This is a genomic window from uncultured Microscilla sp. (assembly GCF_947493425.1).
Classification (GTDB): Bacteria; Bacteroidota; Bacteroidia; order Cytophagales; family Microscillaceae; genus Microscilla.
In genome coordinates this window covers 1-46,848 of sequence record NZ_CANLRP010000051.1, presented here as the reverse complement: position 1 = coordinate 46,848, position 46,848 = coordinate 1, and the positions used below count along the sequence as shown (strand labels likewise).

Annotated in this window: 39 protein-coding genes; 20 read left to right on the top strand and 19 right to left on the bottom strand. The window is 38.8% G+C overall.

The window, feature by feature from the left end; translation table 11 throughout:
* The first annotated feature begins 294 nt into the window (after positions 1-294).
* Positions 295-3,102 (top strand): excinuclease ABC subunit UvrA, encoded by a 2,808-nt coding sequence (gene uvrA, locus Q0954_RS14865; RefSeq protein WP_299458190.1) that lies wholly within the window; start codon positions 295-297, stop codon positions 3,100-3,102.
* Between the two features lie 71 nt (positions 3,103-3,173).
* Here the strand turns inward: uvrA and Q0954_RS14860 are convergent, their stop codons facing one another.
* Together Q0954_RS14860 and Q0954_RS14855 are read right to left on the bottom strand one after the other, a co-directional pair.
* Positions 3,174-3,938, bottom strand: a complete 765-nt coding sequence (locus Q0954_RS14860) for a hypothetical protein (protein ID WP_299458188.1) — start codon at positions 3,936-3,938, stop codon at positions 3,174-3,176.
* A gap of 121 nt (positions 3,939-4,059) precedes the next feature.
* Positions 4,060-4,782 carry a hypothetical protein gene (locus Q0954_RS14855; RefSeq protein WP_299458185.1) on the bottom strand — a complete coding sequence of 241 codons (723 nt, stop codon included), beginning with the start codon at positions 4,780-4,782 and terminating at the stop codon, positions 4,060-4,062.
* 315 nt (positions 4,783-5,097) lie between these two features.
* Here Q0954_RS14855 and Q0954_RS14850 point away from each other — a divergent pair, with 315 nt between their 5' ends.
* The 3 genes from Q0954_RS14850 to Q0954_RS14840 all read left to right on the top strand — a co-directional run bounded on the left by Q0954_RS14850 (position 5,098) and on the right by Q0954_RS14840 (position 7,018).
* A complete protein-coding gene (locus tag Q0954_RS14850) occupies positions 5,098-5,358 on the top strand; it encodes a DUF6728 family protein (RefSeq protein ID WP_299458191.1) in 261 nt (86 codons plus the stop codon).
* A 183-nt stretch (positions 5,359-5,541) separates the two neighbouring features.
* Positions 5,542-6,450: a TraB/GumN family protein gene (locus Q0954_RS14845; protein ID WP_045113007.1), complete on the top strand. Its 909-nt coding sequence runs from the start codon at positions 5,542-5,544 to the stop codon at positions 6,448-6,450.
* A gap of 43 nt (positions 6,451-6,493) precedes the next feature.
* The gene (locus Q0954_RS14840; RefSeq protein ID WP_299458182.1) at positions 6,494-7,018 is read left to right on the top strand and encodes an NADPH-dependent FMN reductase; all 525 of its coding nucleotides are present in this window, start codon (positions 6,494-6,496) and stop codon (positions 7,016-7,018) included.
* A gap of 107 nt (positions 7,019-7,125) precedes the next feature.
* Here the strand turns inward: Q0954_RS14840 and Q0954_RS14835 are convergent, their stop codons facing one another.
* On the bottom strand, positions 7,126-9,219 hold the full coding sequence (locus tag Q0954_RS14835; protein ID WP_299458180.1) for a hypothetical protein: 2,094 nt from the start codon (positions 9,217-9,219) through the stop codon (positions 7,126-7,128).
* A gap of 252 nt (positions 9,220-9,471) precedes the next feature.
* Between Q0954_RS14835 and Q0954_RS14830 the strand changes: the two genes are divergently transcribed.
* On the top strand, positions 9,472-11,685 hold the full coding sequence (locus tag Q0954_RS14830) for a tetratricopeptide repeat protein (protein ID WP_299458178.1): 2,214 nt from the start codon (positions 9,472-9,474) through the stop codon (positions 11,683-11,685).
* Here Q0954_RS14830 and Q0954_RS14825 read toward each other — a convergent pair.
* Positions 11,682-12,722 carry a hypothetical protein gene (locus Q0954_RS14825; protein ID WP_299458176.1) on the bottom strand — a complete coding sequence of 347 codons (1,041 nt, stop codon included), beginning with the start codon at positions 12,720-12,722 and terminating at the stop codon, positions 11,682-11,684. The genes Q0954_RS14830 and Q0954_RS14825 overlap by 4 nt on opposite strands.
* A gap of 107 nt (positions 12,723-12,829) precedes the next feature.
* A complete protein-coding gene (hppD, locus tag Q0954_RS14820; protein ID WP_299458174.1) occupies positions 12,830-13,927 on the bottom strand; it encodes a 4-hydroxyphenylpyruvate dioxygenase in 1,098 nt (365 codons plus the stop codon).
* 557 nt (positions 13,928-14,484) lie between these two features.
* Between hppD and Q0954_RS14815 the strand changes: the two genes are divergently transcribed.
* The 5 genes from Q0954_RS14815 (at position 14,485) to Q0954_RS14795 (ending at position 19,133) form a co-directional block, all read left to right on the top strand.
* Complete coding sequence (locus tag Q0954_RS14815) at positions 14,485-14,907, top strand: hypothetical protein (protein WP_299458172.1); 423 nt, start codon at positions 14,485-14,487, stop codon at positions 14,905-14,907.
* 60 nt (positions 14,908-14,967) lie between these two features.
* Positions 14,968-15,648 (top strand): DUF4279 domain-containing protein, encoded by a 681-nt coding sequence (locus Q0954_RS14810; protein WP_299458170.1) that lies wholly within the window; start codon positions 14,968-14,970, stop codon positions 15,646-15,648.
* A gap of 514 nt (positions 15,649-16,162) precedes the next feature.
* Positions 16,163-17,569, top strand: coding sequence for an MBOAT family O-acyltransferase (locus Q0954_RS14805; protein WP_299458168.1), 1,407 nt, complete (start codon positions 16,163-16,165; stop codon positions 17,567-17,569).
* 7 nt (positions 17,570-17,576) lie between these two features.
* A complete protein-coding gene (locus Q0954_RS14800) occupies positions 17,577-18,512 on the top strand; it encodes a hypothetical protein (RefSeq protein ID WP_299458166.1) in 936 nt (311 codons plus the stop codon).
* 93 nt (positions 18,513-18,605) lie between these two features.
* On the top strand, positions 18,606-19,133 hold the full coding sequence (locus Q0954_RS14795) for an acyl-CoA thioesterase (protein WP_299458163.1): 528 nt from the start codon (positions 18,606-18,608) through the stop codon (positions 19,131-19,133).
* Here Q0954_RS14795 and Q0954_RS14790 read toward each other — a convergent pair.
* Together Q0954_RS14790 and Q0954_RS14785 are read right to left on the bottom strand one after the other, a co-directional pair.
* The gene (locus Q0954_RS14790) at positions 19,126-19,644 is read right to left on the bottom strand and encodes a hypothetical protein (protein ID WP_299458161.1); all 519 of its coding nucleotides are present in this window, start codon (positions 19,642-19,644) and stop codon (positions 19,126-19,128) included. The genes Q0954_RS14795 and Q0954_RS14790 overlap by 8 nt on opposite strands.
* A gap of 55 nt (positions 19,645-19,699) precedes the next feature.
* Positions 19,700-20,059, bottom strand: a complete 360-nt coding sequence (locus Q0954_RS14785) for a helix-turn-helix transcriptional regulator (protein ID WP_299458159.1) — start codon at positions 20,057-20,059, stop codon at positions 19,700-19,702.
* 559 nt (positions 20,060-20,618) lie between these two features.
* On the opposite strand from Q0954_RS14785, the gene Q0954_RS14780 reads away from it, so the two are divergent.
* The 4 genes from Q0954_RS14780 (at position 20,619) to Q0954_RS14765 (ending at position 23,277) form a co-directional block, all read left to right on the top strand.
* The gene (locus Q0954_RS14780) at positions 20,619-21,968 is read left to right on the top strand and encodes an alkaline phosphatase (protein ID WP_299458157.1); all 1,350 of its coding nucleotides are present in this window, start codon (positions 20,619-20,621) and stop codon (positions 21,966-21,968) included.
* Positions 21,969-22,081: 113 nt separating this feature from the next.
* The gene (locus tag Q0954_RS14775) at positions 22,082-22,228 is read left to right on the top strand and encodes a DUF5522 domain-containing protein (protein ID WP_299458155.1); all 147 of its coding nucleotides are present in this window, start codon (positions 22,082-22,084) and stop codon (positions 22,226-22,228) included.
* An 18-nt stretch (positions 22,229-22,246) separates the two neighbouring features.
* On the top strand, positions 22,247-22,756 hold the full coding sequence (locus tag Q0954_RS14770) for a bifunctional adenosylcobinamide kinase/adenosylcobinamide-phosphate guanylyltransferase (RefSeq protein WP_299458154.1): 510 nt from the start codon (positions 22,247-22,249) through the stop codon (positions 22,754-22,756).
* 95 nt (positions 22,757-22,851) lie between these two features.
* Positions 22,852-23,277: a hypothetical protein gene (locus Q0954_RS14765; RefSeq protein ID WP_299458153.1), complete on the top strand. Its 426-nt coding sequence runs from the start codon at positions 22,852-22,854 to the stop codon at positions 23,275-23,277.
* Between the two features lie 68 nt (positions 23,278-23,345).
* Here the strand turns inward: Q0954_RS14765 and Q0954_RS14760 are convergent, their stop codons facing one another.
* The 8 genes from Q0954_RS14760 to rsfS all read right to left on the bottom strand — a co-directional run bounded on the left by Q0954_RS14760 (position 23,346) and on the right by rsfS (position 34,514).
* Entirely contained in the window at positions 23,346-24,383 is a 1,038-nt protein-coding gene (locus Q0954_RS14760; protein ID WP_299458152.1) for a hypothetical protein, read from the bottom strand.
* Positions 24,356-26,092 (bottom strand): SusD/RagB family nutrient-binding outer membrane lipoprotein, encoded by a 1,737-nt coding sequence (locus tag Q0954_RS14755; RefSeq protein WP_299458151.1) that lies wholly within the window; start codon positions 26,090-26,092, stop codon positions 24,356-24,358. The genes Q0954_RS14760 and Q0954_RS14755 overlap by 28 nt, the downstream gene beginning before the upstream one ends.
* A gap of 34 nt (positions 26,093-26,126) precedes the next feature.
* A complete protein-coding gene (locus tag Q0954_RS14750; protein ID WP_299458149.1) occupies positions 26,127-29,279 on the bottom strand; it encodes a SusC/RagA family TonB-linked outer membrane protein in 3,153 nt (1,050 codons plus the stop codon).
* A 398-nt stretch (positions 29,280-29,677) separates the two neighbouring features.
* Positions 29,678-30,526 carry a hypothetical protein gene (locus tag Q0954_RS14745; protein ID WP_299458147.1) on the bottom strand — a complete coding sequence of 283 codons (849 nt, stop codon included), beginning with the start codon at positions 30,524-30,526 and terminating at the stop codon, positions 29,678-29,680.
* A gap of 11 nt (positions 30,527-30,537) precedes the next feature.
* Complete coding sequence (locus tag Q0954_RS14740; RefSeq protein WP_299458146.1) at positions 30,538-31,347, bottom strand: UDP-2,3-diacylglucosamine diphosphatase; 810 nt, start codon at positions 31,345-31,347, stop codon at positions 30,538-30,540.
* Positions 31,328-31,909: a lactate utilization protein gene (locus Q0954_RS14735; RefSeq protein WP_299458145.1), complete on the bottom strand. Its 582-nt coding sequence runs from the start codon at positions 31,907-31,909 to the stop codon at positions 31,328-31,330. The genes Q0954_RS14740 and Q0954_RS14735 overlap by 20 nt, the downstream gene beginning before the upstream one ends.
* Before the next feature lie 76 nt (positions 31,910-31,985).
* Entirely contained in the window at positions 31,986-34,076 is a 2,091-nt protein-coding gene (gene ftsH, locus Q0954_RS14730; protein WP_299458144.1) for an ATP-dependent zinc metalloprotease FtsH, read from the bottom strand.
* Positions 34,077-34,112: 36 nt separating this feature from the next.
* Positions 34,113-34,514 carry a ribosome silencing factor gene (gene rsfS, locus Q0954_RS14725; RefSeq protein ID WP_002694246.1) on the bottom strand — a complete coding sequence of 134 codons (402 nt, stop codon included), beginning with the start codon at positions 34,512-34,514 and terminating at the stop codon, positions 34,113-34,115.
* Between the two features lie 39 nt (positions 34,515-34,553).
* Between rsfS and Q0954_RS14720 the strand changes: the two genes are divergently transcribed.
* Both Q0954_RS14720 and Q0954_RS14715 read left to right on the top strand, forming a co-directional pair.
* On the top strand, positions 34,554-35,312 hold the full coding sequence (locus tag Q0954_RS14720) for a biotin--[acetyl-CoA-carboxylase] ligase (protein WP_299458140.1): 759 nt from the start codon (positions 34,554-34,556) through the stop codon (positions 35,310-35,312).
* A 245-nt stretch (positions 35,313-35,557) separates the two neighbouring features.
* Entirely contained in the window at positions 35,558-36,622 is a 1,065-nt protein-coding gene (locus tag Q0954_RS14715; RefSeq protein ID WP_299458138.1) for a type IX secretion system membrane protein PorP/SprF, read from the top strand.
* Between the two features lie 148 nt (positions 36,623-36,770).
* On the opposite strand, the gene Q0954_RS14710 is transcribed toward Q0954_RS14715, so the two are convergent.
* Positions 36,771-37,256 (bottom strand): hypothetical protein, encoded by a 486-nt coding sequence (locus tag Q0954_RS14710; protein ID WP_299458135.1) that lies wholly within the window; start codon positions 37,254-37,256, stop codon positions 36,771-36,773.
* A gap of 575 nt (positions 37,257-37,831) precedes the next feature.
* Here Q0954_RS14710 and Q0954_RS14705 point away from each other — a divergent pair.
* A complete protein-coding gene (locus Q0954_RS14705) occupies positions 37,832-40,159 on the top strand; it encodes a sodium-translocating pyrophosphatase (RefSeq protein ID WP_299458132.1) in 2,328 nt (775 codons plus the stop codon).
* A gap of 326 nt (positions 40,160-40,485) precedes the next feature.
* Positions 40,486-41,400 carry a mechanosensitive ion channel domain-containing protein gene (locus Q0954_RS14700; RefSeq protein WP_299458129.1) on the top strand — a complete coding sequence of 305 codons (915 nt, stop codon included), beginning with the start codon at positions 40,486-40,488 and terminating at the stop codon, positions 41,398-41,400.
* 9 nt (positions 41,401-41,409) lie between these two features.
* Here the strand turns inward: Q0954_RS14700 and Q0954_RS14695 are convergent, their stop codons facing one another.
* Complete coding sequence (locus tag Q0954_RS14695; RefSeq protein ID WP_299458125.1) at positions 41,410-42,303, bottom strand: zinc metalloprotease HtpX; 894 nt, start codon at positions 42,301-42,303, stop codon at positions 41,410-41,412.
* 218 nt (positions 42,304-42,521) lie between these two features.
* Between Q0954_RS14695 and Q0954_RS14690 the strand changes: the two genes are divergently transcribed.
* Complete coding sequence (locus Q0954_RS14690) at positions 42,522-43,019, top strand: Fur family transcriptional regulator (RefSeq protein ID WP_299458122.1); 498 nt, start codon at positions 42,522-42,524, stop codon at positions 43,017-43,019.
* A 1-nt stretch (position 43,020) separates the two neighbouring features.
* Here Q0954_RS14690 and Q0954_RS14685 read toward each other — a convergent pair whose 3' ends face one another.
* Positions 43,021-43,503, bottom strand: coding sequence for a DinB family protein (locus Q0954_RS14685; RefSeq protein ID WP_299458119.1), 483 nt, complete (start codon positions 43,501-43,503; stop codon positions 43,021-43,023).
* A gap of 160 nt (positions 43,504-43,663) precedes the next feature.
* On the opposite strand from Q0954_RS14685, the gene Q0954_RS14680 reads away from it, so the two are divergent.
* On the top strand, positions 43,664-44,659 hold the full coding sequence (locus Q0954_RS14680; RefSeq protein ID WP_299458117.1) for a zinc-binding dehydrogenase: 996 nt from the start codon (positions 43,664-43,666) through the stop codon (positions 44,657-44,659).
* Between the two features lie 58 nt (positions 44,660-44,717).
* Here the strand turns inward: Q0954_RS14680 and Q0954_RS14675 are convergent, their stop codons facing one another.
* Positions 44,718-46,334, bottom strand: a complete 1,617-nt coding sequence (locus Q0954_RS14675) for a T9SS type A sorting domain-containing protein (protein WP_299458115.1) — start codon at positions 46,332-46,334, stop codon at positions 44,718-44,720.
* Positions 46,335-46,848: the final 514 nt, after the last annotated feature.

The window sequence follows — 46,848 nt, the reverse complement described above, 5'->3', positions numbered from 1 at the left end:
ATCTGCCCCTTTCACGGGCAATTATTTTTCATCCCACTACTAAAGACAGTGGGCTTTCAAATAATATTTATCGTAAGCATTAAGCCAAGAAGACTTGGTTATTTTTCGGGCAGTTAAGTAAGCAAATTCATTGGCGAAAGCCAAATAATTAAATGAGTTTTAGCCAAAAACAATGTATATTTGCTTTTTGCTAACAGCTATTTAGCAAAAATACTATTTCAACACCCATCTTACCAATTTTTCTTGGTTTGTTTATAAAATTTACAAGCGAGGCTATTATAAAAAGGAAAGACAATGCAGGTAAATGTAGACCAACTTGACCCCCGACATCATATCATTATCAAAGGAGCACGAGTAAACAATCTCAAGGGCGTAGATGTTGCTATTCCACGCAACCAGTTTGTAGTCATTACCGGGCTTTCGGGTTCGGGCAAATCTTCGCTCGCGTTTGACACCTTATTTGCCGAAGGGCAGCGCATGTATGTAGAAAGTTTAAGTTCTTATGCACGGCAGTTTTTGGGTAGAATGGAAAAGCCCGCAGTAGAATACATCAAGGGAGTGTCACCAGCAATTGCGGTAGAACAAAAAAGTAATACCAAAAACCCACGCGCTACAGTGGGCACCTCTACCGAAATATATGATTACCTCAAGCTTCTGTTTGCCCGCATTGGCGTCACCTATTCTCCAGTATCAGGCGACAAGGTAAAAAAAGACAGCGTAACCGATGTAGTCAATTATATACAGTCACATGAGGAAGGACAAAAGCTACTAATAACAGCTCCAGTAAATGTAGCACCAGAACGTAGCCTGGAAGATGAATTGAAACTTATTTTTCAAAAAGGGTTTACCCGTTTATTAGTAGATGGAGACACTCTGTTTATTGAAGAACTACTAGAGGATGTAGCAGCAATAAAGGCGCTCAAAGGTCAGGAAGTGTTTATATTAGTAGACCGCAATGTGGTGAAAAAAGACGATGAAGACAATCAGTTTCGTATTGCCGATTCGGTACAAACTGCCTTTTATGAAGGACAAGGCTCTTGTATGATTCATGTGTTGAAAAAAGAGGTAAAAGAGTTTTCTGATCGATTTGAGCTTGACGGAATCAAGTTTGAAGAACCTACGGTACAGTTTTTTAGTTTTAACAACCCTTATGGGGCCTGCAAACGTTGTGGTGGATTTGGTAGTGTGCTTGACATTGATGAAGACCTAGTGATTCCTAACAAAAACTTATCGGTATACGATAATGCCATTGTGCCTTGGTCGACTGAAAAGATGCGGAAAGAGTGGTTCCAACCACTGATTCAAAACAGTCTACAGTTCGACTTTCCTATCCATCGTTCTTACCGGGAATTAAGCAAGGAACAAAAGCAACTTTTGTGGGAAGGTAATGAACACTTTCAAGGCTTGAATGCTTTTTTTGAACATATTGCCAGTCAAAGTCACAAAATACAATACCGGGTGATGCTGTCGCGTTATCGTGGCAAAATCACTTGCCCCGATTGTCAAGGTACCCGTTTACGCAAAGACGCCAGCTATGTAAAAATAGCTGATTACAATATCAATGATATGGTATTGATGCCACTGGAAGATTTACGGGAATTGTTTTTAAACCTGGCGCTTAAGCCCAATGAACAACAAATAGCCCGAAGGGTACTTACCGAAATAAATAACCGTATCAAATACCTTAACGAGGTAGGACTTGGGTATTTAACCCTCAACCGGTTGACGTCTACCCTTTCGGGGGGAGAGTATCAGCGTATTAAACTTGCTACTGCTTTGGGTAGTGCATTGGTGGGCTCTATGTATATATTAGATGAACCAAGTATTGGGCTACACCCCCGCGACACCCACCGATTGATTGGAGTATTGAAAGACCTGAAGGCACTGGGTAATACAGTGATTGTGGTAGAACACGAAGAAGATATTATGCGTCAGGCTGATCAAATTATAGACATTGGGCCCAACGCAGGTACTGGTGGAGGCGAGTTAATATTCCAAGGGACTCTGGATGCTCCTATCCAAAACGGAAAAAACTCACATACCTTGAATTTTTTAAATGGCACAGATGCTATTGCCATGCCTAAAATACGACGCAAGGCAAGTGCTTTTATTACCTTGGTGGGTGCCGAAGAAAACAATTTAAAAAATGTAGAGGTGCGTTTTCCTCTAGGGGTAATGACGGTAGTAACAGGGGTGAGTGGATCGGGCAAGTCTACACTTATCAAAGACATTTTGTATCCGGCACTTGCCAAAATGTATGGAGACTATAGCAGCACCAAAGGTAAATACCAAAGTCTGGAGGGCGATACTCAGGCCTTAAAAGGGATAGAGTTTATCGATCAAAACCCTATTGGTAAATCTTCGCGCTCAAACCCAGTAACTTATACCAAGTCTTACGACACTATCCGTAACTTGTTTGCGAACACAGCACTTGCCAAAAAGCGAGGGTATAAACCTGCCCATTTCTCTTTTAATGTAGACAAGGGACGTTGTGAAGTATGCGAAGGCGAAGGCAAGGTAAAAATTGAAATGCAGTTTATGGCAGATGTATACCTTACTTGCGAAAGCTGCAAAGGGAAGCGTTTTAAGAAAGAAATTCTGGATATTAAATACAATGACAAAGACATCGCCGAAATACTTGACCTGACAGTAGAAGAAAGCCTGGAGTTTTTTAAAAATGAGCCTAAAATTGTACAGGCATTGAATCCTTTGTATGAAGTAGGTCTGGGATATGTAGGCTTGGGGCAATCGTCGAACACATTGAGTGGTGGAGAAGCTCAACGTCTGAAACTCGCGTCTTTTCTGGACAAACGTAATGCACGCAAAGGCAATACCTTGTTTATTTTTGACGAACCTACCACCGGTTTGCATTTCAATGACATAAAGAAATTACTCAAGGCTTTGAATGCATTGGTAGAGCAAGGGCATTCGGTGCTGGTGATTGAACACAACCTGGAAGTAATTAAAAGCGCCGATTGGATCATAGATTTAGGTCCAGAAGGTGGTGATAAGGGAGGACAAATTTGTTTTCAGGGAGTGCCTGAAGATTTGATTGGTTTGGAAAACAACCACACTGCGAGGTTTTTGAAGGAGAAGTTTTAAAAGTAAGAAAGTTTCAATAAAATGTCAGAAAGGGTATAAGATTATTTATACGTCTCATACCCTTTTTAATGTTACCCACAGCCTCCACAACCACCGCAACTGGAGCAAGAAGAACAGCCACTACCTCCGGAATCACTGCCAGAGTCGCTACTTCCACAACCAAAAAACCACCCACCACCACCAGAACTATTATTTCCACCTTTACCATTGTTATTGCCACCAATAGAGGCAATTAAGGCAATAAATACCACTACCACCAAAAGAATGACAAATACAGCACCTCCATCACTTGCCATTATCAAGGTGGCTACCAATGCCAACAAAGGCACCAAATGCCAACGTTTGCGCACAAACTGAGGCTTAGCAATCACCCAGTTGCGGTGCATGTTTACCCTGCGGTAGTATATTTCTTTGAAAAGATCTTGAGTGCTAATCCAGATATGGGCAGGTTGGGGTTCGCCAAAGTATTTTAAATAACTTTCTGCAGTTTGGTCATACATATTGACGTGCTTTTTTCGTTCGTCTCTGCCTCCTTTGGTGGGGTTATGATGTACTGCTTTGCCTAAAATTCCGTGACAAAACTCTTCCCAGTAAGACTGGGTATAAATCATGTGCAAGTGCCAAACCTGGTCTACAGGATCGGAAGGTGATACAGAATGCCCTGATACGGCAACCAAAAACATAAACTTTTTGTATTCCTGAATCACTTCAATAGTGTAGGTTTCAGTCCAGCCATTTTCTCGCATGAGGCGTGCTGAGAAAGGAAAAGATGCATCTACAGCATCTAACCTATAAGCCTGAATTTTTTCCCAGAGGGGTTGATGTTCTGCCACCATTGTATTATCTATTTATTAGGTTTAGGTTTTATTTACGTAGTATTTAAAAGTTAGATTAAATAACAAAACCCTTTTCTTGTACCTAAGCAAAAGAAAAGGGTTTGCGTGAATTGCTTGATACTCAACCACAACCTCCACAGCCACCACAACCTGAACAGGAAGAACAAGAAGAGCATCCACCACTGGAGCAGCCTCCCCCTCCACTTCCCCCTCCTTTGTCTGTACTGGCTGCGGCTATAGCTATTAAAACAATAAACACTACAAAAAATATAATTCCAGCAATATCTCCTCCACTGTTTGCCATAAAAAATAACGCAAACAAGGTAAGTAAAGGGGCTAAATGCCAATGTTTACGTACAAATTGAGGCTTGGGAATCACCCAATTACGGTGCATGTTTACCCTACGATAATGTATTTCTTTGAAAAGGTCCTGAGTATTTATCCAAATATGAGCGGGTTGAGTTTCACCAAAGTATTGAAAGTAACTCTCTGCAGTTTGGTCATACATATTCACATGTTTCTTACGCTCGTCTTTGCCTCCTTTAGTGGGGTTGTGATGTACTGCCTTGCCTAAAATTCCGTGACAAAACTCTTCCCAATACGATTGGGTATAAATCATGTGCAAGTGCCACACTTGGTCTACAGGATCGGAGGGCGATACCGAGTGCTCTGATACGGCAACCAAAAACATAAATTTTTTGTATTCCTGAATCACTTCAATAGTATAGGTTTCAGTCCAGTCATTTTCGCGCATGAGGCGTGCCGAGAAAGGAAAAGGTGCATCTACTGCATCAAATGAATAGTTATTGATTTTATCCCAGAGTTGTTTTTCTTGTGGGTTCATAGAGGTAATTTTTAAGTTTGATCAATGGTTTCACAACAACACAAAAAACAGTTGTATTATTTGGAATTATAAACAATTAATTATTTATAATTCTATATTTAAGCTTATATACGACAATATACACCTTAAAAGTTTCGTTTGTTTATTTTTTAACAAAGTCGCTTTTTGCGTTAAATTCAGGCTCTATACAATGGTTAAAATTGATAAAATACTGCTATTAGTGATAAGATTTACTGATATTTGCGTATAAAGTCAGGGAAACAGAAAACTTTTACCCTGCTCAACGGATTGTATCTATAAAAATAAACATAGATTATGAGTAAGTTCACTGATTTCTTTAAAATGGGAGCTGTATTTGGATATTTCTTCCGAAAGCATGATCCTGATCGCCCTAACAACTTTAATATTCGGGTAATGCATGGCATTAATCGAATTTCTATGCTCATGTTTTTATTTTGTGCAATGGTCATTAGTTACCGCTTAATACCAGGTGTTTTTAAATGGGTGACTATTTTTATACTATCAGCGGTATTTATGGTCATATTTCGCACATTTTTTCCTCGCAAGCACAAGTAAGCATTGTAGTTTAATGAGCAGTGTATTTCATTATGCAGCAGGGTCACTTTCACTAGCCTAAATGGTATACACTATGTCACAACGAAACTACTTCACCTTTGCAATGAGGCAGTGAGTGTAATGGTTGATGTACTACTTTTGCTGTTTTTTTTGATCATTGTACAGGTATAATTTTTACACAGAATGAAGCATACTAAATTATTTATTTTCAGCATCCTCAGCGTTTTGTTGTCTTTGCCTACCTTGGCACAAGACACACTCCCAAAAGCTAAATCTATCTTTTGGGAAGTAAAAGGTCCCGGCGTTAAAAAACCAACTTATTTATTTGGCACGCATCACCTGCACGACTATGGCTTTATCAATCAGAATAAAATCATATTAGATAAATTAAAAAAAGCGGATATTGTAGCAGGAGAGATTTTGATAGAAGCCTCTAATATGATGAAGGTGGCCATGGCAAGTGTAATGCCTAATAAACGCCTCAATCAATTGATGAGCGAAAAAGACTATAAAGCCACCGATGAGTGCCTAAGAAAGTACATGGGCACAGGTGTACAGTTGTTTAGTAGTTTTAAGCCCATTGCTATTTATCAGATGATTATGCTGAAAAAGTACGCAAAAACACTGAACATGAATCTTGAAAAGACGGGCAATAGCTCTATGGATGAGTATTTTCAAAGATCAGCTCGTAACCTCAACAAAAAATTAATTGCCCTTGAAACAGTTGAAGATCAAATAAAGGTGCTTTATGATGGCAAGCCATTAGATAAGCAAGTAGATCTGTTGCTGGAGATGGTGTATGATAAGGACAGCCTTGCTTCGCAAGAAATCGTTAAGCTGAATAGAATGTATAAACAACAAGACTTGGATGGGCTACATAAGTTAATGCAAAAAACAGCCAGTGAAGACGAACTCAAAACATTGTTGGTAGAGCGTAACAAAAAATGGATTCCTAAGATCGAGGAGTTGCTCAAGTCGGGTAAAAGTGCTTTCATTGCAGTAGGTGCCGGACACTTGCCAGGGAAATCAGGCGTATTACATTTGTTACGAGAAAAAGGCTATACAATATCTCCACTTAAAATTAAGCTGTAGGGAAATCTCACCTATATACACAATCATTAAAAAAACTGATCACTTGATTACAATCATTTCTTGCACCAATCGAAATCAATCGATTTCGCGGGTGGTCTCGGCATATTATCAAAGTTTGCTTGCCGAACAAAACACAGAAAGTAACATTATTGACTTGCAGGGTTTACCCAAAGACTTTGTTTTTTCGGCACTGTATGGCAATGCAGGTAAAAACAACGATTTTAATATATACAGTCAGCAAATAGCCCAAGGAAATAAGTTTGTATTTGTAGTACCCGAATACAACGGGTCTTTTCCAGGGGTACTAAAGGCTTTTATAGATGGCCTGGAATACCCAAGCAAGTTTAACGACAAAAAAGTGGCAATGGTGGGCTTGTCTTCGGGTATGCAAGGCAGTGCGCTGGCTTTGAGCCACTTGACCGATATTTTAAGTTATTTGGGTGCCAATCTACTGGGCATGCGGGTAAAACTACCTCGTGTAGAAGCCAATCTAAAAGATGGCAAAATTACCAACGACTTATACAATCAATTGCTACGTGAGCAGGTAGAGAAACTTATCAAATTCTAATTTATTCTTTTCACTATGTCATAGCAACAACAGAATTTTAAACGCACCTTATTCTACCAGGAAAATAAAGCCGCCTTTTTTGAATAATCAAAAAAAGCGGCTTTATTTTATACGCTAATCAATGCTTCAAGCGAAACCGGATCATAGGTATTGTCCTTGTTTTTAGGAAAAAACACAAAAGCAGGTTCATTGTCTATCGGCAACTGCTCATCAGTATACACTACTTTCATAGCGTCAGTAGCAGGAGCCACGGCAAACCCCTCAAACATATCCATCAACGAAGGTAAGGCATCAAAGTACTCTACTATAGCTGGCATGCTGCTTTGCAAGCGTGTGGCATTGTTTCGAGCTGATCCTACACTTGCCGAAAGGCTACTGTCCATCAATACCAAGCGGCGAGTGAATAAATCGATGTAACAGATGTATTTGGTCAAAGACTTACCTGTTACAGGAAAAGAAAAATTGACCCTTGAGGGTTCTATCAACTTACCAGTTTGAGGTTTTTCGCCCCACAACAGTAAACCTTGCACATCTTCCAGAGCATCAAACGGAATACGGTTATATGACAATATATTCCACACTGCGTAACGTACCCCCATATCCACCAACTGATCAAGGTATAAGTCAATCAATTGTCCAGCTTTACCCGCTTTGTTGTATGAGTTTACCGGGTCGCCCGAAAACACTGCGGCTTTGTCCATCTCCCAGGTAGTGTCCCAACAACAAGTCCCTTTTGCCTGCCAGTTGGCATCAAAAAAATTCCAGCCATTGTCCATCCAACAAGTTTGCGAACGTTCTTGCCAATAGGTGACTGAACGAATAAAACGAATATTGTCAGGAATATAAAAAACAGTTCCTTTTGGGTAACGAGAAACTGCCTCTGCATTGTTTACAGGCAATTTTATGTGTGCAATGTCTGGCGTATAAAAAAATGATGTGCCAAACTTGTTGCTTACCCGTTGCCTCACCAGTTGGTCTATAGCCATGACTATTTGCTGAATATGGTGCGGTTTTATCTGGGTTTCGTTCAATTCAAACTGGGCTTTTTTCCAACTCCCCTTAGGGGTAAATATTCGATAATTACGATTGTTGGCAGTACGTAAAAACCGTTTTAATTTCAACAATTTAATAGTTTCGAGCTTGTGCAGTACGGGCAAAAAATGGGACAAAGTTGCGTCACCAAACACGCTCAACACATGAGCAATGCGACGGGCAAACTCTCCCGGACGCTGGGCAAGCAATGCCAATGCTTTGGTGTTTGATGTGGCCAGGTAGTTTTCTACATTAGAGTTAAAAGTAGGGTATTTTCCTCCGTTTCGTAAGGTATGAGCTACTTGATAGATTTTTGGGTATTTTTTTGCATACTCGCCAACGTGCAACTGATGAAATAAGCGTATCCATTTGTTTTTGTGGCGCATGATTCCTTCTTCCAGGTCTTTTACCCCTGCCAACACTTCCAATACATATTTTCGCTGACTACGGGAGAGTTTAAATTTGCTATTGGTTTTGAGTGAGATATCTCCTTCAGAAAATCCTGTGGCAAGCCTAAGCACATCGGTAGTAGTAGACAATGGCAATGTTTGGTGGTATTGCATACAAGTAATGGCAGCAAAAACGAGGTTTTCTTTAAATTTTATTTCTGCGTTCATTGTATATTCCTGTTGCACAAACCATTGCACTTCTTGCTGTTCGGTGGCTATCCATACGGCTGGTTTTAATAGCAAACTTTCGTATAGGTTGGCAAGAGCAAAAGAACGAGCCAGGTGTAGCACTTTAAAGTCTACCTTCTCAAACATAGGCGCTCGTGGGATGGGCGCTTGTCGTACGCTGGTAAGGTCTGCTCCCCAATAAATAAAAAGTTGCCTGATCCAATATTCCGACTGCGACATGTCTAGTACTTCTTGAGGAAAGTTTTGATACACAATGTATTTCCCAATGTCTTTATCAACTCCTTTAGATTTTTTAAGGCTTTTCTCTAAAGTTTGCCACCATTGATGAAGCATTTTCGGAGAGGTTTTCGCCAGTTGTGTCATTGCCTCATAAGCTTGTTGGGAAGGTATATAACCATAATACAAAAAATTGGATGACAATGTACCCATTGTTTGCTGGATATTGGCCTGGTGTGAAGTGTTTTGGGTAGCTGTAGGTACTTGAATAAGGCAATGGTTGATGAGGATATCGTGTTGATTGATTGTGTTCATTATGCTAAGATTTGGTTGTATCATAGTACAATGTTCAACACCTATTACGCAGTATTTTTGCGTACCCCAAAATTTTTGCGAAAAGTATGGTTTTTGATATGCCAACACAAGTTGCGAAAATGATTGTAGCATACAAAAATACTAGGTACACTCACAATTGCTGAAGTGCTGGGTTCAATATATAACAAAAACATTCTTATTTGGTTGAAAATTTATAAATTGCTTATACAAACTTATAACAATTGATTTTGAATGGGAGGCGGTCTTTTTCGTTATATCTGTTGCGTTATATTCTGGTGGATTAGTTTACCTCTTGATGGGTGGACTCAATCGTCAGAAGCTGATGTATTAAATCAGTTAAACGCAACATCAAGCGATACTGTCAAACTACGCCTTTATAATACACTCTCTCGGTTATATTGGGCCAAAAAAGATACCCATCAACTAAAAATCTATACGCTGGCTGCTCTTCGAGTAGCTGACACCACCCAGCAAAGTATGCAACTGGGGCAAGCCTTCAGTAACGCCTGCCACTACTACCACTTAAAAACCTTGTACCCCAAAGCCATCGAGTATGCCCAAAAAGCACGGGCAGTTTTTCAAAGCATTGACTATACAAAGGGGGTAAGCAATGTATACAATAAACTGGGGGGGATGTACCAAGACCAAGGAAAGTATACGAAGGCGATTGACTGCCACTTTAACGCCTTACGCATTGCCGAAAAATCAAAAAATGACCCAATGATTAGTGCCAGTTTAAGCAGTATAGCGGCCATTTATGAAACTATCGAACAATATGACAAGGCACTGGAATATTTTGAAAAAGCGTTGAAAATTGACCAAAAACGGAAAGCAACTGAAAGCATTGGATTAACCCAGGTAAATATAGCGCAGGTGTATTGTCACCAAAAAAAATATGACAAGGCAAAAAGGTACGCCAGGTGGAGCATTCAAAATGCCCGCAAAGCCAAAGTACCTCTTATAGAGGGGATAGCACTGAAGTTTTTGGCAATGTTACAATCTTTTGCCCAGGATACGCTCAATGCAACTGCCAACTTTGAGAAGAGTCATCAACTCATGAGTATCCAAGACCAAACGTCTGAATATGTAGCTTTGTTACTACAAATGAGTCAGCATTATCTTCGCTACCAGCAGTTGGAAAAAGCTAAAAAGTATGGCAAACTTGCGTTAACTAAATCACTGAGACTAGGCACTAAAAAGGAAACGAAGGGCATTTATAGAGTATTGAGTAGCATATATGAGCAACAGGGTAAGCTTGTTCAGGCTTTGGAGTATCAAAAAAAATATGCTGCTTACAAGGATAGCTTGCTTACAATAAAAGCCAATAATAAGCTTATTCAGCATGAGCTGGAGTATATGTATAGCAAAAAAGAGGCAAAGATTAAATCTGACAACCACCGACAAATCAACCAACAAAGCATTTATCTGTACATCATTAGCTTTGGCTTGCTGACTGTTTCTTTGTTTTCTTTTTTTTTACTTAAAAGTAGTCGGAAGCAAAATACCCTTAATCAAGAACTCAAGGAACAACAAGAAGAGTTAAGGGCTGTCAATCAGCATTTGCAACAAAAACAAACCGAGATAGAAACCAACAATCAAGAGCTGAAGTTTTTAAACCATCGTCTAAAATCGGGCGAATCGGTCATTACTAAGGCCTATGATCAACTGCAAACCCGCAACAAGCAAATCAAGAATAATATACGGGCTGCTTTTACTATCCAACAAGCCATGTTGCCTCCGGTGGCATTGGTTCGCCAACTATTACCTGAACATTTTATTATTTATCAACCCAAAGATATTGTGTCAGGGGATTTTTACTGGATCAATAAAATAGAGGGCAAAATTATAGTAATTTTTGCTGATTGTACTGGTCATGGTGTGCAAGGTGCTTTTATGAGCCTGATAGGTCATAATTTATTAGATAAACTGATTCTACAACAAAGGAACACCGACCCTGCAAGCATTCTTACCCAGCTAAACGAACAAGTACTGACTGCTTTGCACCAACAAGATGCCCGTTCGATAGATGGGATGGATATAGGAATATTGGTATTGGGAAAAACTACAGAAGGACAAAAGCAGTTGGTGTACGCAGGTGCCAAACGCCCTTTGTATTACCTACGCCCAAACAACCGTGAAGAAATACAGGTGTTGAAAGGGGTGCGAAAGTCGATAGGTGGTACCCAGGCAAAAAACAAATCGTTTGTCAATCATCAGCTGGCTTTGCCTACAGGCAGTATGCTGTATATGGGTACTGATGGTCTGGCTGACCAGCACGACTATCAACGCAAAAAATTGGGTTCTTTACGTTTACGCAATATTTTAACTGAGTTGCACACCTTGCCTATAGAAGAGCAGGAAACCAGCCTTTTTGCGCTTATTCAACGCCACATGCTCAACACTGAGCAACGCGACGATATTTTGTGGATGGGTATCAGGGTTTAGTCTACTTTGAGGTTTTCTACCAATAATAGTTGCATATTCAAATAAACAATATCGCCCATAGTTTTGCACTGTAAAAAACGCTCTTCGTTATGATAATCTTTCATTTCTTGTTTTAACTGGGTCACCTTTTCAGGTTTCGAAAGGGTATCTTTTCGCATACTACTCATTAGATGATGCATACGTTGGTGTGCCTGTCTTACCCGTCTCGACATCAGGGTGCGTTCTTCTAACTGGTATTGCGCGAGGGTTTCAGGGTTGATCAGGTTTTGTACCAATTCTACAACCGCATTATTTTCTTTGAAAAATTGCGCCAGGTACATTTTATGTCTCCCCTCATAGCTTTGTTGATCAAAATCAATGGCTCGTACCCGGTATTGTTCGTCTTCAAAATCAGGTGTAATGTCTATTACATAGTTATATGAGCGCATATCGCCCAAAAGTTTTACAAAACAACGCTCATTAAATTTGATAAACTCTTTGGCTATCCGCACCTTGTTTACGTCTTTGCGGGTAAGGTAAGTTTCTATAAAAGTGTCGCCCGGAATGCCCGCAATGTGCTCTTCGATGAGGGTATCTTTATATACTAAATAGTTGATGCGATTGGGTGAAAGAATGTGCTCTAACTCTAGCCCGTATACTCTCGAAGCATCGGCTTGTTTGACATAAAAATAATCGTAATTGTCGTTGAACTGATTGACAACCCTTATTCTGAAAGGTTTAGAGTTGGCAAAACGACAATAGTCTATGCGATCGATATAGAGGTGTTTAGACAAGGCTTTGTCACCATCCATTTTTAATATTGCATAAATAAAACTTAATGCACTGTGTAGCTCTTGTACTATATGTTGGGGATAAATAACGGTTTCCCAGAGGGTATCTTTGCCATAGCGATCTTCGAGCGGAAAGGTATCGGTATAGCGAAGGAGATCGTTGTAGTTGAGCGAAAATTCAGAATGACGACCGTAGCCGTTTAGGTAAGTACGCAGGTTTTCGCTGATAGGAAAAAAGGGTTTTTTTTTGGAGATGATGAGGGTCATAAGCTCAAGACTGGGATAACTGAAAAATCTATTTGTGAAAACAAAATAACAAAAAAGAGAGAAGCCAGTGCTCCTCTCTCTTCATTTTTATTATCAAAAGTGTTTTTTTACAAATTGCCTCTTACTGCTTGTTCGCGCTCGATGGCTTCAAACAATGCTTTGAAGTTTCCTTTACCAAATGATTTGGCTCCTTTGCGTTGAATAATTTCATAGAATACAGTAGGACGATCTTCTACCGGTTTGGTAAATATTTGTAGTAAATACCCCTCATCATCGCGGTCTACCAAAATATTGAGTTTACGCAAATCATCCATATCCTCATCTACTTTACCTACCCGTTGTTCCAGGTCGTCATAGTAGTTGTCGGGTACGTGCAAAAAGTCTACCCCACGATTGCGTAACTCGCTTACAGTATGCAAAATATCATCGGTGGCTACCGCAATGTGTTGTACACCTGCTCCCTGATAAAAATCGAGGTATTCTTCAATCTGAGATTTTTTACGTCCATCAGCGGGCTCATTGATAGGAAATTTAATGTATCCATTGCCATTAGACACTACTTTAGACATAAGGGCGGTGTACTCAGTAGAGATGTCTTTGTCGTCAAAGGTAAGTAGTAATTTAAAGCCCATTACGTCTTCGTAAAACTTCACCCACTTGTCCATCTCGCCTAGCTCCACATTGCCCACACAGTGGTCTACGTGTTTTAACCCTACCGGATTGGCTTTGATACCTTCACGTGGTTCGTAACCAGGCATAAAAACGCCATTATAGTTGGTTCTTTCCACAAATTTATGAATAGTTTCGCCGTAAGTATGAATGGCAGCTATTTTAATTTCGCCGTATTCGTCGGTCAAAGTATGCGGCTCAATGGCAGACTTAGCGCCCCTTTTGACGGTTTCTTCATACGCTTGGTAGGCATTTTCTACTTGAATAGCCAACACTTTTACTCCATCTCCGTGTTTTTTTACGTGTTCACTCACTTCCGAATCGGGATGCATGGCTGTAGTCAATACCAAGCGGACTTTGCCTTGTTTCAATACATAAGATGCCCGGTCACGTACTCCGGTTTCGGGACCAGCATACCCCACTAACTGGTAGCCAAATGCACTCTGATAGAAATAGGCTGATTGTTTGGCGTTCCCTACATAAAACTCTAAGTGATCGGTACCAATGATTGGCAAAAAATCGTGTGCTTGTTCCATGAACTTTTATATTTTGAATCCACATTAATCTTTATAACTTGAAGCAAAAATAAGATTTTTGTCCTATTTTCAGTAGTATCTTAACCAAGAATACAAAAAATTCATTTAATCCAATACATTCTATGCATATAAGATTCAAAACTAAGTTTTTACCAAATAATTAATAAGTACTATTTTGGTTTATGATGCTTGTTTCCAAATCGTTGAAGGAAAATATACTTCCCAAACAATTTCCCTTCGCTGGATCTCCTTTAGAAAACACTACTTAAAATAATGCAATTACTAAACATGCTTAATGAGCGCTTTGCCTACACCTACTATTTAGATGACAGCTGTTAGTATTGTCAAGCACTTACCTGGTTTTAACCTTACTTGAACTAAACCTTTGCAGGCGATTTTATTGTTTAGAATTAAAATGTCTATTTTTGCAATATGATATGAAGTTACAGATACAATTGGGGTTTGTCCAATGGCTAACACTTCATATAAAATTATATAAAGCTCGGGAAGGATACTCTCTGAACTTTCAATATTGTCATTTCAAATATTTTGCAGTAATGGATATCGTAGAATTAGACCAGGCATTGGTTACTCTGGTAGAAAAAAAAATGGAATTAGGTCGTTTGAGTTATGCAGACACTTCTTATGATGAAGTAGAGGAGGAACTGCATGACCTGGAAGATGCTTTTGTTGACAAATATGGTGACTATCTGGAATCTATATTTGAAGGGGTACACGACAAGCATTGCCCAGATAGTGATGTGTTGTTACCCACTGCTTATCTTGCCAACAAATACCTAAAAACCGGACAAAAGGATAATGGTTCGTTTGACTATGATGTGGCTAATTATCAGGAAGGTGTAGTGGTAGATTCAGATTTTTATGATATTGCCCGATTAGTATTAATTCCTAATCCAGCGCGGATTGTTCTTTTTGCCAAAGATGGCAACCACCGTGAGGATGTATGGGTGGCTCAATAGTTTTTTCACAAAAAATTAAATGGAGCAATAAATTCAAAACATTGCTCCGTTCCTTTTCCAATGAGTACACCATCATATAAAGAACAAAGCGTAGCGAAGGGCGCCCGTATAGAGGCTTCAAAAAAATTCTTGTCGTCTACCCGAAAATGCCTTACCCAACTTGAGGTAATACAGGAAAACCAGGTACCTAAAATTTCTCATCTCACTTTCGACGATGATGAGCAACTATTTAAAGTATTTTTTCCTATCAAAGACCATCATCTTTACCTAGTTATTTGCATTGACTCGGTGTCATGTTCTCGCCCAAAGTGGTCATACATCCAACAAGGCAATGGGGTATTGTTTGCCGCAGCATCTGATACTTTAACTTTTGAAGAACTGCAGGCAATGACCTCCATTAAAGCTACGGAAGGCTGGAGCAAAGGGCAACTTAAAAAAAACTCATCTAACCAAAATGAGGTACACAGGTATAGCTCTTTTACTTTTGAACCTATTCGAGAAGGTTTTGTTTATATGACAGAGAAACTTACGACTCTTTTGGATATGCTAGAAGCTGACATAGAGGGTGTAAGAAGGCTCGCCGAGGTAGCTAATGCGGGTATTCAAGTATATACTTACGACTTTGCCGAATATGGCAACCTTCCAGGGGTACACCTGTCTAAAGAAGTAATAAGAAAATTGGGGAATATGCATTTAGACATAGACTTTGAGATGTATGTAAACGGCAATCTTCTGAAGTAGGCATTAAAACCTCAAGCTTTTATCTTATCTTTGTACCTTGCCTTACTTCTAAAATACCTGAAGGTCATGTTGAGTTCTAAAAAAATTGAGGTTTTCAAGCACAAGGGGTATGCCTTTGTTTTATCAAAGTAATGTTAGATTGCTTTAATAAAACCTTAAAAGTATTACAATCAAAGTCCTCTTGACTGACTTATTATGTGTTGAACATTTGTTTTGACAGGTTACTCTTAAATGCCCTATAATCAAAGATATCTCATTTGTTTTAGACTGTTTGACAAATATTATCATTGTACAATTAGTGTAGTTTCTTATCAAACAAGATCACTTCTAAGGAATGGTGAGAAATTAAATTACCATTCTTGAGGTAGAGGTTTTGTTTTGAGACGAGGCTATTTTTTGCGCCCATAGCAGCGCTACGGGCAATAAAAATAACGAAGTATCAAGGCGAAAAATCACCCCTTAGAGTGTAAATTTATTTTTGAACAATTCCTAAGGTACTATTGAGCATAAACATATGTTGTTTAATTCATTAGAATACATCATTTTTTTACCTCTGGTGTTTGTTGTATATTGGTGCTTATTTACCAAACTAAAACACCAAAATATATTGCTACTTGTTGCCAGTTATATTTTTTATGGCTGGTGGGATTGGCGTTTTTTATTTTTGATTATTTTTAGCTCTTTGGTAGATTATTTAATAGGCTTAAAAATATTTCATACTCAGCAACAGACTAAACGGCAAAAATGGCTGATTGCAAGCTTAGTTTCCAATCTTGGGATACTATCTCTATTCAAATACTTCAATTTCTTCTCATCCTCTTTGCAAGACATGTTATTGCTTTTGGGCTGGCAAGTTGATACTATCACTTTGAACTTAATCTTACCTATTGGGATAAGTTTTTATACCTTTCAAACCTTAAGCTACACAATTGATATTTACAGAGGAAACTTACAACCATCTAAAAACATAATAAGCTTTTTTCTTTATGTAAGCTTTTTTCCACAGTTAGTTGCAGGGCCGATAGAAAGAGGCACAAATTTATTACCCCAAATTAATGCCCCCCGTATTTTCAAATACGAATTATTTAAAGCAGGGCTTTTCCAAATATTTATTGGTTTAGTTAGAAAAATGGTGATTGCTGATAGTTTAGGGGTATACGTTGATAGTGTATACGGGTACCCTGAGGCACAAAATTCAACCACTGTGTTAGTTGCAACTATCTTTTACGCGTTTCAAATATATTTTGACTTTGCAGGTTATTCTGATATAGCAATTGGTAGTGCTAAACTATTGGGGTTTCATTTCAATCAAAACTTTAATCTTCCTTATTTCTCCCAAAGCATTACCGAATTTTGGAGAAGGTGGCATATTTCACTTTCTTTTTGGCTTCGTGATTATTTATATATTTCGCTTGGAGGCAATAGAAAAGGCATAACGATCACTTATCGCAACTTAATGCTTACCATGCTTTTGGGAGGGTTATGGCATGGTAGTTCCTGGAATTTTGTTATTTGGGGAGGTATACACGGTATAGCCTTGATTTTTGAGAGATTTTTATTGAATACGAGAGATAAAAAATTTGGATGGGTAGGTTGTTTATATACTTTCTTGATTGTCTTGGTAGCTTGGGTATTTTTCAGGGCTAAAGACTTAAAATCAGCTTTATTCATTCTTAATAAATTATTTGAGATGAACTTTGCTCTAAATTTCAACAATTATTTAAACCTGATCATAAAATTATCTTTTTTTCTCACTTTAGGGGTAAGCTTTGACTTCTTTTTATTCAAGAAAAAAATACCATTGGAAAATATAGGCAAAGACTTTAGTCTTATAAAACTAATTGGCTGGATTACGCTGCTTATTTTAATGCTGACGCTATTCTACTCCAACTCAGAAAACTTCATCTACTTTCAATTTTAACTTCAAAATGACTGAATCAAACATTTTACGGATAGTTAAACTTGTTATATTAATTGCCATATTCAGCTACTTACTAGACAAGTTGGTTTTTATATCACTTAGTGGTTTGAGTAATCAAGTTTTTTCAGGTCACAAAGTTGGTAAACTCAATCACTACCTGGCTGCTAAAGACTCTATGAAAGTACTTATCTTTGGCAATTCACGTGCAAATCGCCATATCAATACTACATTAATATCTGAGCAAACTTTTAATATGGGGATTGATGGCAAAGGCTTAGCCTTCACGTCTACCCTAGTAAAGTTACTACCTATTAAAAAACAACAACTTGTAATTGTAAACATAGATCCTCAACAACTTTTTGATAAAAGTTATGATGGTAATGATATTATGCATCTAGCCCATAAATATCATCATATTACTACCATTGCTACAAGTATTGATCATTCAGGGTGGAGAAACCCCTTACACAGTTTTTACTGGTCTTTGGATTATAATAACAAGCCTCTTAGTATAATCAAGCATTACTTCTTACCTGAATATAATTACAAGAAGTTTACTGGATATGAGCCCATTGTATTAAACAAAACACAAATGCAAACAAGAATAGAGAAACTAACCCATACTACACCCTGTGACACACTACTTAAGTTAAATCCTTTAGCAATGTATTACTTGAAAGAGATTGTTTCTTTCTGTAAAAAAAACAATAAAGAGTTATTGGTTATTAATAGTCCTTATTATCAAGATGCCTGTAAAGATGATAATATATTGATGACAAGAATATTAAAAGATTTAAATGTTAGTTTTTGGGATTACGGTAATTATTTTGGAAAAAAAAGTACTCCTGACTTTTGGCAAGATAAAGAACATTTATCGCAACGAGGGGCCAACTTATTTTCAAAGGGCTTGTCCAAAAAACTTAAATCTGTTTATAATTTTTAAGCAAGTAATAATTTATCCCTCTTTTTATATAAATGCTAAATTTTAGGCTTTTACCTTAACTTTGTAAAATTTTTATTCAAACTTTTATAAAATATGGCACTCAATAAGAAAAAGGCGTCAGAATCGCTCACCACTATGACTGAGCTGGTCTTGCCTAATGACACCAATACTTTGAATAACCTCATGGGGGGACATTTGATGTATTTGATGGATATTTGTGGGGCTATTGCGGCTCAAAAACACTCTAACCGGATAGTAGTGACTGCTTCGGTTGATAACATTTCGTTTAAAGAGCCTATTGCTTTGGGTGATGTAGTAACAATTAAGGCACATGTATCTCGTGCGTTCAATTCATCGATGGAGGTGTATCTGGAGGTAACTGCAGGTAATATACCACAGGGCACCATGCGTGAAACTAATAAGGCTTTCCTTACTTTTGTGGCAGTAGATCAGTCTGGCAATACTATTATGGTGCCTGAGTTGGTGCCTGAAACAGAGAAGGAAATTGCTTTGTTTGACGGGGCGTTGCGTCGCCGACAATTGAGGCTGATTTTGGCAGGTAAAATGAAGCCCAATGATGCTACAGAGCTTAAGTCGTTGTTTGACTCATCGCCTAACTAATTTTTGCTTTTTGTTTTAGTTTATCGCTATAGTAAGCCGCTATGCTTCCTATGATTAGTATGCTGGCTACGGTTATTTTTGCCCACAATTGATTGAATAATGATACGGGTAAATGGAGGTATTGGAGTAGCACAATTTCGGTAAACAGGTAAAAAGCCAGGGCGACCATAAAGATAATGCGTGGTTTGTAGCGTGAGGCAATGATGCCTAAGGTAATGTAAGGCATGCCTAGCATCACTCCTGCCCATTTGGCACCCCAGGGTACTTGTAGCCTCAAAAAAATAAAAATGTATAACATGCCTATGAAATACAATAGGCTGATGGCCCATTTTACGAATGATTGTACCTCTTGTACTCGTTTCCGGGCTTTTTTGATTTTAGACAAGAAGGTGTCCTGCTGACTTTTGCTTCCTTCTACGGGAAAACCGCACTCAGTACATTTCTTGTCTAAGACCAATGTTTTGCTATGGCAGTGTGGACATTTTTGGGTGGATAAGGCGTCTGTTGCCATTGGCTAATTGCAAAATTGAGAGTTAAATAAAATGTGTTGCATCTGATTTGTGATGTTATTCTTTTATTTTTGATGACAAATCTTTGATGATGTCTAAATACATTTTGCGCTCTTCTGCCGATACTTTTACCAACTCCATCAACTCTCCCATACCTAAACCACTGCCTTCTTTTTTGCTGGTAAGCAAATAAGGCTCCTGATCTTCATTGACCATATTTTCTGGTTCATCCTCTAAAAAATACATAATAGGATACCTTAGGTGTTCTGCAATTTTGGTAAGGTATTTTACTTCACAACTGTTTTTGTTGTAAATACGATACAAACTTGCCACACTGATACCCGCATAGTCTGCTACTTCCGCGGCATCTGCCCCTCTGGTTTTTATAGCTGCTTTAATTTTTTCACCTAATAACATAATTAATTACTATCAAATTTGCATATATAAAAATAAAATATTACTTTTGAGTCAATATTTTCATACAATTATAACAATTGATATGAAATTACTAAAATTTTAGAGTAAAATCAAGTGTGACTCATAATAAAAACGCTACTTTGATAACTTAGATTTTATTGTATTTGAAATTTTCACACATAAAACCCCTATTTTTCAACAATTCAGTAGCAGAAATTTGAGTGCACACTTTCTAATACGTCAATTTGCAAGTAAAACCTTGCAACCTGATAAAACCAGACGCAAATTAGTAAATCTCAAATTTTGTCCCAAAAAAACAATGCAAACCATATAACCATTACATAATTTATACTAAATGATACATGTTAGCTAAAGGTGTTTGCTTTAACATGATCCGTTAGAGGTGCTACACCATGTGGGCACCTCTTTTTTATTTTGTCCTCCCTCTTTTATTTGATAATCTTTGAGCTGCCTGATTTTGTTAAATGTTTACGGTAGGTACTCTCAGTAAATTACTATTTTTGACCATTGTATAGTTTACATTCAAAAACGTTGCATTATGACTGTTATTAAACAATTTGGTTGGCTCTGTATTTTTGTGTTGTCTACATCTACGCTTGTAGCACAAAGCAAGTTGCTACAATCGGGTCCTATGGTCGGTTACTCTACTATGAAAGAGGTATTGCTGTGGGTACAAACCAAAAAGGCCGCAAAAGTTTACTTTAAATATTGGGAGGAGGGTAAACCTCAAACTAAAATGAGTACTCCTGCAGTGCTCACCAAAGCTAAGACTGGTTTTGTAGCTAAAGTGGTGGCTGAAGTGTCGCAGGGTAAAAAATATGCTTATGAGTTGTATATCAACAACCGACTGGTAAAGCGTCCTTATCCACTGAAGTTTCAAAGCCAGACTTTGTGGCAATACCGTACTGATCCACCCCCCTTTAAGTTTGTGTTTGGCAGCTGTGCTTATGTCAATGAGCCTGAGGTTGACCGTCCAGGTAAGTCTTATGGGGGCGATTTTCATATTTTTAAAACTATTTTAGATCAAAAGCCTGATTTTATGGTTTGGGGGGGCGACAATGTATATTTACGTGAGGTAGATTGGAATTCGCGCACGGGTATTATGCAACGTTACACGCATACCCGGTCGTTGCCCGAACTACAACCATTGTGGGGCAGTGTACACCACTTTGCTACTTGGGATGATCACGACTTTGGCCCTGATAACTCTGATGGTTCGTTTTGGAACAAAGAGCTGACTACTGAAGCTTTTAAATTGTTTTGGGGGAATCCTAACTATGGGGTTGCTGGGGGGATTAGTGGTACTTTTACGTGGAATGATGTGCAGTTTTTTTTGATGGATAACCGCTACTTTCGTACTTCCAGTAATCCACAATTGCAAAAGCCTCAAATGCTGGGTGATCGTCAACTACAATGGCTGGTTGAAGCCCTCAAGTATAGCAGGGCAAGTTTTAAGTTTGTGGTGGTGGGTAGTCAGGTGTTAAACAATACTGATTTTAGTAAAGCGTATTGGGCAGAAAACTACTCAAAATACAAGGTAGAACAACAAAAGTTAATCAAAGCCATTAAAGAAGCCAATGTACGAGGGGTTGTTTTTCTTACCGGTGACCGCCATCATACCGAGTTGAGCAAGTTGGAACAAAATACCCATTACCCTTTATATGATGTCACTATTTCTCCTTTTACAGCAGGTGCTTCGGGTAAACGGGGAGAGGGTGAAAAAAACACACTAAGAGTGCCTAACACTTATGTGGGGGTACGTAACTTTGCCGTAATGGAGGTAAAAGGTCCTCGTCGTAATCGGGTGCTTACTATGAAGGTATTGGACAGTAAAGGTAAAGAAATGTGGAAGTATGAAATTAAAGCCCGTGATTTACGTAAAAAGTAAAACATTTTCGAACAACAGGCTTGTTGTTTTATCATTTTCCTGTGCTTGGTTATAACATTTTACTAAGATGCGAAGCTGCTTTTTATACCTAAATAAACTCAAAATTTTGATAGATGAAAAAACCACTCAAAGAAAATGAGGATTATTACATTGAAAATGGTTTTTATGTTTTCACGGCCAAATATCACCTGGCGCGAGGCTACTGCTGCAAAAATGGTTGCAGACATTGTCCCTATGGTTTTAAGAAAAAGAAGTCTTAACCTTGATATAAAATAACAATGGCTTACATTTATTATGTTTCGGGTGGGCAACGCTCAGGTAAGAGTAGTTATGCCCAACGTCTTGCTCTAGAACTTAGCCCAAAACCAATATATTTGGCTACGTCGAGAATTTGGGATAAAGACCACCAACAAAGAATAGAGCGACACCAGGCAGACCGCAACGAGCAGTGGGTAAACATAGAAGAAGAAAAGTATATCAGTAAGCATAACTGGCAAGGCAAGGTTGTAGTGATGGATTGTGTAACACTTTGGCTTACTAATTTTTTTAGTGACACTCAATATAATGTAAATCAAGCACTTAAAGAGGCGCAACAAGAGTTTGATTTATTCACTCAACAAGATTTTACTGGTATTATCATTAGTAATGAAATAGGCATGGGGTTGCACGCTGACACAGAAGTGGGACGCAAGTTTACTGATTTGCAGGGTTGGATGAACCAATACATAGCTCAGAAAGCTAACCAGGCCGTTTTTATGGTGTCTGGCATGCCTATTACAATTAAATAGAAATACCTTATTCTAAAAAATATTGGCTTAAGGGAATAAGTTGCGTCATCCAAGGGTCTAATTAATTTATTAGGCTTTTCAAAAAATTATGCATTATGAATAGACACTCTCTTACAATTACTTTATTACTTCTTGTGGGCTTGTTATTTTCCAATGATCTATTGGCTCAAGGTGAACATAGACGTAAGCGTCAAAAATTGACTCCAGAACAACGTGTAGCACGCCTTGACAAAATGATGGTACGCCTGAAGGATTCACTTAGCTTAAGTGATGACCAGGCAGGCAAAATAAAGGCATTAAATATAAAAATGTGGGACAAAATGAAGGCTGCACGCAAGCAGTACTCAGACGATCGCCAGATGATGCGGGAAGAGATGATGGATTTACGTATCAGGTACCAAAAGGGCGTGAAAAAAGTGCTGGATAAAAAGCAGTGGAAAAAGTTTAAAAAAATGGAAGCCGAAAGGCAAAAACGGAGAAGGGAGCGTTGGAAAAACAGAAAGAAGGGTAATAAGGAATAAGACATAAAAAACCACCTAAAGTAAAGACTCAGGTGGTTTTTTATTGATATGTTCAAGTAATTGCTTGGTTAGTCTTTTTGCAAATTATACACATAAGTATCAGGATAAGTACTGGTACTTACCCGATGTGTAAGAGTGAGCCTAATAGCCCCTGTACAAGTGAGCGCAAAGCCTACTCCTTCGACTGTACCATCAGTAGTGGTTAAATTAATCAAGGCTGGATCCCAGGCATGTTGCTTTTCAATGGTAACAGCTCCTGTGGATGCATTTACACCCACTACCACATCATAATTATTATCTTCTTTTGCTCCACCTGCGGCAAAATGTCCAAAAATATCCTTGATAATAAATTTATCTGCTCCTGAGCCAGACTCAATGGTAATCTTTCTGGTGGCATTGTTTAAACCCGCACCAAACGGATCGTCTACTACGCTGTAGGTACCCACTACACTGGTTGCGACAAAAGGACAAGAAACGAAGGTAGTAAAATCATAGGCAGACCTTTGCCCCACATTGCCATTAAGGTTTTGGCTAATGTCTGATATTTGATGTTCTACACCCTCTTTGTCTTTTACTCGATTTATAAAATCAATTTTATCGCCTGCCTGTAAATCAGTAGCACTGGTTAAGTTGATCGTTTGATCATCGGTAGCTCCTGCCTTTAACGTATCAATTATAGTACCCACGGCTATAGCTACCTCTGAAGCTGTAATCTCAAAATCACCGTTTACATTGGTAATACTTTTGACAAACTTCAGTTCTGAAAATGCGGTGGTGGATCGAGTAATTTTCGCATAAACCTCCATGGATGCTACATTCCCGCGTGGGTCTCTCAAGGTACCTGTATACTTCGCGTTGGGCAAGTCCTGCACATCAAACAAAGAAGTGTTTACAGCCTCTAACAATACCATTGCTCCCGCCCTGGCCTCAGGAAGAGGGCTGACATTTTTTCTACACGAACTCATCAAAGTTGCCAATACAATAAGGCATACAAAGCTATATATAATTTTTTTCATGTCTTTTTTGCTATGCCCCCACCCTGAGGCATTGAACTCAGGGCGGGGGCTGTTTGCCAATTTTACTTTAGACCATTTAAGGTTTGCCAAAAAACTTTTTCGCCAAAAACTCTTTGTACAGCGTTGGAGTTAGTATTGATGTACACAGCTGGGTAAAACATCAAGGCACCGTTTTCGCCTGAGCCTTCAATCAAAGTTGGTTGCAAGCGTGAGGGAAACCCAGTACGACGAAATGCATTGTAAATATCTATTCCGTTGCCATAGGCAGCTTTATAAAACTCTGAAACCACCACATCAAGTGGGTTGGTGTAGCCTAAGCTTGCCGGGTTGTCATAGCCAGCCAATAAAGCATTTACATAGTTGTTAATAGCTGTAGTGCTTGGCTCATACTTTTGTTTTGGAGAGGTATCAGGACCATCATCTTCTTTGGTATTTGGGTCGTCTATCTCATTCAACAACACTTTATTATAATCAACATCGCGTGTTCCAAAAGAGATTGTTTTGGCAATCGAAGCCCTTATCCCTTTTTCAAATAATGCCCTTGCATCTTCGCCAGTTCCCATTGTAATCGCTGCTTCTGCTCTTAAGAAATCAACAAAAGAGGACAACATAATAGGTGCAATGCCATAGCCACCAGCACCAGAGCCTTGTCTCCCTCTTGTGTCTTGACTGTAGTCAAACTTACCACCTACCGGGTATACTCCATATATGGTTCTGAGCAAACCATCGGGTGGAATACCCGCTGCGTCGCCGTGATCACGCCCCCAATAGCCTGCGCCAGGTCCGGTAAGTTGACAAAATACATCGCTGGCAGCAAAATGACTGGGTTTATCTTGAGTTACACAGCGTTTTTCGTTTACATCAGTGGTGTTGGTGGTTTCTTGCCGATAAAAATAATAACGCAGGCGAGGGTCGTCTAAATTAGCCCCGGCAAAAGCAGCAGTAAACCTGTGCATGTATCCAATAGATTGATACACACTGGCTCCATTGTCGTAATCGCCACCATATAATGGGTGGCGACTATCAGGATTTGCCAGGTTGGTACCATAGGTAAAAGCAAAATCATCTGCCTCGCTACTGATCAAGGAAGCATCATTGGCCAGTGCTTGTGCTTTGGCTACTGCTCCCCCAAAAGGGTCGGTGCCTGAAGCACTTACTTGCACATACATTCTAAATTTTAATGTATTGATGAGCTTTTTCCACTTAGCGACATTGTCTGTAGTGTTACCACCAAAAAACAGGTCGTTGCCAGGTAGTATAGATGTTTTATCAAAATCAGCCAGTGCTTCGTCTAACAACACCTCACAAGCCTTGTAAATATCAGCTGAAGCATCTCTTTTTGGGTTAGTATTTCCTTCATTGCCCTTGATTGCTTCGCTAAAAGGGACATCTCCAAAAAAGTCTACCAATGTTGTATAAGCATACGCCTTGGCTATTTTAGCAATAGCAACATGAGTGAATAATTCTTTTTCGGTTGCTGCTGGAATCAACGCTTCGACATCGGCCAACAAACCTGCATAAAAAGAACTCCACTCTCCATCAAGGTTTTCGGGTGTGTAGGCATTGTTATACAATGGTCCAAACATATGAGTCATACGCGTGAGCTCTGACCCCTCGTTGCTCAATTCATTGAATACATTAGCAATACCCAACTGTACACTGTTGAGTAGTAAGTCTGGCTCAATAGCATTGGGTGCCAACTCATTTGGGTTATTTTTTGGGTTAATGTCCAATGTCTCACAAGAGCACACCAGCAGCATCACCAAAGTATATATAAAAAAGGTTAGTTTTAAATTCATTTTCTATAAATTTTTCTTTCTTAAATAGCATTGATTAAAAAGTGAGTTTTAAGCTTCCACCAAACCGTTTGGCAGATGGTGAAGCCAGAAACTCAATTCCACGTCCATTGCCTACACCAGTACCCAAAGAGTTAGGGTCTACATTGGTACCTTTCGGAAAGTTGAAAGCATTGTACCACAAATTGTAACCAGAAAGCGTAAATTGAACCATTCCAAAAGGTGTCTTTTCAATCAAAGCCTTGGGTAGGGTATAAGAAAGAGATACTTCATTCAAGCGTAAATGAGTGGCATCGAACACTTTAAATTCATCTGCCCCCAAACCCAATACATTGAAATACATATCGGTGGCTGCTATTTGTATATTGTTTTGTTTGGCAGCATCTGAGGCCAACACTCCAGGCAATATAAATGTCTGACGTCGATCAAAGTTAGTATCTTCGGTCATGCCACGGGCTAACAAAGTAGCGGCAGTTAAAGAGAGAATATCGCCTCCCCCCTGATATTGCCATTCAAAGCTTAGGGTGATCCCATTCCAGGACAATGTATTTGTCAAAGAACTTGTAAAGTCTGGCTGTGGATTGCCAATTACACCAGCTGTAGGGTCAATTACATAAGTACCATCACTTGCTACAGTATATTGCCCATTTGTTCTTTGCACTTTGGTGCCAAACAACGCCCCAAATGGTTGACCTGGACGGGCCAGGTTACCGCGGTTAGTAAAGCCAGCAATAATTACCTGGTCTTGTCCGGGAGCAAGCGACACTACCGTGTTTTTCATTGCTGTAAGTACCCCCGAAACATCCCAACGGAAGCCTCCAATAGATAGGACTTTAATATTTGCCTCCAACTCGATTCCTTCTACTTTTATTTCACCTGCATTGGTGGCTTGTACTGTATAGCCACCTGCGGGGTCTAACAGCTGAGTTTGGTTCAATAAATTAGTGGTTCGCTTTTGAAACAAGGAAACTTCAAGACCAACTTTATTTTTGAACAACTGAGTCTCCACACCCACTTCAAGCTCGCTTAGTCTTTCGGGCTTAAGGTCAGGGTTGGCCAATCGATTAGCTACCGAATTACTTTGTATCAAAGTACCATCGTTTTGCTGAAAAGCTCTGGTAGAAAGTCCAAGAGTATTTCTGGTAGAGTAAGCAGTGGGGAAATTGGCAGAAGAACCATACCCTACACGTAATTTTAAATAACTCAAAATGGTACTTTCTTGTAGCGCACTAATGGCAGAGGTTAAATCAACCGCCAAACTAACCCCTGGATAGAAGATACTTTGATTTTTTGTTTCTAAAGTATTTGCCCAGTCGTTTCTGCCTACCAAATTCAAGAATAAGTAGTTTTTGTAACTAAAATTAGCCTGCAGATAGGCTCCCAAGCGGTTTTCGTCTCTGGTAAACTGATTAGATGTTTGGGTGTCAAAGTTAAAATGACGAAAAATACCAAACACCGATTGATTGACACTGAATACTCCCTGACGATCCAGCGCATCTCTACGAGCATTGAACCCCAAAATAGCGTCTAGCTCAATGTCTTCTGTCAGGCTTTTATTGTAGGAAAGGATCAAGTCGTGGTTGATGATGCGGTTTACTATAGAATAAGTATTATAGAAGCCATTCTGAAAACCCGTTACTACTCCACCTTTGTGCTGTCCACCCGCATTTTGCTCGGTATACTGGTCAATGCCTATACGATACATGAGGTTTAGGTGGTCATTAAACTTATAGGTAGCATTGATTTGCCCAAAAAAACGATCTACTACTTGAGAAGCAAATGCATTTTCCAGGGTCCAACGGGGGTTTTGGATGTCATTACCACTACGATAATATACACTTCCACCTGTAATAGGATTTTGGTATGGCAACCCCATCAAATCTACACTTATGGGCGTATAAAAAATGTTACCAAAGATAGAAGGACTCACTGGGTTACTTCCCTGACTAGATGCAGTAGGGGGTGTTTCATAGTTTGTGGTAGTGTAATTCAAAGTTGCCCCAACTGTAATATTGTTGGCTAGAGTAGTTCTTCCTCCAAAGCTAAAGTTATTGCGAATCAGGTTGTTACCTGGTGTAAAACCTTTGTCATCATAATAACCATAACTTACACTGTAGCTAGTTTTAGGTCCCCCACCCCTGATGCTTAAAGAGGTAGAAGCTGTGACACCAGTACGGAAAAAACGGGGTACACTGTTATAAGCTTTGTACTCATATTGTTTTCCCTGAAATTCAGGAAAAGCCGCCCTTAAGCTCGCATCGCTAAACTTTGAATATGGGTGAGCTACTGTATTAATTTCGCTAAACTCTGGTCCCCAGTTACTAAAGAAAAATCCAAAGTTTTGATAAAAACCACCTCCATAGTTATCCTGATAGTCGGGCAGTGATGCAATTTGAGTAGCAAAAACAGATTGAGTTAAAGTGATTTCTGCTTTTCTGGCAGCTTTTCTGCTGCTTCCGGTGTTGGTAGTAATCAGAATAACCCCATTACGGCCACGATCGCCATACAATACAGTAGCGCTCAATCCTTTGAGTACATTTACACTCTCAATGTTATTGGGGTCAAGGTCTAAGAAGCGACTCGATTGCGTTTGCCCATCCTGAAAATTACCTTGTGTATTGGTTTGGCTATCAAACGGTACCCCATCTACAACAAATAAGGGTTGATTTGAGCCACTGATAGAGGTATAACCACGCATAACAATGTTGGTACCTGCACCAGACATACCACTGGTTTGGGTCACATCCATGCCGGCTACTTTACCCCTTAGTATACGTCCAATATCACTTTCAGATTTTTCCTGAATTTTGCTGCCATCAATAGTAGATACCGCATACCCTAAGGCTTTTTTTTTCTTTTCGATGCCCGATGCTGTCACTACAACTTCAGAAAGAGATGTTTCTGACATCTTAATATCAAAGTTGGTTTTGCCATTGGTGGCTACTTCCTGGGTTTCCATACCTACATACGAAAACACCAATATCGCATCTTGAGGGATACTTAAGGTAAAAGAACCATCAATATTAGTGGCGGTTCCTTGAGTTGTACCTTTCACAACCACATTTACCCCTGGTAATCCTTCACCCGTGTTGACATCGGTTACTTTACCAGAAATAGTTCTGCTTTGAGCCATCAACTCAAAAACAGCCAGTAAAACAAGTGTAAAAGTGAATAGTAATTGTTTTTTCATATAAGTGAGGGTTAGTCATAAAAAAATAAATAAGTGTTATTTCTAAGCTAGGCAATATCTAAGCGATTATCCAAGCATAATGTTAAAAAACTGTTAATAGAATAAAAAACACTGTACTTTTCAAATACCACATGTAACAAAAAACAAAGAATAAGTACTACACATTATTTAGTCATTACCAAGACACATTTTATTAGGCAAAAACAAGTAAAGGGAGGGTCATGGAAAAATTATATTTGGCTAATTGCCAATATATTTAAAAAATACGCCATAAACCGAATAAAACAGAAGTATATAAGGGGTAGGTATATGAAGGAAAACACTCAAAGTGAGGGTAGCAATTGTGATAAATATAAGCTGTACTATACCAATAGCAAGCTTACATTAAGCGCTTGATACTACTTGGTTTTTTGGTAGATTAACAGTTGGGAAGAGGTAATAATAAATAATAAAGAAGAAGTAATAAAAGGGGTTAATAAACGGCTTTTCTGCATTTTAGGTTCATTATCAAGCGCAATGCTTACTGGCTGTTCCTGCTTATTGTAGATATTTATTTTAGTAAGTTTTTTGTTTTTCCACCAATACAAATAACTCCTGGCTAAACTAAAACTTTGTAAATTTGAGTAAGGTAGTCTTTTTTTAAAGCTGCCCAAATTGTCAAATACCCAAATGCCTGTAGTTTTTTCAAAAAGATATAACAGGTTTTCATGTTCTTGTAAGTGTATCACCTCATTAAGCTTTACCCCTAAGGATAAGTCAAGCGAGGTATGAGCAATGATTTTATTGATTTTGGGATTGTACTTTTTAATACTCATATCCCCTTCATCAAAAATCCAGACATTATTGTCACTGGCTAATGTAGCTTGTTTTACATAACCTACAGTAGGAAGTGCAATATTCTGACGGATTATTTCATTAAGGAAACGATCCAGAATAACATATTCCTGAAAATCTTGATAAAATAAAAACAGTTGTAAGGTCTGCGAGGTGACCATTGAGGTAATAACCCCTAGTTTTTCGGGTGAGTAGGTATTTATTTTTTTTGCTGTAGAGTCAAACTGAATTACATTTCCATCAGCATCAGCTACATATATATTTTTTTTACGGTCAAAAGTGGCGTGTATGATATTATTGAGCGGTAGTTTTTTGATGAACTGGTAAGTTTGAGCTTGTATGGGTGCCAACACACCAAACTGACCCAATAAAAAGCACAATAGATATACTCTTTTTCTCTTGTGAAGCACCATATACTATTGTGTTAAGTCAAATCTGATATATATACACCGGGCAAATCTTTTTCAAAGGCCTCTAGAACCACATTTGTACCATCAAAACAAGCATAAGTTTGAAAATGCAACCACTCTCCTAAATTAATATAACGACTATTTTCGTTTACTGGTAGGTCTAAGGGTAAATGACGATGACCAAAAATATAATAATCGTGGTGTATCGTTTTTTCAAGCTCTTTGGCATATTGCCACAACCACTCATCTTCGCCAAAAAACTGGTCGTCTTTTTTCATATTGGTTGCCCGGCTTTTTTTTGACCACCTATCAGCCAGCCCTATCCCAAAATTAGGGTGCAATCTTGCAAACAACCACTGCGCAAATTTATTGGTAAAGACTTTCTTTAAGCGTTTATAAGTATAATCTCCCGGCCCTAGTCCGTCTCCATGACCTATATAAAACTTCTTTTGATTAATTGTCCATACTTGCGGCTGATGGTATATATCTACCCCTAGCTCTTGAGTAAAGTAGTCAAACATCCACAAGTCATGGTTACCAGTAAAAAAGATTACTGGAATGCCACCATCAGTAAACTCGGCTAAGGTACCCTGCAAACGGGCAAACCCTTTAGGAATGGCACGCTTATACTCAAACCAAAAGTCAAATATATCGCCTACTAAAAAAACTGCACTGGCTTCTGCTTGAATTGAACGTAACCACTTTACAATTTTGCCTTCACGCATGCGGCTTTGCTCATAGGTAGGTGTTCCTAAATGAAAATCAGAGGCAAAAAACACTTTTTTACCCGATTCTATTTGGAAATCAGTGGTCAGAGTTGTCATCAATAAAAAATAATATAATTTCTTTGGGGCCGTGTGCACCCAGTACCAGGGTTTTTTCAATATCAGCGGTACGGCTGGGACCAGTGGTGAGGCTAATCATAGAAGGTAAATCACCTTGGCTATATTTATCATTCATCAAAGCCAATCCCTCTCTAACGCCATAAACTAATTGAGATGCATACGCTACTACTATGTGTACAGGAGGATAAATAGAGAGTCTACGTCCACTTGTTTGACGCGAAGAAATCAACACGCTACCGGTTCGGGCAATCAATGCCTCACAAGAAGTTATGCCTATTTCTGCACGCAAAAAATCAGTGTCATCATAAGTAAACTTAATGTCTCCTGCCTCTACTATTTTTTGCAAATCACGTTCCCATACGTATATATTTTCCTCATCTCGTTGAGTTAATACATGTTTTAGGGTGTCAACAAACATCTCTGTACTTTCGCAATAATAAAAATCCCCGTTATTTTGCTTAAAGTTTTCAGCAAAAATCACTTCTGGATACTCTTCTTGCGACTTTGTATAAACCCCTACCGAAAAATCCGGTTTAGGCATTGGATTTTTGGTAGGGGTTTTTAGTGCTTGTTTTATACGGCTTAAAATATTCTCTCGCGCACTCAAAATATATTATTTATTCTTTATTATCCGATTGTTGATCATCTCCATCTACTTTTTTCTCCTGCACTACTTCATTGACGATCTTACTATCATCTTCTTTTTCATCATTATGTTGCCCATTGGTATGTTTGGTGTAGGTCTCATAAGAAGTTTCGTTCTCAAAAGGTCTTTTACCAATCAGTCTTTCCAAGTCATTTTGAAAAATAATTTCCTTAGATAATAACTCTTGGGCTATAATCTCTAACTTATCCTTTTTATTAGTAAGCAAAGCCTTGGTTCTGTCATAACATTCAGCAATCAAGTTTCTTACTTCCTCGTCAATAGTTTTAGCTGTATCGTCTGAGTAAGGTTTGGTAAAAGAGTATTCAGAGTTTGCTTTAGAATCATAAAAAGAGACATTCCCTATTTTATCATTCATCCCATATACTGTTACAATTCCATAAGCCATCTTAGTAATACGCTCCAGGTCGCTTAAAGCTCCCGTTGATACTCTGCCAAAAATAATATCCTCGGCTGCCCGCCCTCCCAAAGTCATGCACATTTCATCCATCAATTGCTCTTTGGTATGCAGGAATTGTTCACGAGGCAGGTACTGAGCATACCCTAAAGCCGCGATTCCTCGAGGCACAATACTCACTTTTACCAACGGGTCGGCGTACTCTAGAAACCATCCTGCTACTGCATGTCCAGCTTCGTGATAAGCTACAATTTTTTTCTCACTAGGTGAGATAAGCTTATTTTTCTTTTCCAAACCACCAATTACCCGGTCAATGGCATCTTGAAAGTCTTGCATAGTCACTGCCTTTTTATCTTTACGGGCAGCAATTAAAGCACTTTCGTTACAAACATTGGCTATCTCTGCACCAGCAAAACCAGGAGTTTGAGCAGCTAGTTTTTTCGAGTCTACATCGTCAGAGAGTTTCAAAGGATTCAAGTGTACCTTGAAAATGGCCTCACGACCAATAATATCAGGTTTATCAATAGACACCTGACGATCAAATCGTCCTGGGCGCATCAATGCAGAATCTAAAACATCGGGACGGTTGGTAGCCGCCAGTATGATCACCCCTGAATCGGTAGAGAAACCATCCATTTCAACCAATAACGAGTTCAATGTATTTTCTCTTTCATCGTTTGACCCTGGCATTTGTCCACGTCCACGTGAGCGTCCAATAGCGTCAATCTCATCTATAAAGACAATACAAGGTGCTTTTTCTTTAGCTTGTTTAAACAAATCACGCACTCGTGCCGCTCCTACTCCTACAAACATTTCTACAAAGTCGGAACCTGACAAACTAAAAAATGGTACACCAGCCTCGCCTGCCACTGCTTTTGCTAACAGGGTTTTACCAGTACCCGGAGGGCCTACCAACAAAGCGCCTTTGGGTATTTTACCACCCAAACTGGTATATTTGGTGGGGTGTTTCAAAAAATCTACAATTTCTTTTACCTCTTCTTTGGCTTCTTCTAACCCGGCAACATCACTAAAAGTGATCTTTACCCGATTTTCGGCGTCAAATAAGGCAGCTCTAGACTTACCAATGTTAAAAATTTGTCCACCTGGACCACCACCGCCAGTCATACGACGCATTAAAAACCACAAACCAAACAGCATTAAAAACAAGAACCCCCAATTGAGGATAAAACCAGTGAAGTCTGAGTCTTGCTTTGACTCATAACCTATGCGTTCGCTTTCAGCAATTTGTTTATTTGCTATCATTTCATCCTGCACCTCTCTGAAACGTTTTTCGAAAGATTCGCCAGATAAAATGTGAAACTTAAAGTGTGGTCCACGACCTGACCCTAAGGGAGAGCGTTGTTCTTTTAAAAGCTTATCATATTTTTTAAGAGAATCGGCTTTAAGCGTTACCTCTACAATTTCTTTATTAACAACAACAACTTTGGCTACATCACCTTGTCTTAATATTTTATCAAATTTCAGATGAGTAATTTCTATAGCCGAACTACTTTTACTGAAATAGGCAATTCCTGCAATAAGAATAATCAACACCGTAATCAACCAAAACTGATAGCCTGACCTTTGGGGTGTCTTATTGTTATTGGGAGTTAGCTTTTTCTTTTTTTGATTATTGTTTTTGCTCATTGTTTTTTACATCCTCATTATTGGATATTAATTAACTTAATAATTATATATATTGTTTGGGTCATTATCAGGGTCAATCTTCGTAACAATTGCATCCCCCCACAAATCTTCCAATGCATAAAAGTCTCGTCTGTCTTTACGAAATACATGCGCCACAACGTTCACGTAGTCCATCAAAATCCATTCCTTGTTATCCTTGCCTTCTTTGTGCCAGGGGTTCTCCTGAATATGCTTATACACTACTTCTTCAATTGATTCACTTATTGCATCTACCTGATTTACAGTGTTCCCAGAACAAATGACAAAGTAGTCAGCTATTGATTGATTGATTTTCTTTAGATCTAACACCACCACGTCCAACGCCTTCTTTTCCAACATCCCTTCTACTACAATTTTGCTTAATTCCTTAGAACTAAGCTCTACTTTAGTTATTTTCATCCTTTATAGTTAATTTTGCCATAAAATTACAAAAAATATTTGCATAACCTTACACTCAATACATTATTCGTAGGTAAACCTGTCATACACCTGCCAACCTGTCACTCAACTAACACTTATGCTCGCAATTTGGCAGCAAAAGAGAGAGTTGTTGAGGGGACAGTCATCCTTACTTCGGAGCAAACTGCGGGGAGGGGACAAATGGGGAATCGTTGGGAATCGGAGCCTTATCAAAACATGACATTGTCTATTGTATTATGTCCGACTTTTCTAAAAATAAGTGAACAATTTCACTTGAATATAGCCATTTCACTAGGCATATACAATTTTTTAAATCAATATTTAGATGACGGATTAAAAATCAAATGGCCCAATGATATCTTGTACAACCATTATAAGTTAGGGGGGATTCTGATTGAAAACGTCATTAAAGGACAATACATAGAACATGCCATTATAGGCATAGGGCTCAACATTAACCAAGGGGGCTTTCAAACTCCAAAGGCTTCCTCGTTAAAACTTCTAACTGGGCAACATTATTCATTAGAAGAATTGATACCCAAACTATTGAAATCTATAGAAGAAACATACTTGAGACTGAGACAATACCAGGTGAATGACTTGAAAAATGAGTATTTAGGTTGTTTATTTAGGTGGGACAAGAAATATACTTTTAAAAGCGACGTTTTATTTGAAGGAAAAATTGTAGGAATTGATGAATACGGTCGTTTATTGGTAGAAGGTGAAACGCAAGAAGTAAAGGCTTATAATTTTAAAGAAATAGCTTTTATTTACTAAGTTTAGCTATATTTTCTATTAAGAGCTTAAGTTTTTCTCTGGAGTTAAATGGTACAAGTTGTTAAACTGACTAAGTATACCTTTGCCTTTAACCAAAGTGATTGGTAAAAGTACTGCTTGGTGTCAGCACTTGAAAATCACTTTTTTAGCCCATTTTATAAAACTTTAAACAAACGCTCATACCTCAGGGATTACCCAAATTCAAGCAATCAAAAATATTACTATATTAAAAATAAAAAGTGCTTATGTTAAAAAGGTGTACATTTTTGATTTTTATGCTGCTAATGCTGTGTAAAGCACAGGCACAAGATGCCCAGTTTTCTCAGTATTATGCTGCACCGCTGTATATCAACCCTGCATTTGCCGGGTCAGATCACACACCTCGTTTGGTGCTTAACTACCGCCGTCAATGGCAAGGTTTAGACGCCTCCTTTACTACTTACTCTGGGTCTTTTGACCATTATTTTGAAAACTTCAATAGTAGCATAGGGCTGATATACACCTATGATGAGATAAGTAATGGGGGTACGGCTACACAAGATGTGGGTTTACAATACGCTTATGAAATGGACTTAGGGCAATGGTGGTTGTTTGGAATAGAAATGCCAAAAATGCTGCGAATGGGTTTGCAAGGGTCTTATGTACTAAGAAGTAGTGTGTCTAACCTTACTTTTGGCGATCAGTTTGATAACAACGGAATAATATCAAACACCAGTAATGATCCTACTACGGCTGTAGGTGGTGTTAATTATGCCAATGTAGCTGCTGGTGCCTTGTTGTACGATGAGTACATGTGGTTAGGCTTTTCTGCCCATAACCTTACCCGTCCTAACCAAAGCTTTTTGGCAAACGCTGAGGGGGAATCCAGGCTACCTATCAGGTATACATTACAAGCCGGAGTAAAAATACCTATTGGGGAATCGGATAACTGGCGCGACAAGTACCGTTCTGGCTATAGAGAGATGAGTATCAGCCCTACCATATTATACAAACATCAGGGAGGCTTTGATCAATTAGATGCTGGTGTTTACTGGACCTACTCACCTTTTACATTAGGTTTGTTTTATCGTGGTTTACCTATCAAAAAGGTGGATCAGTTGGTGTCTAACAATGAATCACTAATTGCCATGGCAGGACTTAGGCTTAGAAACTTTTCGTTGGGCTACAGTTATGACTTTACTATTTCTAAGCTTACTAACACTGCTACTACTGGGGTGCACGAAATTTCTTTGCGTATTAACTTTATATCATCCGAAAAGTGGGGGGTCAAAAGAAAACTCAGTGGAGGCTTACCTTGTCCTAGTTTATAGTTAAAACTACACAACTCGACAAACAGGTACTACTTTTTTATTAGATTACTTGGTTTTTCCATTTTACATCACATTACCAAGCATTATAAAGACAAAAACCACTTGAGGCTCAGGCTTCAAGTGGTTTTTGTTTGAATATTATCAACGTTTATTTTCCTCCGTTGTCATCATCATTATCGTTGTCATTATCGTTGTCATTATCATTATCATTGCCTGCTTTGCCCTTCTTTCCTTTACCTTTACGTCTGCCTTTTCGGTTTCTGTTTTTACGCCATTTTTTGTATCTCTTTTTTTGCTGGTCATCAAGCAAACCTTTGATGCCTTGACGACGCGTTTTGTTAATTTCTTTTCTTTTAGCTCTGGCATCTTCTTTAGTCAACTTACCTGCTTTTTTATCAGCACGCAATGTTGTCATCTGATTCTCAGCCGTTAAGTGAATCGCTTTTGCTTTGGTTTGCTGGTCGGCAGTCAGCTTCAAAGGACCAGTCATTCGTTTGGTCAATAAAGTAGCTCTTTCTTCTGCACTTTTCTTTTTCCACTTGCCTTTTCCTTTGCCACGTCCTTGGGCCATTACATTACCTACCACAAACGTAAGTAATACCAATAATGTGATGAGTGTTTTTTTATTTGTCATTGTTCGATAAGGTTTAGAGTATAAATTCAATCAAATTTAGAGTATTTTAAAAATAGTAAATACTTTTAATAAGTTGTACAGAAAACATGAATAAAATGCAATCATTTTTTGGGTGATGAATTGTAAAATTTAATTATTCCATCACTACTGCTCTCTGTCACACTGTTCATTTCCCCAAACGGGTTCACCACATCAACAGTCACTATTATTCGACTAAACAAGCCATAAAAGCGACTAAGTACAGTTTTAGATGTAGCAAAATATTATTTGATGAAGGCACCATGACTCAAATCTCCAAACGATATAAAATTGTACTTATCTTATACATTCCTTAACAATAACAAGGAGTGTATAATATTTTAAGATTTGAGTATTTAGAAGATGGAAAATTTTGCCGATCAATGATTTTACCCAAAAAAAACTAGGTTAAAAACGATTTTCAGCAATGGCAGACTACGAAAAAATCTCATTTTTAGTATGTTAGTATACCATTTTTTTGAATTACTATTCTATATTTGCGCCTTCATTAATATTATATTTAGTATAAGTAATACCGAAAAAATAAAAGAATTTACATGAAACCCGAATACATAATATTTACCGTCCCTTTACTCGGACTTGTGGCGCTGCTCTTCACATTTCTTAGGTCTGCCTGGGTATCCAAGCAAGACGAAGGCACTGACAAGATGAAACGTATAGCTAAGAATATTGCTACTGGAGCTATGGCTTTCCTTAAAGCTGAATATAAGGTATTGGCAATTTTTGTAATAGGAGTAGCTATTGTCTTAGGAATAACTGCCCCAGCAGGTAGTTCGCCACTTATTGCTTTGTCTTTTGTTATAGGTGCTGTATGTTCAGCATTGGCAGGATTTATAGGTATGCGTGTAGCTACCAAAGCAAATGTTCGTACCACCAACGCTGCTCGTACTGGTTTAAGTCACGCCTTAAAAATCGCTTTTACCGGAGGTTCTGTGATGGGACTGGGGGTAGTTGGTTTGGCTCTTTTAGGATTAGGCTCTTTGTTCGCTGTTTATTTTATGGTATGGAATGTAGGAGCAGCTGCCAACAAAGCTGAAGTGTTGACCGTGGTAATCAATGTATTGACAGGATTTTCTTTTGGTGCCTCTTCTATTGCATTATTTGCTCGTGTAGCGGGAGGTATTTATACTAAAGCTGCCGATGTAGGGGCTGACTTGGTAGGTAAAGTAGAAGCTGGTATTCCTGAGGATCACCCTTTGAACCCTGCTACCATTGCAGACAATGTAGGGGATAATGTAGGGGATGTAGCTGGAATGGGTGCCGACTTATTTGAATCTTATATAGGTTCTATCATTGGTACTATGGTATTAGGAGTTGCTTTTATCTCTCCTGCTGGCTTTGGCGATAGTTTTGGTGGTTTATCTGCAGTGTTATTGCCTTTGATGCTGGCTGGCTTGGGTATTATTACTTCTATCATTGGAACCTTTATGGTAAGAGTAAAAGAAGGAGGAAACCCACAACGTGCGCTTAACATTGGTGAGTTTGGCTCTACAGGTATTCTAATTGTTTTATCTTATTTCCTTATTACCAATGTGTTGCCTGCTCAATGGACTACAGGATTTGGGGCTGCAGAATTTACTTATACCTCTACAAATGTGTTTTTTGCTACAATCATAGGTGCCCTGGCTGGTTTATTTATTGGTCTGATTACTGAACACTATACAGGAACAGGAACTGGACCCGTAAAGTCAATTGTACAACAGTCTGCCACAGGTGCTGCTACCAACATTATTGCAGGTTTGGGCGTAGGCATGTACTCTACAGCTATTCCTATTCTTATTATTGCAGCAGCTGTAATTGGTGCTTATGAATTGGCTAACTTGTATGGAATTGCCATTGCTGCGGTTGGTATGTTAGCCAACACTGGTATTCAGTTAGCAGTAGATGCTTACGGACCTATTTCTGACAACGCAGGTGGTATTGCTGAAATGAGTGAGTTGCCAAAAGAAGTTCGCCAAAGAACAGATAAACTAGATGCTGTAGGTAATACTACTGCTGCCATTGGTAAAGGTTTTGCCATTGGTTCTGCTGCCTTGACTGCCTTGGCTTTGTTTAGTGCATTTAAAGTAACTGCAGGCATTGGTATCATTGACGTGTCTCGCCCCGATGTAATGGCGGGCTTATTCATTGGAGGAATGTTACCATTCTTGTTCTCAGCAATGGCTATGCAAGCAGTGGGTAAAGCTGCTATGGCTATGATTGAAGAGGTGCGTCGTCAGTTTAAAGATATTCCTGCCCTCAAAGCTGCGCTTGGCGTAATGCGTAAAAACGAAGGCAAAGAAATGAAAGATTGGGATGAAAAAGACAGAGAAACTTTTGAAAAAGCAGATGGTGTAGCCGAGTTTGACAAGTGTGTGGCTATTTCAACTCAATCATCTATCAGACAAATGATAATGCCTGGCATAGTAGCCATCTTTGCCCCCATTCTTATTGGTTTTGGTGCCAAGTTTGCCGGACGTGACCCTCAGATGTTGGGAGGTCTATTGGCTGGTGTGACTGTAGCAGGAGTATTGATGGCCATCTTCCAGTCTAATGCTGGTGGCGCCTGGGATAACGCCAAGAAAATGTTTGAAGAAGGGGTAAAAATAAAGGTACAAGGTAAAGATCAGATGTTCTACAAAGGCTCTGATCCTCATAAAGCCGCTGTAGTAGGCGATACTGTAGGGGATCCATTTAAAGATACTTCTGGTCCTTCGCTTAACATTTTGCTTAAGTTAATGTCAGTAGTAGCTTTGGTAATTGCTCCTTATTTGGCAACCACCAGTGCTAAGAAAACAGCCCAAGTAACACCTGAAATCAAAAAAGAAATCGTTTTGAAAAAAGATGATGTAAAAAAATATCCAATAGCTAAAGTGGCACAATAAGTCTACCTTATAATATAAAGTCCTTATTTTAAGGGATTTTATTACATCATTCATACATTTTTTTTAAAAAGCCTGAACTTTGTTTCAGGCTTTTTTATTTTTATGCCTCAGAGTTAATAGCAATAATAAATATATACACCTTGCCTACGGGCAAATATTGTATGAAGCGTACCTTGAGCACAACAAGTGTACTCAAACAATAAGTTGTTTTTTGGGTTACACCCGTAAACAGCAACATCTATGTATTATGCCTGTTTTTTATCAAACTTGGTGCATATAAGCCTAATACCAAAAACACCACTATTATACAAAATGACACTGCCTCTATGAGCATTTTAGCCAATTTTCAGGATTTTCTCAACTATACCCCTATTCCAGGCTACAAAGACTTAACGGTCAGCCGTATTCTTGTAGACTTATTTGTATTAATTATCATTTATGCTAGTGCCCGACTACTTATCTCTATCACAAAAAGGCTGTTAGAACGTCGTTTAGCAAAAGTAAAGTCTATAGATAGTGGGAAACGATTTGCCATTTTACAAATCACCAAATACGTTATTTATACCATTGCCATTTCTATTATGCTTAATCGCCTGCACATTGGCTCAGCCATTTTTGCTGGGTCTACAGCATTGTTTGTAGGTATTGGGTTTGGCTTGCAACAAATTGCTAACGACCTTATTTCAGGATTAATTATTTTGTTTGAGGGCAGGGTAAAGGTAGGCGATATGGTAGAAATGCACTCTACTGTAGGGCGAATTAACTCTATTGGCATTCGTACCTCTACTGTAGAAACCCGCGATTCGATAGAAATCATTGTGCCTAACTCTAAGTTTATTTCTGACAATGTGATTAACTGGAGCAGTAACCATAGCGCTGCTACTCGCTTTCAAATTACTGTGGGAGTAGCTTATGGATCTAATGTAGAATTGGTCAAAGAAAAATTAATCCAGTCTGCTTATGCGCACCAAGACATAGTCATAGACACAGAGTTACACCCCAAGCTTGAAAAACCTTATGTACTTTTCAAAGACTTTGGCGACAATAGCCTTAATTTTGAGTTGCATTTTTGGACAGCCAATACTTGGGATATAGAAATTGTAAAAAGTGACTTGAGATTTATCATCGACCAACTTTTCCGTGAAGTAGGCATTACTATAGCGTTTCCACAGCGAGACGTACACTTGACTGTGGACAATGAAAATGTAAATAAGCTCAGGCAAGTATTTGCCAATAAATAACTTGGTCTACTAATACCAAAATCCGCCAGGTCGCCAACGGGGGCGAGAAGCTAACATGTGGGCATATTTTTCGAACAGCAAACGAGAGGCTTCTTCTTCAGATAACTGAAAGACAGGCTCCCCTTTATGTTCCATCGCCTGCAAGCGGGTTATTCGCTCTTCGGTATTGGGGTGACTTCTAAAAATAGAAGGTTCAGGTACTTTATAACCCGGTACAATAACTTGTCGAAACAGATTACCACTGTGATATTCTACTTTTTTTAGGGCAAGCGCCAAACCCATCGGATCATCGGTAAGCAGTGCTGCGTGCAAATCAGCATTGAACTCTCTGGTACGCGACAAAGCTAACTGAAGCAAACCTACCAGAGGAGATGCAAATATGAGTAATAAAATTGCCCACCAGGAAACTCCTACTTCACCTACCAATAATAAGGGTAAATTGATAATGAGCAGGATTTGTCCAATATTGGACAGCAACCCAGTAAGGCGACTCATCATATCAGCTACACTCATTACGCGCATGTCATTATTGCTTATATGACTTACTTCATGTGCCAGTACACCAGCCAACTCTCTTAAGTTCAAGGCTTTTAGCAGCCCATCAGTGATTGCAATATGGGCACTTTTTGGTGTACCCACCGCAAAAGCGTTCATCATAGTACTAGGTACATAGTATAACTTGGGCACGGCCTTTAGTTTTGCTCTTTTGGCCAATACTTGCACTATTTTATGCAAGTTAGGGGCGTTGTAGGGGTCAATTGCGCGGGCTTTGTACATGCGTAAAATTAAAGCAGGTGAAATACCAGGAGCCAACGCCATTAAGAGAATACCCATAATAACTGAAGCAATAACTCCCAATTGACCTGCCAATAAATACCCCAGCAATGCTATTAAACTCAGCATACTAACAAAAAGTATCAATGTATGCAGTTGGTTCCGAGTTTTATGTTGTCCTATAACTTCTTCTGCAAGCATTTAGTGATTATTTTTTTGCTCATCAATATACAGTGTTAACTGTACAAATGGGGTTTTGGTTTAAGTGAAAGTCACCCTATATTATATAGAATTAGTCTAAATAAATATATTTTTGTAGTTTTACATCCTAAATCAACATAAATACAATGACTCATTCCTCCGCTCAAAACCAACAAGAAGTTAAACAAGTTTTCACCGATTTTCTTGAAAAAAAGCAAATGCGCAAAACTCAGGAAAGGTTTGCCATTTTAGAAGAAATATACAACATTGAACACTTTGATGCTTACTCCCTGTATGTAAATATGAAAGAGAAAAACTATAGAGTAAGCAGGGCTACTGTATACAACACACTAGAGCTATTGATAGAATGTGGATTGGTAAAACGCCATCATTTTGGGGCTAATTTTTCGGTGTATGAGAAAGCATACCAATACCGTCAACACGACCATTTGGTGTGTATAGAATGCAAACAGATTTTTGAGTTTTGTGACCCGCGTTTGCAAAATATCCAACAAATGGTAGAAGATATGTATAAATTTGACATAGCCTACCATACCTTGGTTTTCAGAGGCATTTGTGAAGCATGCGAACAAAAAAAAGCAGCTTCTGCCAATAAAACACCCCAAATACCCTCTGATGCCTAAGCTACCCTCCTATGGTTAACATTTTACGAGTCATTGCTATTTGTCCAGCATGGTAAATGTCATGCTTGATCATGCCATGCAATAAAGTATAATAAGTGTAATCCTTGCCTGGCACTTGATCGTCTAGTTGATCATCTAGCCAACCACCCAGTATTTCTACAATTGTTTGCTGGTTATCTGCCAACTGAGATAGCAACTTTTGCCAGGACTCTTCTGTGGATACCTGAATATTTGCCCAATCGTGTATTGTGTTTAATTCAATATCAAACTCGCTGTCTCCTTCCATCTTTTTAACCACAAACTCACGCCAGTTATATATGTGCTGTACTAACTCCCAAATAGAATGGGTTCCAGGGAAAATACGCTGCCTTGCTTGCAAATAGTCTACCCCCTTAAGCAACCCACGCAATGAGGTACCATGCCAGGGTGAGCCATTGCATTCCATTTTAAAAGCATGTTTAATTCGTTGGATTTCTATGTTCATAACTTTCAATATATTGGTTTACTTTGATACAAACAAGGCATAAAATATACCCCTGCGTGTTTCGGCATTTTTTAATACCTTGCCTGAAATTAAACACAGAAAAACAAATCGGCAACCTATAGGGTTGATTAGTTTTAATCAAAAAATCAATATGGCAAATATGCAAGCACTAGTACTGGTAGAAAACGAAAAAATAGAACTGCAATCGGTACCAGTACCCAAACCCAAAGCAGGTGAAGCATTGGTAAAAATAAAAGCCGCGGCACTTAACCACCGTGACCAATGGAGTAGAATTGGAATGTACCCAGGCTTAAAATACCCTTCTATCCTGGGGTCTGACGGTTGTGGTGTAGTAGAAAAAGTACACGATCAAACTGATCAAACCTGGGTAGGCAAAGAAGTCATTATGAATCCCAATGTAAACTGGGGCGATGACCCTCGCTTTCAGTCATATAACTATTCTATTTTGGGTATGCCTACCGATGGTACTTTAGCTGAGTATGTAGTAGTGCCTACCCATCGTTTACACAAAAAACCTGCTCACCTAAGCCCTACACAAGCTGCTGCATTGCCTTTAGCTGCTCTTACAGCTTATCGGGCAGTATTTACCAAAGGGGAAGCCAAACCCGAACACAAGGTATTGGTAACTGGTATTGGTGGGGGAGTCTCGCAGTTTGCTTTTCAGTTTGCCAAAGCATTGGGGTGCAAAGTATTTGTAACCTCAGGTAGTGATGAAAAACTGGAAAAAATGAAAGCTGCCGGAGCAGATGGAACAGCCAATTATAAGGAAGAAAAATGGGAAAAAAGTTTGGTAAAACAGGCTGGGGGTAACTTTGACGTAATAATAGACAGTGGAGGAGGCAAAGGATTTGAAGCTTTGGCAAAAAGCCTGAATCTTGCCGGAACTTTGGTGGTATATGGGGGTACTGCAGGCACTAAGGTTACTTTGCAACTACCCCGCTTTTGGTTTGCGCAAGCAAATATCAAGGGCTCTACAATGGGCAATGACCAAGAGTTTGAAGCAATGGTACAATTTGTTAGCGATCATAAAATAATGCCTATGATTAGCTCAACTCGCCCATTAAATAAAGTAGTAAGTGCTTTTGATGAGATGCATGAAGGCAAACAGTTGGGTAAACTGGTGATTGAAGTGTAACAAGTTTTATTAAATAATACGGTTGGATAGAGCAAGACTATCCAACCATATACTTTGATTATTCTATCACTATTTTTTGAACAACTACACCGCTGGATGATGGCACTTTTGCCAAGTATATTCCAGGCTTTAAATGCAAAACAAAGTGTTGAAGTGCATTTTTACTTAAGCCTGCACTCCACACTTTTTGCCCCAACAAATTATATAACAACACTTGGCTCCCGCTTACATCAGTGCCATTTGCCTTGATATATAATTTGTTTTGGTGCGAGTAGATACTCAATGTATTTGGTGATGCTTCTCCCTCTAACTGCTGACTGCTACGCAATAATGCCCCTTTACTTGTACTGATCTGTACCTGGTCAAATACAGCTACACATTGTCTGTCTGTATTGTTTGAGGTAACCGCCAACCCTACATAGGCTTGCGAGTTCATCGTAATGTATTGCTGTCCTAAAAAATTCCACCCTAAACCATTGGTAGAGTAATGGGCTGTAAACAAGTTGCCTGACCTTTTGAGCTTTAGCCATACTTGTTGGTATTGTTCTACTCTTGAGTTATGGATGCTGCCTGCACCAGTACTAATACGACTCTGAAAATTTGTTCCATTGGCAGATGATAATAAGGCATAAGCATTTTTAGAGTTAGCCGCCAGGGTTTCACGGATCATAATGCCTGCTTTTGCCCAATTGTCTATATTTTCCTGCAAATCGTACACACGGGTAATTATCTCTACATCGCCATTGATAGGTTGGTATACATAACGAAACTGATCGCTGGCATTCCAAATATCATCACCTGCTCCTACCACTGTATACACACCCTTGTAGGCATAAGCATAACTGGGTTTAGTTGAAAAACCAATTTGTTTGGTCTGAAAACCGGACAATGACTTGGCTCCACGGTATGGATGATAAACATAATTATAGCTGTAAGCAGCTTCGGTTTTCAAGAAAGAAAATTTGTTGGCAAAGTCCGAAGCAAAATCGTGACTTGCTCCCCTTACTCCTTTTGTCACCAATTCTTCTTTGTCTACCAAGCTATAATTATAGTGATGCTTGAAAGCTCCTCCTCCTGTATGTACAGGTGCCTGCCCCACATCACCTATATTATATACTATGGCATCGTTGCCTGTACAATGTTGCCCAGCACGATATGCCTCTACCCCGTGTCCATGAGCACCTGTATCAAAACAACTATTGATTACATCGCCATTAGATGACACATATACCTGAGGGTGACTTCCGTTAAAAGCAATTTGGTTTGCTGTATAACGCTTTCCTTCACTATGATAAATGGTGGTCATGGCTCTAAACTTACCATAAGGTGTGCCATCTTTCTGAATACATACTGTGGCACCTTCCCAATCGTGCAGGTGTCTATCAGCCTTGATAATGGCATCGTCATAGGCATGATAAAAACCATACTCTATGAAAATATGGGTATCGGTTTCGGCATAGTTTCCATAAACACTGGCAATCAGGTTGGGGTTATAACTATTGGTAGCTGCCATTGAGCGATTATTGTCAAGGTTCCAGTCTTTGTCATAGTCATACTTGATGATAAAGTCATGCCCTTGATAATATTGATGCGACCAGACCCACCAAAACCCAACTTTTAGTCCAACTTTATCATTACGGGTATCTTGGAATATTTGGGGAGCCCAGTGTTTCATTATATCCAAACGGCTAGTAGACTGACCCACAACAGTTTGTGAGATTAACATTGCAATGAGAACCCATTGCAGCAATTTTACATTTTTCATTTTTATAAGTGTAATATATGTGAGTATTAAAATATGCATATTGTAGTATCCTGTTTTATTTAGGTAGGGGCATAGCAAAGCTGTGTTTTGAAAATGGTACTTTCAAAACCAATGTAAAAAACAGGAAAACTGATAATTAATTTATGGGGTATTAAAATGAGGCAGTGTGAGGTACATTAGACAATACTGAGAAGGGGATACCAAAGACTTCATAAGGTTAATATATTTTAAATATTGGTTAGTATAATTCTACTTTACAATACAAAAATATAATTTTTTATTACAAATTACACTAAAAAGGAAAATAATTGTACAACTCATATTTTCCAAGGCGTACGTTAATAACTAAACCTAGTGCTTTGGGAACTAAGTAGTTTATACACTATTTCGAGTTTATTTTGGTGGCTGTCAAACCTCCAAAAAA

Excerpts from the sequence above, each read along its gene's own strand:
- uvrA (WP_299458190.1), top strand. The coding sequence starts at position 295 with ATGCAGGTAAATGTAGACCAACTTGACCCCCGACATCATATCATTATC.
- Q0954_RS14860 (WP_299458188.1), bottom strand. The coding sequence starts at position 3,938 with ATGGTGGCAGAACATCAACCCCTCTGGGAAAAAATTCAGGCTTATAGG.
- Q0954_RS14855 (WP_299458185.1), bottom strand. The coding sequence starts at position 4,782 with ATGAACCCACAAGAAAAACAACTCTGGGATAAAATCAATAACTATTCA.
- Q0954_RS14850 (WP_299458191.1), top strand. The coding sequence starts at position 5,098 with ATGAGTAAGTTCACTGATTTCTTTAAAATGGGAGCTGTATTTGGATAT.
- Q0954_RS14845 (WP_045113007.1), top strand. The coding sequence starts at position 5,542 with ATGAAGCATACTAAATTATTTATTTTCAGCATCCTCAGCGTTTTGTTG.
- Q0954_RS14835 (WP_299458180.1), bottom strand. The coding sequence starts at position 9,219 with ATGAACACAATCAATCAACACGATATCCTCATCAACCATTGCCTTATT.
- Q0954_RS14830 (WP_299458178.1), top strand. The coding sequence starts at position 9,472 with ATGGGAGGCGGTCTTTTTCGTTATATCTGTTGCGTTATATTCTGGTGG.
- Q0954_RS14825 (WP_299458176.1), bottom strand. The coding sequence starts at position 12,722 with ATGACCCTCATCATCTCCAAAAAAAAACCCTTTTTTCCTATCAGCGAA.
- hppD (WP_299458174.1), bottom strand. The coding sequence starts at position 13,927 with ATGGAACAAGCACACGATTTTTTGCCAATCATTGGTACCGATCACTTA.
- Q0954_RS14815 (WP_299458172.1), top strand. The coding sequence starts at position 14,485 with ATGGATATCGTAGAATTAGACCAGGCATTGGTTACTCTGGTAGAAAAA.
- Q0954_RS14810 (WP_299458170.1), top strand. The coding sequence starts at position 14,968 with ATGAGTACACCATCATATAAAGAACAAAGCGTAGCGAAGGGCGCCCGT.
- Q0954_RS14805 (WP_299458168.1), top strand. The coding sequence starts at position 16,163 with ATGTTGTTTAATTCATTAGAATACATCATTTTTTTACCTCTGGTGTTT.
- Q0954_RS14800 (WP_299458166.1), top strand. The coding sequence starts at position 17,577 with ATGACTGAATCAAACATTTTACGGATAGTTAAACTTGTTATATTAATT.
- Q0954_RS14795 (WP_299458163.1), top strand. The coding sequence starts at position 18,606 with ATGGCACTCAATAAGAAAAAGGCGTCAGAATCGCTCACCACTATGACT.
- Q0954_RS14790 (WP_299458161.1), bottom strand. The coding sequence starts at position 19,644 with ATGGCAACAGACGCCTTATCCACCCAAAAATGTCCACACTGCCATAGC.
- Q0954_RS14785 (WP_299458159.1), bottom strand. The coding sequence starts at position 20,059 with ATGTTATTAGGTGAAAAAATTAAAGCAGCTATAAAAACCAGAGGGGCA.
- Q0954_RS14780 (WP_299458157.1), top strand. The coding sequence starts at position 20,619 with ATGACTGTTATTAAACAATTTGGTTGGCTCTGTATTTTTGTGTTGTCT.
- Q0954_RS14775 (WP_299458155.1), top strand. The coding sequence starts at position 22,082 with ATGAAAAAACCACTCAAAGAAAATGAGGATTATTACATTGAAAATGGT.
- Q0954_RS14770 (WP_299458154.1), top strand. The coding sequence starts at position 22,247 with ATGGCTTACATTTATTATGTTTCGGGTGGGCAACGCTCAGGTAAGAGT.
- Q0954_RS14765 (WP_299458153.1), top strand. The coding sequence starts at position 22,852 with ATGAATAGACACTCTCTTACAATTACTTTATTACTTCTTGTGGGCTTG.
- Q0954_RS14755 (WP_299458151.1), bottom strand. The coding sequence starts at position 26,092 with ATGAATTTAAAACTAACCTTTTTTATATATACTTTGGTGATGCTGCTG.
- Q0954_RS14750 (WP_299458149.1), bottom strand. The coding sequence starts at position 29,279 with ATGAAAAAACAATTACTATTCACTTTTACACTTGTTTTACTGGCTGTT.
- Q0954_RS14745 (WP_299458147.1), bottom strand. The coding sequence starts at position 30,526 with ATGGTGCTTCACAAGAGAAAAAGAGTATATCTATTGTGCTTTTTATTG.
- Q0954_RS14740 (WP_299458146.1), bottom strand. The coding sequence starts at position 31,347 with ATGACAACTCTGACCACTGATTTCCAAATAGAATCGGGTAAAAAAGTG.
- Q0954_RS14735 (WP_299458145.1), bottom strand. The coding sequence starts at position 31,909 with ATGCCTAAACCGGATTTTTCGGTAGGGGTTTATACAAAGTCGCAAGAA.
- ftsH (WP_299458144.1), bottom strand. The coding sequence starts at position 34,076 with ATGAGCAAAAACAATAATCAAAAAAAGAAAAAGCTAACTCCCAATAAC.
- rsfS (WP_002694246.1), bottom strand. The coding sequence starts at position 34,514 with ATGAAAATAACTAAAGTAGAGCTTAGTTCTAAGGAATTAAGCAAAATT.
- Q0954_RS14715 (WP_299458138.1), top strand. The coding sequence starts at position 35,558 with ATGTTAAAAAGGTGTACATTTTTGATTTTTATGCTGCTAATGCTGTGT.
- Q0954_RS14710 (WP_299458135.1), bottom strand. The coding sequence starts at position 37,256 with ATGACAAATAAAAAAACACTCATCACATTATTGGTATTACTTACGTTT.
- Q0954_RS14705 (WP_299458132.1), top strand. The coding sequence starts at position 37,832 with ATGAAACCCGAATACATAATATTTACCGTCCCTTTACTCGGACTTGTG.
- Q0954_RS14700 (WP_299458129.1), top strand. The coding sequence starts at position 40,486 with ATGAGCATTTTAGCCAATTTTCAGGATTTTCTCAACTATACCCCTATT.
- Q0954_RS14695 (WP_299458125.1), bottom strand. The coding sequence starts at position 42,303 with ATGCTGAGTTTAATAGCATTGCTGGGGTATTTATTGGCAGGTCAATTG.
- Q0954_RS14690 (WP_299458122.1), top strand. The coding sequence starts at position 42,522 with ATGACTCATTCCTCCGCTCAAAACCAACAAGAAGTTAAACAAGTTTTC.
- Q0954_RS14685 (WP_299458119.1), bottom strand. The coding sequence starts at position 43,503 with ATGAACATAGAAATCCAACGAATTAAACATGCTTTTAAAATGGAATGC.
- Q0954_RS14680 (WP_299458117.1), top strand. The coding sequence starts at position 43,664 with ATGCAAGCACTAGTACTGGTAGAAAACGAAAAAATAGAACTGCAATCG.
- Q0954_RS14675 (WP_299458115.1), bottom strand. The coding sequence starts at position 46,334 with ATGAAACACTGGGCTCCCCAAATATTCCAAGATACCCGTAATGATAAA.